General features: G+C 56.8%; 59 protein-coding genes, 1 tRNA gene and 1 pseudogene (1 of these 61 running past the window's edge). 37 read left to right on the plus strand and 24 right to left on the minus strand.

Going from position 1 to position 55,550, the window contains the following annotated elements:
• A pseudogene (locus GHN86_RS23390) lies at positions 1-258 on the plus strand (IS481 family transposase); the annotation flags it as partial.
• Between the two features lie 181 nt (positions 259-439).
• Here the strand turns inward: GHN86_RS23390 and GHN86_RS09085 are convergent.
• Positions 440-904, minus strand: a complete 465-nt coding sequence (locus GHN86_RS09085; protein ID WP_153378147.1) for a hypothetical protein — start codon at positions 902-904, stop codon at positions 440-442.
• A gap of 99 nt (positions 905-1,003) precedes the next feature.
• Between GHN86_RS09085 and GHN86_RS09090 the strand changes: the two genes are divergently transcribed.
• Entirely contained in the window at positions 1,004-1,324 is a 321-nt protein-coding gene (locus GHN86_RS09090) for a hypothetical protein (RefSeq protein WP_153378146.1), read from the plus strand.
• Positions 1,325-1,420: 96 nt separating this feature from the next.
• Here the strand turns inward: GHN86_RS09090 and GHN86_RS09095 are convergent.
• The 4 genes from GHN86_RS09095 to GHN86_RS09110 form a co-directional block, all read right to left on the minus strand.
• A tRNA-Phe gene (locus GHN86_RS09095) sits at positions 1,421-1,496 on the minus strand.
• Positions 1,497-1,600: 104 nt separating this feature from the next.
• The gene (locus GHN86_RS09100; RefSeq protein WP_122785279.1) at positions 1,601-1,873 is read right to left on the minus strand and encodes an oxidative damage protection protein; all 273 of its coding nucleotides are present in this window, start codon (positions 1,871-1,873) and stop codon (positions 1,601-1,603) included.
• Positions 1,870-2,937 (minus strand): A/G-specific adenine glycosylase, encoded by a 1,068-nt coding sequence (gene mutY, locus GHN86_RS09105; RefSeq protein ID WP_153378145.1) that lies wholly within the window; start codon positions 2,935-2,937, stop codon positions 1,870-1,872. Before mutY ends, GHN86_RS09100 begins: the two co-directional genes overlap by 4 nt.
• Positions 2,934-5,150 (minus strand): AsmA family protein, encoded by a 2,217-nt coding sequence (locus tag GHN86_RS09110; protein ID WP_153378144.1) that lies wholly within the window; start codon positions 5,148-5,150, stop codon positions 2,934-2,936. Before GHN86_RS09110 ends, mutY begins: the two co-directional genes overlap by 4 nt.
• A gap of 292 nt (positions 5,151-5,442) precedes the next feature.
• Between GHN86_RS09110 and GHN86_RS09115 the strand changes: the two genes are divergently transcribed.
• The 7 genes from GHN86_RS09115 (at position 5,443) to GHN86_RS09145 (ending at position 11,246) form a co-directional block, all read left to right on the plus strand.
• Positions 5,443-7,104 carry an OFA family MFS transporter gene (locus GHN86_RS09115; RefSeq protein WP_153378143.1) on the plus strand — a complete coding sequence of 554 codons (1,662 nt, stop codon included), beginning with the start codon at positions 5,443-5,445 and terminating at the stop codon, positions 7,102-7,104.
• Positions 7,105-7,369: 265 nt separating this feature from the next.
• Positions 7,370-7,963 carry an imidazoleglycerol-phosphate dehydratase HisB gene (gene hisB, locus GHN86_RS09120; RefSeq protein WP_003438561.1) on the plus strand — a complete coding sequence of 198 codons (594 nt, stop codon included), beginning with the start codon at positions 7,370-7,372 and terminating at the stop codon, positions 7,961-7,963.
• Positions 7,963-8,601 carry an imidazole glycerol phosphate synthase subunit HisH gene (gene hisH / locus GHN86_RS09125; protein ID WP_153378142.1) on the plus strand — a complete coding sequence of 213 codons (639 nt, stop codon included), beginning with the start codon at positions 7,963-7,965 and terminating at the stop codon, positions 8,599-8,601. Before hisB ends, hisH begins: the two co-directional genes overlap by 1 nt.
• A complete protein-coding gene (locus tag GHN86_RS09130) occupies positions 8,601-8,861 on the plus strand; it encodes a DUF2164 domain-containing protein (protein ID WP_153378141.1) in 261 nt (86 codons plus the stop codon). Before hisH ends, GHN86_RS09130 begins: the two co-directional genes overlap by 1 nt.
• A 38-nt stretch (positions 8,862-8,899) precedes the next feature.
• Positions 8,900-9,637, plus strand: coding sequence for a 1-(5-phosphoribosyl)-5-[(5-phosphoribosylamino)methylideneamino]imidazole-4-carboxamide isomerase (gene hisA, locus GHN86_RS09135; RefSeq protein ID WP_153378140.1), 738 nt, complete (start codon positions 8,900-8,902; stop codon positions 9,635-9,637).
• Positions 9,638-9,647: 10 nt separating this feature from the next.
• The gene (hisF, locus tag GHN86_RS09140; RefSeq protein ID WP_153378139.1) at positions 9,648-10,418 is read left to right on the plus strand and encodes an imidazole glycerol phosphate synthase subunit HisF; all 771 of its coding nucleotides are present in this window, start codon (positions 9,648-9,650) and stop codon (positions 10,416-10,418) included.
• A gap of 72 nt (positions 10,419-10,490) precedes the next feature.
• Positions 10,491-11,246, plus strand: a complete 756-nt coding sequence (locus GHN86_RS09145; protein WP_153378138.1) for a substrate-binding periplasmic protein — start codon at positions 10,491-10,493, stop codon at positions 11,244-11,246.
• Between the two features lie 18 nt (positions 11,247-11,264).
• Here GHN86_RS09145 and GHN86_RS09150 read toward each other — a convergent pair whose 3' ends face one another.
• The 4 genes from GHN86_RS09150 to gpmI form a co-directional block, all read right to left on the minus strand.
• A complete protein-coding gene (locus tag GHN86_RS09150) occupies positions 11,265-12,047 on the minus strand; it encodes a divergent polysaccharide deacetylase family protein (RefSeq protein ID WP_153378137.1) in 783 nt (260 codons plus the stop codon).
• A 1-nt stretch (position 12,048) separates the two neighbouring features.
• Positions 12,049-13,362, minus strand: a complete 1,314-nt coding sequence (locus GHN86_RS09155; RefSeq protein WP_153378136.1) for a S41 family peptidase — start codon at positions 13,360-13,362, stop codon at positions 12,049-12,051.
• A gap of 36 nt (positions 13,363-13,398) precedes the next feature.
• Entirely contained in the window at positions 13,399-14,685 is a 1,287-nt protein-coding gene (locus GHN86_RS09160; RefSeq protein ID WP_153378135.1) for a murein hydrolase activator EnvC family protein, read from the minus strand.
• A gap of 243 nt (positions 14,686-14,928) precedes the next feature.
• Positions 14,929-16,464 carry a 2,3-bisphosphoglycerate-independent phosphoglycerate mutase gene (gene gpmI, locus GHN86_RS09165; protein WP_153386460.1) on the minus strand — a complete coding sequence of 512 codons (1,536 nt, stop codon included), beginning with the start codon at positions 16,462-16,464 and terminating at the stop codon, positions 14,929-14,931.
• A 148-nt stretch (positions 16,465-16,612) separates the two neighbouring features.
• On the opposite strand from gpmI, the gene GHN86_RS09170 reads away from it, so the two are divergent.
• The 3 genes from GHN86_RS09170 to secB are packed head-to-tail and all read left to right on the plus strand — an operon-like array spanning position 16,613 to position 17,809.
• Entirely contained in the window at positions 16,613-17,026 is a 414-nt protein-coding gene (locus tag GHN86_RS09170) for a rhodanese-like domain-containing protein (RefSeq protein WP_122785267.1), read from the plus strand.
• A gap of 2 nt (positions 17,027-17,028) precedes the next feature.
• Entirely contained in the window at positions 17,029-17,283 is a 255-nt protein-coding gene (gene grxC / locus GHN86_RS09175; RefSeq protein ID WP_153378133.1) for a glutaredoxin 3, read from the plus strand.
• Positions 17,284-17,323: 40 nt separating this feature from the next.
• Positions 17,324-17,809 (plus strand): protein-export chaperone SecB, encoded by a 486-nt coding sequence (secB, locus tag GHN86_RS09180; protein WP_153378132.1) that lies wholly within the window; start codon positions 17,324-17,326, stop codon positions 17,807-17,809.
• A 204-nt stretch (positions 17,810-18,013) separates the two neighbouring features.
• On the opposite strand, the gene trmL is transcribed toward secB, so the two are convergent.
• Positions 18,014-18,469, minus strand: coding sequence for a tRNA (uridine(34)/cytosine(34)/5-carboxymethylaminomethyluridine(34)-2'-O)-methyltransferase TrmL (gene trmL, locus GHN86_RS09185; RefSeq protein ID WP_153378131.1), 456 nt, complete (start codon positions 18,467-18,469; stop codon positions 18,014-18,016).
• Between trmL and GHN86_RS09190 the strand changes: the two genes are divergently transcribed.
• Positions 18,468-18,908 (plus strand): hypothetical protein, encoded by a 441-nt coding sequence (locus GHN86_RS09190; RefSeq protein ID WP_153378130.1) that lies wholly within the window; start codon positions 18,468-18,470, stop codon positions 18,906-18,908. The two genes, trmL and GHN86_RS09190, sit on opposite strands and share 2 nt — an antisense overlap.
• Positions 18,909-19,393: 485 nt before the next feature.
• On the opposite strand, the gene ntrC is transcribed toward GHN86_RS09190, so the two are convergent.
• The 3 genes from ntrC to glnA form a co-directional block, all read right to left on the minus strand.
• Complete coding sequence (gene ntrC, locus GHN86_RS09195; RefSeq protein WP_153378129.1) at positions 19,394-20,827, minus strand: nitrogen regulation protein NR(I); 1,434 nt, start codon at positions 20,825-20,827, stop codon at positions 19,394-19,396.
• The gene (gene glnL / locus GHN86_RS09200; protein WP_153378128.1) at positions 20,824-21,909 is read right to left on the minus strand and encodes a nitrogen regulation protein NR(II); all 1,086 of its coding nucleotides are present in this window, start codon (positions 21,907-21,909) and stop codon (positions 20,824-20,826) included. The genes ntrC and glnL overlap by 4 nt, the downstream gene beginning before the upstream one ends.
• A gap of 327 nt (positions 21,910-22,236) precedes the next feature.
• Complete coding sequence (gene glnA, locus GHN86_RS09205; protein WP_003438610.1) at positions 22,237-23,643, minus strand: glutamate--ammonia ligase; 1,407 nt, start codon at positions 23,641-23,643, stop codon at positions 22,237-22,239.
• Between the two features lie 321 nt (positions 23,644-23,964).
• Between glnA and thiI the strand changes: the two genes are divergently transcribed.
• Both thiI and typA read left to right on the plus strand, forming a co-directional pair.
• Complete coding sequence (gene thiI, locus GHN86_RS09210; RefSeq protein ID WP_122785260.1) at positions 23,965-25,419, plus strand: tRNA uracil 4-sulfurtransferase ThiI; 1,455 nt, start codon at positions 23,965-23,967, stop codon at positions 25,417-25,419.
• A gap of 139 nt (positions 25,420-25,558) precedes the next feature.
• Entirely contained in the window at positions 25,559-27,379 is a 1,821-nt protein-coding gene (typA, locus tag GHN86_RS09215) for a translational GTPase TypA (RefSeq protein WP_323369232.1), read from the plus strand.
• Positions 27,380-27,549: 170 nt separating this feature from the next.
• Here typA and GHN86_RS09220 read toward each other — a convergent pair whose 3' ends face one another.
• The gene (locus GHN86_RS09220; RefSeq protein WP_153378126.1) at positions 27,550-27,984 is read right to left on the minus strand and encodes a YkgJ family cysteine cluster protein; all 435 of its coding nucleotides are present in this window, start codon (positions 27,982-27,984) and stop codon (positions 27,550-27,552) included.
• Between the two features lie 270 nt (positions 27,985-28,254).
• Between GHN86_RS09220 and GHN86_RS09225 the strand changes: the two genes are divergently transcribed.
• From GHN86_RS09225 to GHN86_RS09240, 4 genes are all read left to right on the plus strand, one after another.
• Complete coding sequence (locus GHN86_RS09225) at positions 28,255-30,702, plus strand: glycogen/starch/alpha-glucan phosphorylase (RefSeq protein WP_153378125.1); 2,448 nt, start codon at positions 28,255-28,257, stop codon at positions 30,700-30,702.
• A gap of 124 nt (positions 30,703-30,826) precedes the next feature.
• Positions 30,827-31,837: a class 1 fructose-bisphosphatase gene (locus GHN86_RS09230; protein ID WP_153378124.1), complete on the plus strand. Its 1,011-nt coding sequence runs from the start codon at positions 30,827-30,829 to the stop codon at positions 31,835-31,837.
• Positions 31,838-32,107: 270 nt separating this feature from the next.
• Positions 32,108-32,362 carry an outer membrane protein assembly factor BamE domain-containing protein gene (bamE, locus tag GHN86_RS09235; RefSeq protein ID WP_153378123.1) on the plus strand — a complete coding sequence of 85 codons (255 nt, stop codon included), beginning with the start codon at positions 32,108-32,110 and terminating at the stop codon, positions 32,360-32,362.
• A gap of 21 nt (positions 32,363-32,383) precedes the next feature.
• On the plus strand, positions 32,384-32,953 hold the full coding sequence (locus GHN86_RS09240; RefSeq protein ID WP_153386462.1) for a lipocalin family protein: 570 nt from the start codon (positions 32,384-32,386) through the stop codon (positions 32,951-32,953).
• A 46-nt stretch (positions 32,954-32,999) separates the two neighbouring features.
• Here GHN86_RS09240 and GHN86_RS09245 read toward each other — a convergent pair whose 3' ends face one another.
• Entirely contained in the window at positions 33,000-34,388 is a 1,389-nt protein-coding gene (locus GHN86_RS09245; protein ID WP_153378121.1) for an inorganic triphosphatase, read from the minus strand.
• Between the two features lie 156 nt (positions 34,389-34,544).
• On the opposite strand from GHN86_RS09245, the gene argE reads away from it, so the two are divergent.
• Both argE and argA read left to right on the plus strand, forming a co-directional pair.
• On the plus strand, positions 34,545-35,696 hold the full coding sequence (gene argE, locus GHN86_RS09250; protein ID WP_153378120.1) for an acetylornithine deacetylase: 1,152 nt from the start codon (positions 34,545-34,547) through the stop codon (positions 35,694-35,696).
• A gap of 136 nt (positions 35,697-35,832) precedes the next feature.
• On the plus strand, positions 35,833-37,131 hold the full coding sequence (gene argA, locus GHN86_RS09255) for an amino-acid N-acetyltransferase (RefSeq protein WP_153378119.1): 1,299 nt from the start codon (positions 35,833-35,835) through the stop codon (positions 37,129-37,131).
• Between the two features lie 138 nt (positions 37,132-37,269).
• On the opposite strand, the gene GHN86_RS09260 is transcribed toward argA, so the two are convergent.
• The gene (locus GHN86_RS09260) at positions 37,270-37,533 is read right to left on the minus strand and encodes a DUF3077 domain-containing protein (RefSeq protein WP_153378118.1); all 264 of its coding nucleotides are present in this window, start codon (positions 37,531-37,533) and stop codon (positions 37,270-37,272) included.
• A 456-nt stretch (positions 37,534-37,989) separates the two neighbouring features.
• On the opposite strand from GHN86_RS09260, the gene GHN86_RS09265 reads away from it, so the two are divergent.
• The 11 genes from GHN86_RS09265 to GHN86_RS09310 all read left to right on the plus strand — a co-directional run bounded on the left by GHN86_RS09265 (position 37,990) and on the right by GHN86_RS09310 (position 42,606).
• Positions 37,990-39,240: a colicin E3/pyocin S6 family cytotoxin gene (locus tag GHN86_RS09265; protein ID WP_153378117.1), complete on the plus strand. Its 1,251-nt coding sequence runs from the start codon at positions 37,990-37,992 to the stop codon at positions 39,238-39,240.
• A gap of 8 nt (positions 39,241-39,248) precedes the next feature.
• Entirely contained in the window at positions 39,249-39,497 is a 249-nt protein-coding gene (locus tag GHN86_RS09270) for a colicin E3-like toxin immunity protein (RefSeq protein WP_153378116.1), read from the plus strand.
• A 132-nt stretch (positions 39,498-39,629) separates the two neighbouring features.
• Entirely contained in the window at positions 39,630-39,854 is a 225-nt protein-coding gene (locus tag GHN86_RS09275; protein WP_153378115.1) for a hypothetical protein, read from the plus strand.
• Between the two features lie 162 nt (positions 39,855-40,016).
• Positions 40,017-40,265 carry a colicin E3-like toxin immunity protein gene (locus GHN86_RS09280; protein ID WP_153378114.1) on the plus strand — a complete coding sequence of 83 codons (249 nt, stop codon included), beginning with the start codon at positions 40,017-40,019 and terminating at the stop codon, positions 40,263-40,265.
• Between the two features lie 142 nt (positions 40,266-40,407).
• Positions 40,408-40,638: a hypothetical protein gene (locus GHN86_RS09285; protein WP_153378113.1), complete on the plus strand. Its 231-nt coding sequence runs from the start codon at positions 40,408-40,410 to the stop codon at positions 40,636-40,638.
• Between the two features lie 227 nt (positions 40,639-40,865).
• Entirely contained in the window at positions 40,866-41,081 is a 216-nt protein-coding gene (locus tag GHN86_RS09290) for a hypothetical protein (RefSeq protein ID WP_228384887.1), read from the plus strand.
• Between the two features lie 113 nt (positions 41,082-41,194).
• The gene (locus tag GHN86_RS24060) at positions 41,195-41,422 is read left to right on the plus strand and encodes a pyocin S6 family toxin immunity protein (protein WP_416333491.1); all 228 of its coding nucleotides are present in this window, start codon (positions 41,195-41,197) and stop codon (positions 41,420-41,422) included.
• 156 nt (positions 41,423-41,578) lie between these two features.
• Complete coding sequence (locus GHN86_RS09295; protein WP_323369231.1) at positions 41,579-41,830, plus strand: colicin E3-like toxin immunity protein; 252 nt, start codon at positions 41,579-41,581, stop codon at positions 41,828-41,830.
• Positions 41,831-41,967: 137 nt separating this feature from the next.
• Complete coding sequence (locus tag GHN86_RS09300; RefSeq protein WP_153378112.1) at positions 41,968-42,216, plus strand: colicin E3-like toxin immunity protein; 249 nt, start codon at positions 41,968-41,970, stop codon at positions 42,214-42,216.
• A 47-nt stretch (positions 42,217-42,263) separates the two neighbouring features.
• Positions 42,264-42,353, plus strand: coding sequence for a colicin E3/pyocin S6 family cytotoxin (locus GHN86_RS09305; protein WP_323369230.1), 90 nt, complete (start codon positions 42,264-42,266; stop codon positions 42,351-42,353).
• Positions 42,354-42,366: 13 nt separating this feature from the next.
• A complete protein-coding gene (locus GHN86_RS09310; protein ID WP_153378111.1) occupies positions 42,367-42,606 on the plus strand; it encodes a pyocin S6 family toxin immunity protein in 240 nt (79 codons plus the stop codon).
• A gap of 64 nt (positions 42,607-42,670) precedes the next feature.
• Here the strand turns inward: GHN86_RS09310 and gshA are convergent, their stop codons facing one another.
• From gshA to GHN86_RS09325, 3 genes are all read right to left on the minus strand, one after another.
• Entirely contained in the window at positions 42,671-44,254 is a 1,584-nt protein-coding gene (gshA, locus tag GHN86_RS09315) for a glutamate--cysteine ligase (RefSeq protein ID WP_153378110.1), read from the minus strand.
• Between the two features lie 198 nt (positions 44,255-44,452).
• A complete protein-coding gene (locus GHN86_RS09320) occupies positions 44,453-44,836 on the minus strand; it encodes a PaaI family thioesterase (protein ID WP_153378109.1) in 384 nt (127 codons plus the stop codon).
• Complete coding sequence (locus GHN86_RS09325; protein WP_153378108.1) at positions 44,836-47,157, minus strand: Tex family protein; 2,322 nt, start codon at positions 47,155-47,157, stop codon at positions 44,836-44,838. The genes GHN86_RS09320 and GHN86_RS09325 overlap by 1 nt, the downstream gene beginning before the upstream one ends.
• A 361-nt stretch (positions 47,158-47,518) precedes the next feature.
• On the opposite strand from GHN86_RS09325, the gene ompR reads away from it, so the two are divergent.
• Both ompR and GHN86_RS09335 read left to right on the plus strand, forming a co-directional pair.
• A complete protein-coding gene (gene ompR, locus GHN86_RS09330; protein ID WP_153378107.1) occupies positions 47,519-48,259 on the plus strand; it encodes a two-component system response regulator OmpR in 741 nt (246 codons plus the stop codon).
• Between the two features lie 106 nt (positions 48,260-48,365).
• Complete coding sequence (locus tag GHN86_RS09335; protein WP_153378106.1) at positions 48,366-49,679, plus strand: ATP-binding protein; 1,314 nt, start codon at positions 48,366-48,368, stop codon at positions 49,677-49,679.
• 137 nt (positions 49,680-49,816) lie between these two features.
• Here the strand turns inward: GHN86_RS09335 and rimK are convergent, their stop codons facing one another.
• Both rimK and GHN86_RS09345 read right to left on the minus strand, forming a co-directional pair.
• The gene (gene rimK, locus GHN86_RS09340; RefSeq protein ID WP_153378105.1) at positions 49,817-50,722 is read right to left on the minus strand and encodes a 30S ribosomal protein S6--L-glutamate ligase; all 906 of its coding nucleotides are present in this window, start codon (positions 50,720-50,722) and stop codon (positions 49,817-49,819) included.
• On the minus strand, positions 50,719-51,168 hold the full coding sequence (locus tag GHN86_RS09345) for an ATP-dependent zinc protease (protein ID WP_194286199.1): 450 nt from the start codon (positions 51,166-51,168) through the stop codon (positions 50,719-50,721). The genes rimK and GHN86_RS09345 overlap by 4 nt, the downstream gene beginning before the upstream one ends.
• 271 nt (positions 51,169-51,439) lie before the next feature.
• Here GHN86_RS09345 and GHN86_RS09350 point away from each other — a divergent pair, with 271 nt between their 5' ends.
• From GHN86_RS09350 to GHN86_RS09360, 3 genes are all read left to right on the plus strand, one after another.
• On the plus strand, positions 51,440-51,847 hold the full coding sequence (locus GHN86_RS09350; protein WP_323369229.1) for an RNA-binding S4 domain-containing protein: 408 nt from the start codon (positions 51,440-51,442) through the stop codon (positions 51,845-51,847).
• Between the two features lie 144 nt (positions 51,848-51,991).
• Positions 51,992-52,894 carry an Hsp33 family molecular chaperone HslO gene (gene hslO / locus GHN86_RS09355; protein WP_153378103.1) on the plus strand — a complete coding sequence of 301 codons (903 nt, stop codon included), beginning with the start codon at positions 51,992-51,994 and terminating at the stop codon, positions 52,892-52,894.
• Between the two features lie 179 nt (positions 52,895-53,073).
• Entirely contained in the window at positions 53,074-54,615 is a 1,542-nt protein-coding gene (locus GHN86_RS09360) for a phosphoenolpyruvate carboxykinase (RefSeq protein WP_153378102.1), read from the plus strand.
• 65 nt (positions 54,616-54,680) lie between these two features.
• On the opposite strand, the gene GHN86_RS09365 is transcribed toward GHN86_RS09360, so the two are convergent.
• The 3 genes in view from GHN86_RS09365 to GHN86_RS09375 are tightly spaced (at most 21 nt apart) and all read right to left on the minus strand, a layout consistent with a single transcriptional unit that may run on beyond the window.
• Entirely contained in the window at positions 54,681-55,031 is a 351-nt protein-coding gene (locus tag GHN86_RS09365; protein WP_153386466.1) for a DUF1493 family protein, read from the minus strand.
• 21 nt (positions 55,032-55,052) lie between these two features.
• Positions 55,053-55,331, minus strand: coding sequence for a BrnA antitoxin family protein (locus GHN86_RS09370; RefSeq protein ID WP_153378100.1), 279 nt, complete (start codon positions 55,329-55,331; stop codon positions 55,053-55,055).
• Positions 55,291-55,550: the 3' portion of a BrnT family toxin gene (locus tag GHN86_RS09375; protein WP_153378099.1), read on the minus strand. 13 nt of this gene lie beyond the right edge of the window; only the last 260 of its 273 coding nucleotides appear in the window; its start codon lies beyond the right edge, outside the window; it ends in the stop codon at positions 55,291-55,293. The genes GHN86_RS09370 and GHN86_RS09375 overlap by 41 nt, the downstream gene beginning before the upstream one ends.

Here is a 55,550-nt window from a genome sequence, read left to right on the forward strand (position 1 = left end):
TCCAGCTCCAGGGCGTATCAGGAGGCGCTGACTCAGATCGAATACGGCAGTGAACTGGATGTACGAAAAGTGCAGGCTAAAGGTGAGATTTACTGGCAAGGCCAAGCCTGGAAACTGGGAAAAGCGTTTGTAGGCGAGCGCGTGGGGGTAAGAGAAGGTGCTCAGGATGGGCAATACGATGTGTTCTGGGGAAGCCATCGTATTGCCCAAATTGACAAAGTGACCAAGGTTGTAATATCAGGGAAATCGCTTCGCTAACTGTTCGCTATGTCTCCGAACAAAGTGTTCGCGATGTCCCCGGTCCATACAGGGAGAGGGCTGGGGTGAGGGGACTGATTTGGGGCGTTGCGCACATCTGTTTTTGACTTTAGCCCCCTCTCCCTCCGGGAGAGGGTTGGGGTGAGGGGAGCTGACGTGAACACTCGCTGAAGTTACGTCGTCACGCCCGCTCGCCACGCTCAGCCAGCAGGCGCGACGCTTCTACGTAGGCTTTGGAAAACGCTGGGGATTCAACCCACGCCAGCGCGCTGTCTTCGTCATCGCCATGAACCGTCATGCGGAAGGCGATCAACAAGCCCATCAGGAAGTCAGTGGCGTCGTCTTCCTCTTCTTCTGCGATCACCAGTTCCAGCACCGGGTATTGCAGGAAGACACTGCACATCGCTTGCAGCCCTTTGGCTTCGGCGGCTTTCATGGCTTCAAACAAGTCTTCGAAGTCGGACGGTTCAAAACCATTTTCCTTGATGTCCTGAAAATCGAAAGTGCTGAGGTCGATTTTCACGTCATCGAACGGGTGGTCGATGAGGGTTGCAGACGTGGTTTTACCCGGCTTGCCCATGCGGTTCTGTTTGGCCTTGGATTTGGCCCGCTGTGCGTGTTTCTGCTGCTTCTTTGGCGTTGCCATGAACGTGTGTCCTTTACGGGCTAAGGGGGCTATTGAACCTGTCCTGTTCGCAATACTCAAATCTGAACAATGAACGGACACCCAAGGATGCACCGAACCATGAAACTCTCCTCATTGACCTTCCTCTGCCTGACAGCTGTGGCCACTCACGCCAGCGCTTCCAGCTCCGACGCATGGGCTGCCTATGACAAGGCCGTGCTCACAAGTTGCACCAAGGCCAGCACCTTGAAAAATGCCAAGCCCGTCGGTACGCCAGCGCAATTTGATGATCGCGTGGGTTACACCGCGATGCTGCTGCAAGGTGAGTATCCGCAGAAACATATGAAGGGTAAGCAGGGCACCGAGCTTTGCCTCTATAACAAAAAGGCTAAAGCGGCGCATGTGGCAGAGTGGGACTCTGTTCGTTCAGGTAAGCCATAACGGCGGGCGATTAAATCGCGCCCAACAAAAAACCCGCACTAGGCGGGTTTCTTGTGTTGCGTTGAGGTGGTGTGAACACCACATCAATGCTGAATGTGGTGCCCAGAGACGGAATCGAACCGCCGACACGGGGATTTTCAATCCCCTGCTCTACCGACTGAGCTATCTGGGCAACGGGGCGCATTAGAAGCTTTTTTCGTTAACCCGTCAAACACTTTTTTAAAAAATCTTTAAATAATACCATCGCTTACGGACCAAACCCTTTAAAACCGGGGTTTACTCGCTTGGCGGAACGTAGCCTTCAGCTTGTGCGTATTCTTCGCCGCTGAAGAACTTGTCCATTTCGCCCTGCAAATATTTTCGATCTTCAGCGTTCATCATGTTCAAACGCTTCTCGTTGATCAGCAAGGTTTGGTGTTTTTGCCAATCAGCCCAGGCTTTTGCCGAGACGTGATCAAAAATGTCCTGACCTTTGGCGCCCGGAAACGGAGCGCGCTCAAGGGCGGGCAGTTCTTCTTTGTACTTGCGGCACATAACGGTGCGGGTCATGACGACTCTCCTGCGTTCAATAGCTCGGCTGCACGTTTGAGCAGCTTCTTGACCGGGGCAGCAAGGCCCAGGCGCGGCGGGGTGGCGAGGTTATACCAGAGCCAATCAGCCTCGGCCACGTGATGGCCGGACTCTTTGACGTGGATCAGCCAGGGTTCGATGGCTAACTGGAAATGGCTAAAGGTGTGCATCAGGCCGGGCAGTTGATGCTGCGCGCCCAGTGCCAGTGAGTGTTGCAGGGCCAAGTGCTCGATGTCGTTCAAGTCGTCCAGCTCAGGCAAGCTCCACAATCCGCCCCACAGGCCCGTAGAGGGGCGACGGTAAAGCAGAATCGCGCCTTCGGCGTTGGCCAGCATGGGCATCAGCGTGCGCTTTTGTGGGACGGTCTTGCGGGGCTTGGGCACCGGATAGCGTGTCTCCAGGCCCAGCAAGTGGGCTTCACAACCGGTTTCGAGCGGGCACAACAGGCAGCTCGGCTTGCTGCGGGTGCAGAGCGTGGCGCCCATGTCCATCATGGCCTGAGTGTAAGCGTTGACCCGATCATGGGGCGTGAAGCGCTCGGCGGTGGCCCACAGCTGTTTGGCGACCTTGGGTTCGCCCGGGTAGCCCTCTTGCGCGGTATAGCGTGCCAGCACGCGTTTGACGTTGCCGTCGAGGATCGGTGCCCGCAAGCCCATGCTCAGGCTGGCAATCGCGCCGGCTGTGGATAAACCGATGCCGGGCAGTTCGACAAGTTTTTCCACGTTTCGCGGAAATTCGCCGCCATAGTCGCTCACGACGATTTTGGCGGTCTTCTGCAAATTGCGCGCACGGGTGTAGTAGCCCAAGCCCGTCCACAGGTGCAGCACTTCATCTTCGGGGGCGCTGGCCAGCGCTTCGACCGTGGGCAGCGAGGCCATAAACCGGTCGAAGTAGTTGAGCACGGTGCTGACTTGCGTTTGCTGCAACATGATTTCCGAGACCCACACCCGATACGGGGTGATGCCCTGTTGCCAGGGCAGGTCGTGGCGGCCGTGGCGGTCATACCAGTCCAGCACCGCCACAGAAAATTGCTCATCTTTCATCGGTTAAACAGCCCCTTGAGGGCATTTTTGAGTTCGGGGCTGACTTTGTCGCCCAGCTTCTCTTCAAGCTTCTCGCTGATTTTGTTGCCCGCCATTTTAGCGGCCACTTTACCCAGCCCTTCCTTGTCCAGACGACAGGCTTTGGCACCCAGCTCCAGCGGGCCACGGCAACGTAAAGGCAGCTCGATGCCGACAAAGTTTTTGCCCACCTGGCATGCCGGGTCTGGCATGGCGCGGGTGTCACCTTCGATGACGATGCCAATGCGATAGTCCATGCCCAGCACGCGCAGGTCGATGTCGCCATCGCCTTTAACGCTCATGCCCGGAATGCGCACAATCAGGTCGGGGTTGCTGGCCACGCCATTACGAAACACCAGGCTGCCCTTGAGTTCCCTGAAAGGCGTGTCTTTGCCCTGCGGTGCGCTGGTCAAGGCTTTGCGGTTGAGCACCGAGATGCCTTTGCACAGTTGCTGCTCAATGTTGGCATTGAGCAGTACGCCGTCGTTGAGGACGAAGCTGGCGGTGCCGTTGAGGCTCTGAATCAGCGCGCTCTGGCTTTCACCGCTGCCCGTGACGTTGCTGGTAAGGGTCAGCAGGCCAGTGACAGGGGGTTTTTGGCCTTGGCTTTGCAGGATTTTATCGACCGGGACGTTGGTGATGCGGGTTTGCAGAGCGGCCACCGGCAGCATCGGGCGTACATCAAGGCTGCCATTGGCCGCGAAGTCACCTTTGTACAGGTTGCCACTGAGGTTTTGCAGGGTCAGCAGACCGTCTTTGCTGGTGGCCTTGAGCACTGCATTCTGGATGGGCAGTTGGGTCAGCGTCAGTTGGCCAAAGCTGATGTCAGCATTCAGGTCGAGTGCTTTGAGGCGCGTCACCGGGATGATTTTTGCGGTGCTCCAGCCACTTTTGGTGGGCGCGTCGGGCAGCGGTGTATCACCTGAAGCGGCCAGTGCACCGGCTTCGCTGCTTTGCACTTCAGCCTTGCGTGCTGCCGTGGCACCGCTGGCTTGCTCGGACTTGGCCGGCAGGTAGCGATCGGCGTCTAACGTGTCGCCTTTAAGCTGTATACGCAGGGCTTGTTTCGCGAAGTCGTCTACCGCAATGCGGCCGGTGAAGGTGCTGTCGTCAACCTTAAGATTGAGCTCGTCAAAGGCCATGCTGTTCGGTGTACCCGACAGGCGAGTGACCAGTTCGACTTTGCTCAGGCTGCCCGGCGCCATCTTGGGCAGAGCGTGGCCGATGCTGTCGAGGAACTTGGCCAGATCAAGTTGGGCAACCGATAGGCCACCGCTGATTTGCGGTGTTTTGTCGAGTTCATTGACCTTGAGTTCGCCCAGCGCACGGAGCTGATTGGCGGAAATTTTCAAGCCGCTCCATTCCGCGATGTTGGCGGCCAGATCGACCAGAATTTGCCCTTGAGCGGCAAAGGTCATGGTCTTGCCTTGCAGCGGCTCGCCCGAGGCTTCGCCTACCACTTTCATGTCTTCGAACTGATAACGCTTGAGCACGCGATCAAAACGCAGCTTGCCGTCGATTTCCGTTTTGACCCGCATGACGGGCTGGTTGGTGCCCAGAAAGGCGGTCAACTTGAGCGGGGTGCTGGTCGCTTCGTGAATCGGGCCGGTGCTCAGCTGGATGCTTTCTGCGCTGAACTGCTTGCCGTTTTGCTCGTCGTTGTATTCGACCCGCGCGTTGTTCACGGTCAGGCTGTCAATGTCGAGCTTGAGCGGCTGGCTGACGCTGTCAGGTTTGCTGGCAGGTGTCGCCTCGGCGGTGGCCGGGGTTTCAGTCGTCGCGGCCACGGGGGCAGGTTTGCCGATGTCCTGCCAGTTACCGTGACCGTTTTTGTCACGGTTCAGGCGCAGGTTCAAGCCTTCCACCCGCACATCGCTCATCTGCACTTCTTTGCGCAGCAGCGGCAATACGCGCACTGAAAGCCCCAGCATTTGCAGGTCGGCGAACGGCTGGGTAGGTGCCGCGAGCGTCGCCACGCTGGCGTCATGCAACTCCAGACCGAGCCAGGGGAACAGGCTCCAGCCGATGTCGCCATTGAGCGTCAGCTCAATGTGGGCCTTGTCGCGAGCTATCTGGCGGATCTCGTCTTTATAGTCGTTGGGATCGAACAGATGGCTCAGGGCAAAGCCCAAAGCCACGATGATCAGCAACAATCCGAGAAGCACCAGACCCAGGATTTTGCCGAACGCTTTCATGGGCGAGTCCTTGTAAGTCTATGTGAGGGGAAATTTTAAAATGAGCCGCAGAGTATAGCGCCACGCGATGACCGGCTGGGCGCGGATCGTAGCGCGGCAGTTTGTAGATGAAACTCCTCACAGCAATGGACGATTTCCTACGCTCAAATGGTAGTCTTCACCTGTTTTCCATGACGTCTGCGGCGCATCGTCGCGCCGCCGACTTGATCCAACAAAACGGCTGTGTGCCTCGGGGCACCAAAGTCAGGATTGAGCATGTCCGGGAAACACTTCATCCATGGGGGAAATAATAATGAGCACGAGCATTGCTGCGGGCAGTCCTGCCTCACAGCCTGCGTTCTTGTCCAAAGAGCGCATCATCGCCAAGCCCGGTTTCAACCGCTGGCTGGTTCCACCCGCCGCATTGGCCATTCACTTGTGTATCGGCATGGCCTACGGCTTTTCGGTGTTCTGGTTGCCGCTGTCCAAGGCCATCGGTGTCACCGCGCCGGTAGCCTGTGCGCCGGACATGAGCTTCATCGCCCAGGTATTTTCGTCGCAGTGCGACTGGCCGATTTCGATGCTGGGCTGGATTTACACCTTGTTTTTCATCTTCCTGGGTTGCTCGGCAGCCGTATGGGGCGGGTGGCTTGAACATGCGGGCCCGCGCAAGGCCGGTGTGGTGTCGGCATTGTGCTGGTGTGGGGGCCTGCTAATTTCAGCGCTGGGCATTTATACCCATCAAATCTGGCTAATGTGGCTGGGCTCGGGGGTCATTGGCGGTATCGGGTTGGGCTTGGGCTACATCTCGCCTGTGTCGACATTGATCAAGTGGTTCCCGGACAAGCGTGGCATGGCCACGGGCATGGCAATCATGGGTTTCGGTGGCGGTGCCATGGTCGGCGCGCCCTTGGCCGCCTTCTTGATGAACCATTTTGCGACGCCTGACAGCGTAGGTGTGTGGCAGAGCTTTGTGGTGATGGCCGCGATTTATTTCGTGTTCATGATCGGCGGCGCCTTGTCGTACCGCGTTCCACCGACCGGCTGGAAGCCTGAGGGCTGGACGGCACCGGCCAAAAAAGCGTCCAACGCGATGATCACGCATCGCCATGTACACGTCAGCGTGGCCTGGAGGACGCCGCAATTTGCCTTGGTGTGGCTGGTGCTGTGCCTGAACGTCTCGGCCGGTATCGGTATTTTGGGCATGGCTTCGCCGCTGTTGCAGGAAGTGTTTGCGGGCAAGCTGCTGGGCAACGACCTGACCTTCAGCCAACTGGATGCAGCCCAGCTGGCGCAAATCGCGGCCATTGCCGCGGGCTTCACCGGCTTGCTGAGCCTGTTCAACATTGGCGGGCGCTTTTTCTGGGCGTCGTTCTCCGACTACCTGGGGCGTAAAAACACCTACTTTGTGTTCTTCGCATTGGGTTTTGCGCTGTACGCGATGATTCCCAACCTCGGGCATCTGGGCAACGTGTCGCTGTTTGTGGCCGCGTTCTGCATCATTTTGTCGATGTATGGCGGTGGCTTTGCCACGGTGCCTGCGTATCTCGCCGACCTGTTCGGTACCCAGATGGTCGGTGCCATTCACGGTCGACTGCTCACCGCGTGGGCGGCTGCGGGCGTGCTGGGGCCGGTATTGGTCAACTACCTGCGTGAATATCAGCTGAGCATCGGGGTTGAGCGTGCGGCCGCGTACGACATCACCTTGTACATTCTGGCGGGCTTGCTGGCGCTGGGCTTCGTGTGCAACTTGCTGGTGCGTCCGGTGAACGACAAGTACTTCATGACCGATGCCCAACTGGCGGCCGAGCAGGCGCTGGGTCACGACAAGGGAGCTGACGCCTCGACTTCGCTGGAATGGAAAGCCGCGCCGGGTAGCCACCCGTTAGTGATTGCTGCATGGTTGGCCGTGGGCATCCCGCTGTTGTGGGGTGTGTGGGTCACGGTGCAAAAGACGGCGGTGTTGTTTAATTAGCGCAGCGGATCCGTAGCAGCGGACGCAGGCCGCGTCCGGCGGCATAGCCGTCGTAAAACCAGAGAATGCGGTGTTTCATATTGACCGTGATCGCATGTTTTACGATCGCTTCGCAATCGGACGCAGCCTCGCGGAGCTCGTCAGCTGCTACGCAGTTGTGCGCCTTGGGCGCATTACGTCAGTCTTATCACCCTAATGTTTCTGTTTGCCTGACCCGTGCCTATAATGGCCACCTTTTTTCGCCCAATGATTTGCGGAGCTGGTGATGGCCGAACGTAAGGCGTCAGTCGAGCGCGATACTCTGGAAACCCAGATTAAAGCCTCGATCAACTTGGATGGTACCGGTAAGGCCCGATTCGATATCGGTGTGCCTTTTCTTGAGCACATGCTCGACCAGATCGCCCGACACGGGCTGATCGACCTGGACATCGAGTGCAAAGGCGACCTGCATATCGACGATCACCATACCGTTGAGGACGTGGGCATTACCCTGGGTAAAGCCTTCAGCCAGGCAGTCGGCGATAAAAAAGGCATGACCCGTTACGGTCACGCTTATGTCCCGCTGGACGAAGCACTGTCGCGCGTGGTCATCGACTTTTCGGGCCGCCCTGGCCTGCAAATGCACGTGCCCTATACCCGCGCCACCGTAGGCGGCTTTGATGTTGACCTGTTTCAGGAGTTCTTCCAGGGCTTCGTCAACCACGCCAATGTCAGCCTGCACATCGACAACCTGCGCGGCACCAACACTCACCACCAGATCGAGACGGTATTCAAGGCATTCGGCCGCGCGTTGCGCATGGCCGTAGCACTGGACGAGCGCATGGCCGGGCAAATGCCGTCCACCAAGGGCGTGCTCTGATGGAGACCGTGGCGGTAATCGATTACGGCATGGGTAACCTGCACTCGGTGGCCAAAGCGCTGGAACACGTGGGTGCCGGTCGGGTGCTGATCACCAGCGATGCCAACGTGATTCGCGAAGCCGACCGGGTTGTGTTCCCCGGTGTCGGCGCGATTCGCGACTGCATGGCCGAGATCCGTCGCCTGGGCTTTGATTCGCTGGTGCGTGAAGTCAGCCAGGACCGTCCCTTCCTCGGGATTTGCGTCGGCATGCAAGCCTTGCTCGACAGCAGCGAAGAGAACGGCGGCGTTGACTGCATCGGACTGTTTCCCGGTCAGGTGAAGTTTTTCGGCAAAGACCTGCATGAAGACGGCGAGCACCTCAAAGTGCCGCACATGGGCTGGAACGAAGTGCAGCAGAAGGTCGATCACCCGCTGTGGCACGGTATCCCTGATCTGGCGCGTTTTTATTTTGTGCACAGCTACTACATCGCGGCGGGTAACCCTCGCCAGGTGGTGGGCGGCGGGCATTACGGTGTCGATTTTGCCGCTGCGCTGGCCGAAGGTTCGCGTTTCGCGGTGCAGTTCCACCCCGAGAAGAGCCATACCCACGGCTTGCAGTTGCTGGAAAACTTCGTGGCTTGGGACGGTCGTTGGTAATGGCTGCGCGCAAGCCACAGCCGCCCATTCTTACGCTCACCCCCGAGCAAGAGAGTGAAGCCAACAGCAAGATCAAGCGCTTTATGCAAGACCGCTTTGAACTGGACCTCGGTTCGTTTGAAGCGGCTGAAATCCTTGAGCTGTTCACCCGCGAAATCGCACCGCATTACTACAACCGGGCGATTTTCGATGTGCAGACGCACCTCAAAGAGAGGTTCGAGAGCATCGAAAGCGACCTGTGGGCGCTTGAGAAGAACTGATTGCCGAGTCCCTGACTCCCGAATTGAAGGTTTGCCAGATGCTGATTATCCCCGCTATCGATCTTAAAGACGGTGCCTGTGTACGTCTGCGCCAGGGCCGCATGGAAGACTCCACCGTATTCTCCGATGACCCGGTCGGCATGGCCGCCAAATGGGTTGAGGGCGGTTGCCGCCGTCTGCATCTGGTTGACCTGAACGGTGCCTTTGAAGGCAAACCGGTCAATGGCGAGGTGGTGACCGCCATCGCCAAACGTTACCCGCAGTTGCCGATTCAGATTGGCGGCGGTATTCGTTCGCTGGAAACCATCGAGCATTACGTCAAAGCCGGTGTGAGCTACGTGATTCTGGGCACCAAGGCCGTGAAAAATCCCGAGTTCGTGGCTGAGGCTTGCCGCGCGTTTCCAGGCAAGATCATTGTCGGTCTCGACGCCAAAGACGGTTTTGTGGCCACCGATGGCTGGGCTGAAATCAGCACCGTGAACGTGATCGATCTGGCCAAACAATTCGAGTCCGATGGTGTGTCCGCGATTGTTTATACCGACATCGCCAAAGACGGCATGATGCAAGGCTGCAACGTCAGCTACACCGCCGCTTTGGCTGCGGCGACCCGCATTCCCGTGATCGCCTCTGGTGGTATCCACAACCTGGGCGACATCAAAACCCTGATGGACGCCAAGGCGCCGGGCATCATCGGTGCGATTACCGGCCGTGCAATCTACGAAGGCACGCTGGATGTGGCTGAGGCGCAAGCCTTCTGCGACACCTACAAAGGCTAAGGAGAACCGCATGGCGCTGGCCAAACGCATCATCCCTTGCCTGGACGTGGATAACGGTCGGGTCGTGAAGGGCGTCAAATTCGAGAACATCCGCGATGCGGGTGATCCGGTAGAAATTGCCCGTCGCTACGACGAGCAAGGGGCTGACGAGATTACCTTTCTCGACATCACCGCCAGCGTCGACGGCCGCGACACCACGCTGCATACCGTCGAGCGCATGGCCAGTCAGGTGTTTATCCCGCTGACTGTGGGGGGCGGGGTGCGTTGCATTCAGGACATTCGCAACCTGCTGAACGCCGGTGCCGACAAGGTTTCGATCAACACGGCAGCAGTATTTAACCCGGAGTTTGTGGGCGAAGCGGCGCAGCACTTTGGTTCGCAATGCATCGTAGTCGCCATTGATGCCAAGAAAGTCTCCTTGCCGGGCGAAACCCCGCGCTGGGAAATCTTCACCCATGGCGGGCGCAAACCCACCGGCCTCGACGCGGTCGAATGGGCAATGAAGATGGAAGGCTTGGGTGCCGGTGAGATCTTGCTGACCAGCATGGATCAGGACGGCATGAAAAGCGGCTTTGACCTGGGTGTGACCCGTGCGATCAGTGATGCGCTGGGTATCCCGGTGATTGCCTCGGGCGGGGTCGGCAACTTGCAGCACTTGGCCGACGGCATTCTTGAAGGCCATGCCAGTGCCGTACTGGCGGCGAGTATTTTCCACTTTGGCGAATACACCGTGCCGCAAGCCAAAGCCTATATGGCCGAGCGCGGGATCGTGGTGCGCTAAACACAAAGGCTACTGGACACTATGGCGTGCGCGAGTCACTCTTGGGCACGCCATGGATCTGGATTGTCTGTCATGTTTAAACATTTATTAGTCGTTCTTGCAGGCTGCACGATGTGGCTGGCGAGTAGCGCATCTGCAGCAGAGGCTTCGCGTAGCCCTCTGGTGTTGCTGACCGAAAATTTCCCGCCGTACAACATGGCCAAAAACGGGAAAAACTTCGCTCAAAATCAAAACCTTGAAGGCATCGCCGTCGAAGTCCTGCGCGAAACCTTCAAACGTGCTGACATCCCCTACAACATGACGCTGCGCTTCCCGTGGCAGCGTATCTATGACCTTGCACTCGCCAATCCCGGCTACGGCGTCTTCGTCACGGCACGTGTGCCTGATCGTGAAGCCTTGTTCAAATGGGTTGGCCCCATTGGCCCGGATGACTGGGTATTGTTGGCCAGAGCAAACAGCCCGATTACCATCAACTCCCTTGAAGAGGCTGCTCAATACCGCATCGGCGCTTATAAGGGCGATGTGATTGCGGTGTCTTTGGAGAAGCAGGGGCTTAAGCCGATTATCGTTCTGCGCGATCAGGATAACGCCCGCAAGCTGCTGGCCGGGTATATAGACCTCTGGGCCACGGGCGATCCGGCGGGGAAGTTTTTAGCGCGCCAGGTGGGTATTTCAGGGTTCAAGACGGTACTGCGCTTCAATCAGGCTGAGCTGTATCTGGCGCTGAACAAAGAAGTGCCGGACGAGGTGGTGAACAAGTTACAGGCCGCGATGGATGAGCTGCGAGCTGAAGGGGTGATCGAGAAAATCCGCGCTAAATACCTGTAGTCGAACGTTCGTAGCCGATTACCGATAAACCCCGTCTTTCCCGTGCGCCGCCATCGCCTGATTGCTGCGCACGCCAATCATCTGTTTGATGTCGATCCAGTCAATGCCTTGGGCTTTGAGGGTGGGCAATTCGCGCTCCAGCACCGCCAGTGTTTGTGGGTATGGGTGGCCAATCATCACCACCGAGCCGAACTTTTTCGCGTGTTTTATGGCGGTTTCGAGCTGGCGGGTGATGGCTTGTTCGGTGCGAACGTTGTCGAGGAACACATCGCGCGAAACACTGGCCAAACCGATTTTCTGCGCCTGGGCCGCAGCGACGGTGCGCGCACTGGTGCGGCTGTCGACGAAGAACTTATGCCGTTGTTGCAGTTCAGCCATTAACCAGGCCATGGCCTCCGGCTGAGCGGTCATCAGGCTGCCTTCATGGTTATTGATGCCACTGGTGTAAGGCACGGCCTTGAACGCAGCGCTGAGACGTTTTGCCAATTCCGCGATGGGCAAGTCCGGGTGCCAGGCGAACGGGCCGGTGGCAGGGTCCATAGGCATGTGCAAGATCACGATCTTGCCGGCCTTGTGAGCTTCACGGGCAAATTCGGCGGCGTGCGGGGTGTCGGGCATCACTGCGGTCGTCACCGGGCCCGGAAAGGCCAGTACCCGGCGATCGCGGGGCAGGTTTTGCCCCAGATCGTCAATGATCAGGCTCAGGTAAGCCTTGGGGTGGGCGTCCGGATGATTGACCGGCGCCGCATGGGCGGCACCGGTCAGGCAGCAGAGCAGGGCGAGGGCGGCTGAAAAGCGCATCTCAATTGCCGCGTGTAATGCTCAAACCTTTGAGCAAGCTCAACGCCTGACTCAACTGGAAGTCATCATCCTGTGGCATTGGCTTGGCTTTCGGGCTTGAACCGGTCGGGCGATCGGCACCGCCGTTACCGTTGCCGAGGTGACCTTGCAGGTCGGCCTCTTTGTAGTACTCGGTGTCTTGTTCACGGGTGATCTTGGCGCGGCTGACTTCGATGTCCGGCACGATGCCCTGTGCCTGAATCGAACGGCCGTTAGGGGTGAAGTAAAGCGCCGTGGTGATTTTCAGGGCACGGTCGTTGTTCAGCGGCAACACGGTTTGCACCGAGCCTTTGCCGAAGCTGGTGGTGCCCATGACGACGCCGCGCTTTTGATCCTGCAAGGCGCCGGCGACGATTTCCGAGGCTGACGCGCTGCCGCCGTTGATCAATACAACCAGCGGAACACCTTCGCTCAAGTCTTTGCCGGTGGCCGAGAAGCGCAGTTCGGAGTTGGCGATGCGGCCTTTGGTGTAAACGATCAGGCCTTTGGTGATGAAGTGGTCGACCACTTCAACGGCCGATTGCAGCACACCGCCCGGGTTGTTGCGCAGGTCGAGGATGATGCCTTTGAGTCGCTTGTTACCGTTTTCGCGGCGCAGTTTGGACAGCGCAGCCGCCACCTCTTCGCCGGTTTTGACCTGGAACTGGGTAATGCGTATATAACCGTAGCCGTCTTCGAGCAGCTGGCTTTTCACGCTTTTGACCTGAATGTTGGCGCGGGTCAATGTGACGTCGAACGGCGTACCGCCATTGCGCACCAGGGTCAGGGTGATTTTTTGACCGATCTTGCCGCGCATCAGGTCGACCGCTTCGGTCATGCTCAGGCCGCGGGTGGGCTGGCCATTGATCTTGACGATAAAGTCGCCCGCCTGAATGCCGGCTTTGCTCGCCGGAGTGTCATCAATGGGCGAGACGATTTTGATGTTGCCGTCTTCAGAGCCGACTTCGATGCCCAGTCCGCCAAATTCGCCGCTGGTGCTTTCCTGCAACTCGGCGAAGTCTTCTGGCCCCAGATAGGCGGAATGCGGGTCAAGATTGCTGAGCATGCCTTTGATGGCATTTTCGAGCAGGGTTTTGTCGTCAACAGGTTCGACATACGCCGCTTTGATCCGGTCCATGACTTCGGCAAACGTGCGCAGTTCTTCCAGCGGCAGTGGGGCCTTGGCGCTGGTGGCGGTCGACGGAGCGGCGGTCGGCGTGGCAGCGAATGCCAGAGGCGAACCGAGCACCAGAGCGATCGTCAGGGCCAGCGAGTTAAGGCGGGACAGATGCGGCATGTTGAACGAACTCCTACGTATTAAAAGGTGATGGACTCATCCTTGAGTACGGCACCATTGTGCGGGGTCGCTGGGGCGGCCCTGCTGACGAATAGCAAAATACAACGCGGGTGTTGCTTGACCGCCGCTGTTGCCCACGGTGGAAATCACATCCCCGGCTTTAACAATGTCACCGGCCGATTTGAGCAGCGTCTGATTGTGGCCGTACAAGCTTAAGTAACCATTACCGTGATCCAGAATGACCAGCTGGCCTGCACCGCGCAGCCAGTCGGCAAACACCACGCGGCCACCGTGTACAGCGTGTACCTGAGTACCTGAACCTGCGCTTATCATCACGCCGTCCCACTTGCTGCGAGCATCATCGCCCCGGCTTTCACCGAAGCGCGCCAATAGTCGACCATCAACAGGCCACGGAAGTTTGCCCCGGGCTTGAGAAAAAGGTCCGCCATAAGAGACGCCGGCACTGGAGACCAAGGCACCCGGCGTTGACTTGACCGGCTTGCGCGGGGCGTCGGTGGTGACCGATTCAGCCTCGCGCTGGCGTTTCTTTTCGGCTTCCTGTTGTGCAATCAAGGCTTTCTGGCGCGCCTGCTCGGCTTCTCGGGCCTGGCGGGCGAGGGTTTCTTCAATGGTCTTGAGGACTTTAGCCAGATCCGCCTGATCCTGCTCGCGGGCTTGCAACTTTTGATCGCGGTTTTTGACATCGGTGTTGAGCTTGGCCAGTACTTGCTGGCGTTCGGCGCGGACTTTGTCGAGCTCGGCGCGCTGAGTGTCGAGGCTGCTTTTTTGCGCCAACAACTCAGCCTGCTGTTGATTGATGTCGGTTTCGACATTGGCCAATTGGCGCAGTGTTTCGTTGAAACCCTTGAGTTGCGCCATTCGCGCCTGGCTCAAGTAGTCGTAATAGGTGAGGGTTCGGGCGAACTTCTCGGGATTTTGCTGGTTGAGCAGCAGCTTGAGGTATTCCTGATGGCCGCCTTGATAGGCGGCGCGCGCTTGAATGGCGATCAGGCGTTGCTGTTCAATTTTTGCGCTGTGGAGTTTTTTTTTCTCGCTATCTAGGCGCAGCAGCTCGCCTTCACTCTTTTTTAGTTCTTTTTGCAGGGCATCAACCTGCTTCTCCAGTTTGCCGATTTCGGTTTCGGTACCGCGCAGGTCTTTCTGCACGCCGGATTTTTCTTCCTGGAGTTTGCCAAGCAGCTTTTTAAGCTCGCCGATGTCCTGGCGTGTGGCGTCCAGTTGCTGTTGAGTTTGCGCGCGCTCGTCGGCAAAGGCCGGTTGGAGCAGGCATGTCAGAGTCAGGGCTATAAGGGCGCGAAGCATGGGGCGGGCGACACCTGGGGAACGGGACGGCCTAGTATGCCCGCCATCGTCACCTATAAGAAATGGATGAAAGTTAAATTGTATTTGACCCATCCCGTAGCAGTTGCCGAAGGCTACGTCCGGTCGCGCAGCGATCGTAAATGCTGTGCACGCGGTCCACCTGAGTGGTCGCGGTACCTGAATTTACGACGACTTCGTCGCCGGACGCCGCCTTCGGCAGCTGCTACGGGTGTTACACCAACATTACGCGTCGACCAAAATGGTCTTACCGGTCATCTCTTGAGGCTTTGGCAGCCCCAGCAGCTTGAGCATAGTCGGCGCAACGTCAGCCAGGACGCCGCCATCGCGAACCTTGAACGCACGCTTTCCGACATAAATAAACGGCACAGGTTCACAGGTATGAGCCGTATGGGCCTGCCCGGTGGTGTCATCAGACATTTGCTCAACGTTGCCGTGGTCTGCGGTGATCAGCGCTTCGCCGCCCACTTTGTCCAGCGCCTCGACGATGCGGCCAACACAGGCATCCAGGCATTCAACGGCTTTAACGGCCGCACTGAACACACCGCTGTGGCCCACCATGTCGCCGTTCGCGTAGTTGACAACAATCACGTCATAGCGCTGATGCTCGATGGCATCGACGATTTTGTCGGTCACTTCGGGTGCGCTCATTTCAGGCTGCAAGTCGTAAGTGGCGACTTTAGGCGATGGCACCAGAATACGTTCTTCGCCCGGGAAGGGTTCTTCACGACCGCCGGAGAAGAAGAAGGTGACGTGGGCGTATTTCTCGGTTTCGGCAATGCGCAGCTGGGTTTTGCCGTTTTTCGCCAGATAGTCGCCCAGTACGTTTTCCAGGCTGCCCGGCGCGAAAGCACTCGGGGCAGGAATGCTGGCTGCATATTGAGTGAGCATCACGAACTCGGCCAATTTTGGTTGGCGGGCACGTTCGAATGCATTGAAATCGTCTTCAACGAAAGCGCGAGTCAGCTCGCGGGCGCGGTCGGCGCGGAAATTCATGAAGACCACGGCGTCGCCGTCTTCGACCTTGACCGGTTCGCCAATAGTCGTGGCTTTGACGAATTCGTCGCTTTCACCGCGAGCGTAGGCCGCTTCCAGTCCTTCTTGTGCGGTGGCAGCGTTGAACTCGCCTTTGCCGTCGACAATCAGGTTGTAGGCTTGAGCCACACGGTCCCAGCGATTATCGCGGTCCATGGCGAAATAGCGACCAATCAGGCTGGCAATACGGCCTTTGCCTAAATCTTTGAAAGCTTCATCCAGCAGCTCGATGGAGGACGATGCACTTTTTGGCGGGGTGTCGCGGCCATCGAGGAAGGCGTGCAGGTAGATTTTTTCTGCACCGCGCTTGAACGCCAATTCGGCCATGGCGATGAGGTGGTCCTGGTGGCTGTGAACGCCGCCGTCCGACAGCAGGCCCAGAATATGCACGGCCTTGCCTGCACCCACGGCTTTATCGACCGCTGCACAGAGGGTCGGGTTCTCGAAGAACTCGCCATCCATTATCGACTTGGTGACGCGGGTGAAATCCTGATACACCACGCGGCCGGCGCCGAGGTTCATGTGGCCCACCTCGGAGTTACCCATTTGCCCGTCCGGCAGACCGACATCCATGCCTGAACCTGAGATCAGGCCGTTTGGCATGTTCGCGACAAGACGATCAAGTACCGGTTTCTTGGCCGCATACACGGCATTGCCTTCGTGGCTTTCACTGTGACCGAAGCCATCCAGGATGATCAGTACCAAAGGTTTAGGCGTGGTAGTCATAGATCCCACTCGTGGCTGGTTTATTAGAGAGTACTAAGAGGACGCGCAGTTTAAAGCGAAGTTCATGTGACGTCACCGCCGGGCGGGGTTTGGCCGACCAAGGTGGCTGTGTATACTGGCCCACATTTTACGACCCTGGAACCTTCTGATGGTTGATCACCTGATTACATTTGCCACTGCTCACTACCTGCTTGTAGGCGCGTTTGTCATCCTGTTGGCGCTGTTGATTGCTCACGAGATGAGCCGTGGCGGGCGCAGCATCAGCACCGGCGAGCTGACCGGCCTGGTCAATCGCGACGAAGGCGTGGTGATTGATATTCGCCCGGCCAAGGACTTTGCTGCGGGCCACATTGTAGGCGCCCTGAACATTCCGCAAGACAAGCTGATTGCGCGCATGGCCGAGCTGGACAAGTTCAAAGGCAAAACCATCATTCTGGTGGATGCTGCGGGTCAGCATTCGGGCGGTCATGCCCGTGAACTGCTCAAGGCCGGCTACAACGCCGCCAAGCTGTCCGGCGGTATTTCCAGCTGGCGCGCCGATAACCTGCCTGTGGTGAAGTAAGCATGTCCAAGGTTATCGTTTACTCCAGCGACTATTGCCCTTATTGCTCGCGAGCCAAGTATTTGCTTGAGCAAAAGGGTGTTGCCTTCGAAGAAATCAAAGTCGACGGCAAGCCTCAGATCCGCGCCGAAATGGCCCAAAAAGCAGGCCGCACGTCAGTCCCGCAAATCTGGATTGGCGACCTGCACGTGGGGGGTTGCGATGACCTGTTTGCCCTGGAGCGCGCAGGTAAATTAAATGCGCTGCTCGGCCTCTGACGCTCTTTCTCTCTAAGCCCAAGATCAACAAGGATCTGTGATGACTGACCAACAGAACACCGCTGCTGTTAGCGATGAAGACACTGCTCCACAATTCTCGCTGCAACGTATTTACGTGCGTGACTTGTCGTTCGAAGCGCCGAAAAGCCCTGCCATTTTCCGTCAGGCATGGGAGCCAAGCGTTGCTCTGGACCTGAACACCCGTCAAAAGCCATTGGAAGACGACTTCCACGAAGTGGTCCTGACGTTGTCGGTTACCGTTAAAAACGGTGAAGAAGTGGCCTTCATTGCTGAAGTTCAGCAAGCGGGTATCTTCCTGATCAAAAACCTGGATGCGGGTTCGATGAGCCACACCCTGGGTGCGTTCTGCCCGAACATCCTGTTCCCGTATGCCCGCGAAACCCTGGACAGCCTGGTGGTTCGCGGCTCGTTCCCGGCATTGATGCTGGCTCCGGTGAACTTCGATGCCTTGTACACGCAAGAAATGCAGCGTATGCAAGAAGAAGGTTCGCCGACGGTTCAATAACCGTTCGATAAATAAAAAAGCGCCTTTAACGGCGCTTTTTTTATGCGGAGCATGACGTATCCGTAGCAGCTGCCAAGGGCGGCGTCCGGCGACGCAGTCGTCGTAAAAGCGCCTATCACGGTCTTTCTGATGATCGTGCTTTTAGGGTTTACGATCGCTGCGCGACCGGACGCAGCCTTCGGCAGCTGCTACAGGTGCGGTGCGCTATTTGAACCCCAACTGTCGCCACGCTTCATAAACGGCCACTGCCACAGTGTTGGACAGATTAAGGCTGCGGCAGCCTTCGCGCATGGGCAGGCGCAGGCGGTGTTCGCTGTCGAGTGGGTCGAGTACCTCGGGCGGCAAGCCACGGCTTTCAGGGCCGAAGATAAACGCATCGCCCTCGGCGAACTGAACGTCGTGGAACGGCTTGGAGCCTTTGGTGGTAAACGCGAACAGACGCGGGTGGCCCAGACTCTCAAGGCAGCTGGCCAGATCAGCATGACGCTTGAGCGGCGCGTACTCGTGGTAGTCGAGTCCGGCACGGCGCAAGCGCTTGTCGTCCAGTTCAAAACCGATAGGCTCGATCAAATGCAGGTGGCAGCCACTGTTGGCGCACAGCCTGATAATGTTGCCGGTATTCGGCGGAATTTCTGGTTGAAAAAGGATGACGTGAAACATGCACGGCTCCGAATATGAGGATGGGCGCGATTCTACGCCTGAAGAAGACCCGCGACCTAAACTCTGGCCGCGGGTTTTAGGATCTTTGGCGATTGTCGGTTTTATGGTGGGCCTGATGATTGGCCGATTGACCACGCCAGACCCCATCGAATTGCAGCAGATAGAGGTGATGCCAGGTGCGTTGGTGGTGTGGTTCAGCGGTGAGCCCAAACTGCATGGTGAGGTAGTTGATGGCACTCTGGGGTTGCTGTTCGATGCCAAGGGCGCGGTGCAGAACGGTCAGTTAATGCTTAACGGCAAAACCGTGAACTGGCGGGTGCGGGTGACGGATGGTGGGTTGTTGCTGACGTTGGTGGCGGCCCGTGCCTTGCAGGGCGACTGGGCCGGGGCGCCGCAGGATGGGCGCTGGCGGTTGCAGGTGAACCTGCGAGAGCAATAAAAGAGGGAATGACGGCCTGCCTGTACCGGTTCCCCGAAAGCGTTGTGCGCGTTGATGCAAGCGTCATCAAGGCTGCGGTGTAAAAGTGGGGAGTCTTGACCTGCCTGTATCAAGGTCCCCTAAAGCGGTGTGGCTTGTTATAGATATTGCAGGGCGCGTGCCAGTTTTGGATTTCTTCTGAATAAAATGCAAAAGCCCCGAAATTCGGGGCTTTTTAACGGTGCACGTTGCATGCGTTGGAGTTGGCTATAAGCCTTGAGCTAGAGCGGTGCACGATAATGGTGCGGTGTGCTTTTGAGTGGTGCGGGTAGAGCAAAAGCCCCTCACCCCAGCCCTCTCCCAGAGGGAGACGGGGCTAAAGGCAGATTTGCGCAACGCCACCGATCCAGTCTCCTCTCCCAGAGGCAGAAGGAGTTTGATCCGCTTTTGCTTTAGTCCCCTCTCCCTTTGGGAGAGGGTTAGGGTGAGGGCGCTTTTGATCTGCCTTACGCTTCATCACCCTCTTCTTCGTCGCCATCTATCTTCATGCCCAGTTCCTTGATCTTGCGCGTCAAGGTGTTGCGTCCCCAGCCCAGCAGCACAGCCGCATCGCGTCGGCGACCGGCAGTGTGCTTGAGCGCGGTTTCAATCATGATCCGCTCAAAGGTCGGCACAGCGCTGTCCAGCAGGTTCGACTGGCCACGGGCCAGCGCTTGATCAGCCCATTGACGCAGGGCTTGCTCCCAGTTGGTCACCGGCGAACTGTCTTGTTGCAGGTTCAGCAACTCAGGGGGCAAGTCGCTGATATGCACTTCGCGACCCGACGCCATGACCGTAATCCAGCGGCAGGTGTTCTCCAGCTGACGCACGTTGCCAGGCCACGGCAGGTTTTTAAGGTATTGCTCGGTCTCTGCCTTGAGCAATTTGGGCTCCACGGACAACTCTTGGGCGGCACTGCTGAGGAAGTGCCGGGTCAAGGTCGGGATGTCTTCGCGGCGATCTGAGAGGCGCGGAATATGGATGCGAATCACGTTCAGACGATGAAACAAGTCTTCGCGAAATTTGCCAGCCTGCACCAGTGTTTCAAGATTCTGGTGCGTGGCGGCAATGATGCGTACGTCGACTTTGACCGGCGTATGCCCGCCCACACGATAAAACTCGCCATCCGCCAATACCCGCAGCAGGCGGGTTTGGGTATCGGCCGGCATGTCGCCGATTTCATCCAGAAACAAGGTGCCGCCGTCAGCCTGTTCAAAGCGCCCACGACGCAGGTTGGCGGCGCCGGTGAAGGCCCCTTTTTCGTGACCGAACAGCTCGGACTCCATCAAGTCTTTGGGGATGGCGGCCATGTTCAACGCGATAAACGGTGAAGCCGCGCGCGGACTGTGGCGATGCAAGGCGTGAGCCACCAGCTCTTTGCCCGTGCCCGATTCGCCATTGATCAGCACCGTAATGTTGGAGTGGCTAAGACGGCCAATGGCGCGAAACACTTCTTGCATCGCCGGCGCTTCGCCAATGATCTCTGGGGTGCGGGCCAGCGCTGGCGTCACCGCCAGGCCTTGTTGTTCCTGAGCATGCTGATTGGCACGCTTGACCAGTGACACCGCTTCATCCACGTCAAACGGCTTGGGAAGGTACTCAAACGCGCCACCCTGATAGGACGCCACCGCACTGTCCAGATCGGAATGGGCGGTCATGATGATCACCGGCAGGCGAGGGTGCTGCTCGCGGATCTTGGCCAGCAAATCCAGACCGCTGGCGCCGGGCATGCGAATGTCTGAAATGATCACATCAGGCTGCTGGCGAGCGAGGCGGCTCATCACGCCATCGGCGCTGTCGAAGCTTTGTGTGGTCATGCCTTCCTGTTGCAAGGCTTTTTCCAGTACCCAGCGGATTGAACGGTCGTCGTCGACGATCCACACGGTTTCACTTCGGCTCATGTCGATGCGGCTCCTTGTTCCAGTGGTAGAAAGATCGAGAAGAGTGTGTGGCCGGGGTGGCTCTCACACTCGATCAACCCCTGGTGCTGACTGATGATGTTCTGGGTGATGGCAAGGCCCAGCCCTGTGCCGTCCGGGCGGCCGCTGACCATCGGGAAAAACAGGGTGTCTTGCAACTCGGCCGGAATGCCCGGCCCGTTGTCGATAATTTCGATTTTTGTCACCAGGCGATGGCGAATATGGCCAATAGTGAACTGGCGCATGGCGCGGGTACGCAGGCTGATACGGCCCAATCGCAGCTCGTTCTGGCTACCGATGGCCTGCATGGCATTGCGCACAATATTGAGCACGGCTTGAATCATTTGTTCGCGGTCGATCAGCAGGTCAGGCAGGCTGGGGTCGTAGTCGCGCACCAGCGTAATACTGCCCTGTGTTTCCGCTTCAACCAGATTGCACACCCGCTCCAGCACTTCGTGAACATTGGTCATCGACAGCGATGGCAATTTGTTCGAGCCCAGCATGCGATCCACCAGATTGCGCAGGCGGTCGGCTTCTTCAATGATCACGTTGGTGTAGTCGCGCAGGCTTTCGTCGGGCAACTGACGGGCCAGCAATTGCGCCGCGCCACGAATGCCGCCCAAGGGATTTTTGATTTCATGGGCTAACCCGCGCACCAGCATCTTGCTGGTCTCCTGTTTGGACAACTGCGCTTCTTCTTTAGTTATTCGCAGCAGACGGTCTCGCGGGTGGACTTCAAGCAGCAGCATGGTGCCACTGTTGCTCAGGATCGGCGTGACCGCGTAATCCACGGTCAGCGTCTGCCCGGTCAGCGACGTCAGCATGGCTTCGCGCTTGGTGAACGGATGGGCCTGTTCGACCGCTTGACGCAGCGAATGCAGCGCTTCGGTGGACTCAGTGAACAATTCGCTGATGAATTGTCCATGACTGCGCTGCCCGCTGATGGCCAGCAGCATTTCCGCTGCCGGGTTCATGTACTCAAGGCGCAAAGAATCATTGAGCAACAGCGTGGCAGTGGTCAGATTGTCGAGTAACAGTCGGTGCAGGGCATCACTGATGGTCATGGGCCAATCCCGGATTGCTTGCGCGGGTTACACGCTGAGACAAAGAAAATGCAAAAACCAAACCAAGGCTCTTAAAAGAAGCGTTAATCGCCTGAATTCAGCACTTGGAGCCCATAAAGGTGGCGTAATGACAGCTTTATGGCGCCGCTTCGACCCAATGTGGGATGCGAATTGAATTTTTCAGGTATTGATGCACCAATATAGTGCATGTTTGAAGTTGGGTTCAGCTTGCCTTGCAAATTCATCCGCGCGACGAAATCCGCCCATAAAAAAACCTCCCGAAGGAGGTTTTTTTAATTCACGCCGGTTTAGCCCGGAGTGTCTGGATTAGCAGCTGTAGTACAGCTCGTATTCCAGTGGGTGTACGAAGGTACGTACTTTGATTTCTTCTTCGCTTTTCAGGGCGATGTAAGCGTCGATGAAGTCGTCGCTGAATACGCCGCCTTTGGTCAGGAACGCACGGCCCTTGTCCAGTTCTTCCAGCGCTTCTTTCAGGCTGCCACACACTTGCGGGATCTCTTTCGCCTCTTCAGGCGGCAGGTCGTACAAGTTTTTGTCAGCGGCGTCGCCAGGGTGAATCTTGTTCTGAATACCGTCCAGACCGGCCATCATCAGTGCCGCGAAGCACAGGTATGGGTTAGCTGCCGGGTCCGGGAAGCGTGCTTCGATACGGCGAGCTTTAGGGCTGGACACGTAAGGAATACGGATCGACGCGGAACGGTTACGGGCCGAGTAGGCCAGCATGACCGGCGCTTCGAAGCCTGGCACCAGACGCTTGTAGGAGTTGGTGGCCGGGTTGGTGAAACCGTTCAGGGCTTTACCGTGCTTGATGATGCCGCCGATGAAGTACAGAGCGGTGTCGGACAGACCGGCATAACCTTCGCCAGCGAAGGTGTTCTTGCCATCTTTGGAGATGGACATGTGAACGTGCATACCCGAACCGTTATCGCCGTACAGAGGCTTGGGCATGAAGGTAGCGGTACGGCCGTAAGCGTCTGCAACGTTGTGTACGCAGTACTTCAAGGTCTGAACTTCGTCAGCCTTTTTCACCAGTGTGTTGAACTGCACGCCAATTTCGTTCTGGCCAGCGGTTGCCACTTCGTGGTGGTGAACTTCAATAACCAGACCCATTTCTTCCATGGCGTTGCACATGGAGGTACGGATTTCGTGGTCATGGTCGAATGGCGGAACCGGGAAGTAGCCACCTTTGATGCCTGGACGGTGGCCGCGGTTGCCGCCTTCCACGTCCTGGTCGGACATCCACGAACCTTGTTCAGAGTAGATTTTGAACATGGAGCCGGAAATGTCGGACTTGAATTTCACTTCGTCGAAGATGAAGAACTCTGGCTCCGGGCCTACGAACACGGTGTCACCGATACCGGTGGACTTCAGGTATTCCTCGGCACGGGTCGCAATGGCGCGTGGGTCGCGGTCATAGCCTTGCATGGTCGACGGTTCGATGATGTCGCACACCAGGATCAGCGTAGGCTGTTCGGTGAACGGGTCCAGAACAGCCGTGCTGTCGTCTGGCAGCAGGATCATGTCGGACGCTTCGATGCCTTTCCAGCCAGCAATGGAGGAGCCGTCGAACATTTTGCCGTCGGTGAAGAAGTTTTCATCCAGCGCATCACGGGCCGGCATGGTCACGTGGTGCTGAGTGCCTTTGGTGTCAGTGAAGCGCAGATCAATCCACTTGACGTCATGATCTTTGATGAGTTGAACCGACTTCGACATAGTGTCCTCCGGGTGGCTTAGGGCTGGTGGTTACGTGCCCTTAATAAGTGGTTGATGCCGGCGCGAATACTCTGCCAAGGCAACCTGCCTCACAAGGGAGCAAATTGCATGCCAGTGCCCCGACTTGCCCCAATCTCAGGCAACTAGCGACGTAGACTACCGATAAGCACCCTTAATCGCACTTAAATGAAGCGATTAAGACCATAAATGCTCTGTTTTGGTGCGACCAAAACCGTTTGTACGATAACTGGTTAAACCTTGAGCAATTTCCGCTATAATCCGCGCCCCCCTTTTTTGGTAGGCTGCTCGCGCGCTGTTTTCATGAAACTAATCGTTAAAGTCTTCCCCGAAATCACTATCAAGAGCCGTCCGGTTCGGATGCGTTTCGTCCGTCAATTGGCCAAAAACATCCGTGCTGTGCTCCGCGATCTGGACCCGGCCGTGGTGGTGACAGGTGTGTGGGACAACATCGAGCTGCAAACGCGCGTTACTGACCCCAAAGCCTTGAAGGAGATGACCGAGCGCCTGAGCTGCATGCCCGGCATCGCGCATTTTCTGCAAGTCGACGAGTACCCGTTGGGTGACTTCGACGACGTCGTTGAAAAGTGCAAATTGCACTTTGGCGATGCGTTGGCGGGCAAGATTTTTTCAGTGCGCTGCAAGCGTGCCGGCAAGCACCCGTTTACCTCGATGGAAATCGAAAAATACGTCGGCAGCAAGCTGCGACGTGAGTGCGGTGCGGCCGGAATCGACCTGAAAAAGCCGGAAATCGAAGTCCGCTTCGAAATTCGCGACCAACGGTTGTTTGTGATTCACAGCCAACACGACAGCATTGGCGGCTTCCCGCTGGGCTCGCTGGATCAGACCCTGGTCTTGATGTCCGGCGGCTTCGATTCTACCGTGGCGGCTTACCAGGTCATGCGCCGCGGCCTGATGAGCCACTTCTGCTTCTTCAACCTCGGCGGGCGCGCCCATGAGCTGGGCGTGATGGAAGTCGCGCACTATATCTGGAAGAAGTACGGCAGCTCCCAGCGTGTGCTGTTTGTCAGCGTTCCGTTTGAAGAAGTGTTGGGCGAAATTCTCGGCAAAGTCGATAACAGTCATATGGGCGTCATTTTGAAGCGTATGATGTTGCGCGCTGCCACCCGTATCGCTGAACGACTGGAAATCGAAGTACTGGTCACCGGCGAAGCCATTTCTCAGGTGTCGAGCCAGACGCTGCCCAACTTGTCGCTGATTGACTCGGCTACTGACAAGCTGGTGTTGCGTCCGCTGATCGTCAGCCACAAGCAAGACATCATTGATCAGGCAGAAGCCATCGGCACGGCCGACTTCGCCAAGCACATGCCTGAATATTGCGGGGTGATTTCGGTCAACCCCAAGACCCACGCCAAGCGCAACCGCGTGGAGTATGAAGAACAACAGTTTGATATGGCCGTGCTTGAGCGTGCGCTTGAGCGGGCCAAACTGGTGCCGATTGATCGGGTAATCGATGAATTGGGCCAGGACTTGCAAGTCGAAGAAGTCAGCGAAGTGCTGGCGGGCCAGATCGTGATCGACATCCGTCACCCGGATGATCAGGAAGATCGACCGCTGGAACTGGCTGGCATCGAAGTACAAGCGTTGCCGTTCTATGCTTTGAACAGCCGCTTCAAGGAACTGGATGACACCCGTCAGTACCTGTTGTATTGCGACAAAGGCGTGATGAGTCGCCTGCATGCTCACCATTTGCTCAGTGAGGGACATGCCAATGTGCGCGTTTATCGACCGAGCTAAGAGCCCGGGGCTGTATGCCTGTGGCCTGCGTCACCGGCCCCCCGACGCCGCCGTCAAGCTGTAACGGCTTTGCCGGACTCTACTGTTAATCGCTGCCACGACCTGTCAGCACACCGAATCCTCTGATCGAGATACACAAGTGATCGAAAATCTACGTAACATCGCCATCATTGCTCACGTTGACCACGGTAAAACCACCCTGGTAGACAAACTCTTGCGTCAATCCGGCACTCTGGAGCGCGGCGAGCTTAACGACGAACGCGTGATGGACTCCAACGACCAGGAGAAAGAGCGCGGTATTACCATTCTGGCGAAAAACACCGCCATCAACTGGAACGGCTACCACATCAACATCGTGGATACCCCGGGCCACGCCGACTTCGGCGGTGAAGTAGAACGCGTAATGTCGATGGTTGACTCCGTTCTGCTGCTGGTTGACGCTCAAGACGGCCCTATGCCGCAAACCCGTTTCGTGACCAAAAAGGCCTTCGAAGCCGGCCTGCGTCCAATCGTGGTCATCAACAAGGTTGACCGTCCAGGCGCGCGTCCGGACTGGGTTCTGGATCAAATCTTCGACCTGTTCGACAACCTGGGTGCTACCGAAGAACAGCTGGACTTCAAAGTGGTTTACGCCTCTGCCCTGAACGGTATTGCTGGTCTTGACCACACCGACATGGCTGAAGACATGACCCCGCTGTACCAGTCGATCGTCGACAACGTACCAGCACCTGCTGTTGACCGTGACGGTCCGTTCCAGATGCAAATCTCGGCACTGGACTACAACAGCTTCCTGGGCATTATCGGTGTTGGCCGTATCGCTCGTGGTCGCGTCAAGCCGAACACCCCGGTTGTTGCTATCGACGCTGACGGCAAGCGCCGTAACGGTCGTATCCTGAAGCTGATGGGTCACCACGGTCTGCACCGTGTAGACGTTGAAGAAGCAGCTGCTGGCGACATCGTTTGCATCAGCGGTATGGATTCGCTGTTCATCTCCGACACCCTGTGTGATCCGATGAACGTTGAAGCGATGAAGCCGTTGACCGTTGACGAGCCAACCGTTTCCATGACGTTCCAGGTAAACGACTCGCCTTTCTGCGGTAAAGAAGGCAAGTTCGTGACGTCCCGTAACATCAAGGAACGTCTGGACAAAGAGCTGCTGTACAACGTTGCACTGCGCGTTGAAGAAGGCGACTCGGCTGACAAGTTCAAAGTATCGGGCCGTGGCGAGCTGCACTTGTCCGTACTGATCGAAACCATGCGTCGTGAAGGCTTCGAAATGGGCGTTGGTCGTCCAGAAGTAATCATCCGTCTGGTTGATGGCGTTAAGCACGAACCGTTCGAAAACGTCACCATCGACACCCCTGAAGAATCTCAGGGCAAGGTGATGGAAGAAATGGGTCTGCGTAAAGGCGACCTGACCAACATGGTGCCGGATGGTAAAGGCCGTGTTCGTCTGGAATACAACATCCCTGCTCGTGGTCTGATCGGTTTCCGTAACCAGTTCCTGACCCTGACCAACGGTGCTGGCATCCTGACCTCGATCTTCGATCGCTACGACACCATGAAGTCGGGCCACATGTCCGGCCGTCAGAACGGTGTTCTGGTATCGGTTGAGACAGGCAAGGCGCTGACCTACTCCCTGGAAACTCTGCAGGCGCGTGGCAAGCTGTTCGTTGAGCACGGTCAAGAGATCTACAACGGTCAGATCGTTGGTCTGAACAGCCGTGACACCGACATGGGCGTTAACCCTACCAAGGGCAAGAAGCTCGACAACATGCGTGCTTCGGGTAAAGACGAAACCATCGCTCTGGTTCCACCTGTGAAGTTCACACTGGAACAAGCTCTGGAATTCATCCAGGACGACGAGCTGTGTGAAGTGACTCCTAAGTCCATCCGTCTTCGTAAGAAGATCCTGGACGAAGGCGAGCGTACCCGCGCTGCTAAAAAAGCCAAAAACTAAGTTAATTAGTTAGCGGTCATAAAAAACGCCCCCGGCCTTGCGGTCGGGGGCGTTTTTTTGTGTCTGGGATTTGTGTGAAGGCGGCCCCTCACGGGTGTTGCGCAGATCTGTTTTTTGCTTTTAGTCCCCTCTCCCTCTGGGAGAGGGCTAGGGTGAGGGTGCTTTTGTGCTTAAAAATCCATCAGCTTGACGCTGCTGTTCTTGCGCTCAACCGCTTTGGGGATATACGCGCAATAGCCGGGGCGCGGGCCAATTCGCGGGTGATTGCGGCAGGTGTCCGGGCGCGTTTCATAAATCGTGCACATACGCGACTTACGATCCAGATACAGGCAATCGTTATTGCTCATGCGCTGCAGGGTGAAAATCCCCGACTTCTGGTTGAAGCGCTCAACGATGCCGTCTTTCTGCAAGCGCTTGGCGATGTTCTTCGGCGGGTCGCCCAGCTCGAACTCATCGACCAGGCCAATGCGGATCAGGTCTTTGATCTTGACCTCGACCGGCAGCGTGCAGCAGCTGGAAATGCAGGAACCGCACATGGGCGCAGAGTATTTGGCCCAGGTATCGAGACGGTCGATTTCCGCGGCGGCGATCAGGTTGGACTTCATCGGACTTAGTATTCCAGCGTGCATCAGGGCGCGCGATCATACCGGGGTTGGCGAACGAGTGAACAACCATTTGCCGGTTTTTTGTACACGACCCTGTTTTAAAGCAGGGCGCCGAGCCTGTGCATGGTTTTGGGGCATCAAAGGGCGTATCCGCTCATTTTTATGAAACCCGTCAAAAAAGCCCGAATCAAAGTCCTTGGTCCTTGTCGAACCGTCTAGGCTGATTCCATTCGTTCTTCAAATCGCTCCATCTCGATTGAGGTTGTATCGATGTCCCAGGAACCGCTTGTTAGTGACGATCAAGTAGCGGCGTTTCGTAACGCTGTGATCACCAAATTGACCTACGCGGTGGGAAAAGACCCGGAACACGCGTTTGACCACGACTGGTTTGAAGCGGTCGCCCTGGCCGCGCGCGACCATATGGTCGAGCACTGGATGGACAACACCCGGCAGATTTATCGCAAAGACCAAAAGCGCGTGTACTACCTCTCGCTGGAATTTCTGATCGGGCGCTTGCTCTACGACAGCCTCAGCAACCTCGGCCTGCTGGAGATCGCGCGTGAGGCCATGAGCGAGTTGGGCGTCGATCTGGAACGTATTCGCCTGCTGGAGCCGGATGCGGCGCTGGGTAACGGCGGCCTCGGGCGTCTGGCGGCGTGCTTTATGGAAAGTATGTCGACCCTGGGCGTGGCTGCACACGGCTATGGCATTCGCTATGAGCACGGGCTCTTTCGCCAAAGCATTGTCGACGGTTGGCAGCAAGAGCAAACCGAGAACTGGCTCGACTTCGGCAACCCTTGGGAGTTTGAACGCGCCGAAGTGCTGTACTCCATCGGCTTCGGCGGTTCGGTGGAATCCAAAGAAGACGAGCAAGGCCAGTTGCGGCAAATCTGGTGGCCCGGCGAAACCGTGCGCGCCATCGCCTATGACACCCCTGTGGTGGGCTGGCGTGGAGCCAGCGTCAACACCTTGCGCTTGTGGCGGGCGAGGGCGCTGCACGACCTGAATCTGGGACGCTTCAATGCCGGAGACCATTTGGGCGCGGTGGCAGAAGTGGTGCGCGCCGAGAGCATCTCCCGCGTTCTGTACCCGGCGGACAGCAACGAAGCGGGGCAAGAGCTGCGCTTGCGTCAGGAATACTTCTTTGTTTCGGCTTCACTACAGGACTTGCTGCGCCGCCATTTGCACGCGCACGTGAACCTGTTGAACCTGGCCGATCACGTGTCCATCCAACTCAATGACACGCATCCCTCAATCGCTGTGGCCGAGTTGATGCGCATCCTGGTCGATGAGCACGGCATGACGTGGGCCGTCGCGTGGCAAATCACCGTCGATACCCTGTCTTACACCAACCACACCTTGCTGCCGGAGGCGCTGGAAACCTGGCCGGTGGCGTTGATGGAGCGCCTATTGCCGCGGCATATGCAGATCATCTACTTGATCAACGGCTATCACATTGATTCGCTGCGTGAGAAAGGTGTGCATGATTTTGACGTGCTGCGTGCCGTGTCGTTGATCGAGGAAGATCACGGCCGCCGGGTGCGCATGGGTAATCTGGCGTTTCTCGGTTGCCATAGCGTCAACGGGGTGTCCGGGCTGCACACCCAACTGATGCGCAGCACCGTGTTCGCCGAGATGCACAAGCTGTATCCCGACCGGATCAACAACAAGACCAATGGGGTGACGTTCCGCCGCTGGCTGTTCCAGGCTAATCCGCCGCTGACCGCCATGCTGGTCGATGCGTTAGGCGCGGATGTGCTGGATGAAACCGAGCACAAACTGATCAAGCTGGAACCTTTCGCCGAACGTGCAGACTTCCGCAAAAAATTCGCCGAGCAGCGCCTGCAAAATAAATGCACCTTGGCGGCGCTGATTTATGAGCGTTTGGGCGTCGTGGTCAACCCTGAAGCGATGTTCGATGTGCAGGTCAAACGCATCCACGAGTACAAACGCCAGTTGCTCAATTTGCTGCACACCGTGGCCCTGTATCAGGCGATTCGTGCCGAGCCGGGCAATCACTGGGTGCCCCGGGTGAAAATTTTTGCGGGCAAGGCGGCAGCCAGCTACGACCAGGCCAAACTCATCATCAAGCTGGCCAACGACATCGCCCGTACCGTTAATAACGACCCGACGGTGCGTGGATTGCTCAAAGTCGTATTTATCCCCAACTACAACGTCAGCCTGGCCGAGAACATCATCCCGGCGGCGGACTTGTCCGAGCAGATCTCCACCGCAGGTTTCGAAGCATCGGGCACCAGCAACATGAAGTTTGGCCTTAACGGCGCGTTGACCATCGGCACAATGGATGGCGCCAACGTGGAAATGTGTGAACGGGTAGGGGCCGAAAACATGTTCATCTTCGGCCTCAGTTCGCAACAGGTTGAAGCGCGCCAACGCAGCGGTGACTTTAATGCGGCGCCGGATGTTGCCGCCTCGCACCGGCTCAATGATGTGTTGCAGGCGATCCGCAGCGGCGTGTTTTCCCATGATGACCCGGCGCGCTACACGGCCATGATTGATTCATTGATCAACTATGACCGCTTTTTGGTCTGCGCTGACTTCGACTCCTATTGGGCGGCGCAGATGCGCGTCGAACACCTGTGGCATGACAAGGATGCCTGGTGGCGCACGTCAGTGCTGAACACCGCGCGCATGGGCTGGTTCTCCTCGGACCGCACCATTCGCGAATACGCCACCGAAATCTGGAAAGCGCTGTAAGTGGGGGATTTCACCCTTCAACTGAACCCGTTCGGTCAGTTCTGAGTCTGATTAGAAGATTTGCACGGCAACTCGCGTTAAACTGCGCGGGTTTTCGCCCCCTCCCCCTAGTTCGGAGCCTTACATGTCCCGCGTTACCCTGAGTCGCTATCTGATCGAGCAGACCCGCAGCAACAACACCCCTGCTGATTTGCGTTTCCTCATCGAAGTGGTGGCGCGTGCTTGCAAAGAGATCAGCCACGCCGTGTCCAAAGGCGCCCTGGGTGGTGTTTTGGGCAGCATGGGCACTGAAAACGTACAAGGTGAAGTGCAGAAAAAACTCGACGTGATTTCCAACGAAATCCTGCTCGAAGCCAACGAATGGGGCGGTCACCTGGCCGGCATGGCGTCCGAAGAAATGGACAATGCCTACCAGATCCCGGGCAAATACCCGAAAGGCGCCTACCTGCTGGTGTTCGACCCACTGGACGGTTCGTCCAACATCGACATCAACGCACCGGTTGGCACCATCTTTTCGGTACTGCGTTGCCCGAACGAATACCTGAGCCAGAACGAAGCGCTGAATGAAAAAGCCTTCCTGCAGCCGGGTACCGAGCAAGTGGCTGCCGGTTACGCCATCTACGGCCCTCAGACCATGCTGGTACTGACCTTGGGCGACGGTGTCAAAGGCTTCACCCTGGACCGTGAAATGGGCAGCTTCGTCCTGACCCACGAAGACATCACCATCCCTGAAAGCACCCAGGAATTCGCCATCAACATGTCCAACCAGCGTCACTGGGAAGCCCCGGTACAGCGCTACGTTGACGAGCTGCTGGCAGGCGAGGAAGGCCCGTTGAAGAAGAACTTCAACATGCGCTGGGTCGCGGCCATGGTGGCCGATGTTCACCGCATCCTGACCCGTGGCGGCTTGTTCATGTACCCACGTGACAGCCGTGAGCCTTCCAAGCCGGGCAAACTGCGCCTGATGTACGAAGCCAATCCGATGTCGTTCCTGGTTGAGCAAGCAGGCGGCGCATCCACCGACGGCCATCAGCGCATTCTCGACATCCAGCCAGAAGGCCTGCACCAGCGCGTAGCGGTGTACCTGGGCTCGAAAGAAGAAGTGGCGCGCATCACCGCTTACCACAAAGCGTAAGTTGTACCCGTCCTCGTAGCAGCTGCCGAAGGCTGCGATCGGGGGCGAAGCCGCCGCAAAATCAGCAATCGCGGTCTATCTGGTAGACCGCGATTTTAGCCTTTACGATCCCTACGCGATCGGACGCAGCCTTCGGCAGCTGCTACGAAATTCACTTGCCTCTACCCCCGCCAAAACAAATCCTTCCCCCCTGCGGGAACCCCTTCGCGTTTATCTCTTCTAAGCTTGCAGCAGGCAGCGATGCCGACTTTCTTTCTCAGGAGCTTTTCCATGAAGTTGCGTTCTTTGGCATTGTTGTCGTTCTGTGTGTTGTTAGCGGCCTGCAGCAAGGTCAATCAAGAGAACTACTCCAAACTTTCGGCAGGTATGACCAAGGCGCAAGTGGAGCAATTGCTGGGTTCGCCCACTGAATGTTCAGGCGCGCTGGGCATGTCGAGCTGCACATGGGGCGATCAAAAAGCCTTTATCAGCGTGCAATACGCAGGCGATAAAGTGCTGATTTTCTCGGGCCAGGGTTTGAAGTAAGACTGATCAGGAGCGATTGCGATGAAACGTCTATTAGCCAGCCTTGCGGCTGCATTGGTGTTGGCAGGGTGTTCTACGTCGAGCAATGACTCAATGGCACCTAGAACGGTCGATAACGTCGACCTCAAACGCTATCAGGGCACGTGGTATGAACAGGCACGATTGCCGATGTTCTTCCAGCGTAACTGCGCCCAGTCCGAAGCCCATTACAGCTTGAAACCCGATGGCAACGTCGCGGTGCTCAACCGTTGCTTGACCGCAGAGGGTGAGTGGCAGGAAGCCAAAGGCACAGCGACCCCGCAAGTACCGGGTAAAACCGACAAATTGTGGGTCGAGTTTGATAACTGGGTGTCGACCTTGTTGCCCGGCGTGACCAAGGACGATTACTGGGTCTTGTATCTCGGCGACAACTACAGCACGGCGTTGGTGGGCAACCCTGACCGTAAATACCTGTGGTTATTGTCGCGCAAGCCGCAGATCGACCAGCAAACCCGCGATGAATTGCTCAGCAAGGCTCAGCAGCAGGGTTATGACACCACACGTTTGATCTGGCGCACGCCAGATGCGGACATGCCAAAAGGTACGAAGTAAGGCTTATGTGCCCCTCAGCGAGCGCTGAGGGGCACAGGTTTGACGCTTAACCGCGCAGCAGGGTCTTCCATGCGCGGTTCTGGTACACGGCGATCGCTTGTTGCTTGCGCGCATTGAGCAATTCGTCATTGTGCTCAGCGTCTTCGGAAATCGGCATATTGGCCAACTCCTGCAACTTGTTCATCTCACCGTACAAACGGTCCAGCTCCGGAATTTCCAGCACGTTACGCGCCAGACGCAACCAGGCCTGAATGCGCTCGATGCGCGGCAATTGCTCGGCCAGGTCTTCGGGTTGCTGCTGGTAGCGATTCAAGCGCAAAGCGATGGCTTCGTCCGACAGCAAACGTGGCAGCCAGCTGGCCAGTTGAGCGGCGCCCTGACGGTTGCCACGGGTGGTGCCGCGATCAACGGTCCAGCTGCGTTCCATCAACCAACGCGAAGTGTTCAGAGAGAACTGGCCCCAGCGTGGGTCTTCCAGTTCTTCCAGGAACTGTTCAGGCGCGGCTTTACGCACGTCTTCATCGTCCTGACCGATTTGCACCAGCGGGCGCCAGTCTTCGAGCAACGCGTCCAGCGCAGCACGCAAGGCGCTGGTGGATTGGCGTGGTGCCGCCTGACCGAGGCTGCTGACCAGCGCACGCAGGTCGATCAGTTGCTGTACCCAGTCTTGCAGCAAGCGCCAGTGGCCATTGAAGCGGTACTGCTCGGCCAGCCGCTGGCTGTTGCCCAGCAAGTGCCAGGCCAGCGCGGCGAAGGCGTCGTCCAGCGGTGTTTCAGGGGTCAGCTCGGGAGCGGGCAGGGTGACTGAGTAGCTGTTGGCGTCGAACAGGCGGTAGCCACGTTCAGCCTTGCTGATGTCACACGGCATCAGCGCCAGCTTCTCGGCCAGCTCGGCGGCCAGTTCCAGCAGAGCAGACGGCTCGCCTTCACGCAGTTCAAGTTCCAGCTCGCAGATTTCTTCTTTCTGCTTGCCGGCAATCACGTGGCCCAGATCCAGTGCGGCTTCAATCACAACTTTGGCCTTGCCGCGGCCCCAGGAAATTTCCGCGCGCTCGCGGACAAAATCGGTGGTGAAGATCGGCTTCAGGGTTTTCTTGTCCAGCTCGGCCAATTCCTCGGGCCAGCATTCGCCGTCGAGCAATTTGGTGTCGAGCTTGGCTTTGGCCAGTTTCCAGTCGTATTCGTTACGCTGCGACAGACCGGCAACGCTTTGGCCGCGGGTCTTGAGGGTTTGAATCACCTCGTCGCCATCGCGGCGCAGACGCAGGGCAACCTTGGCCTTGGCCAGATCGCGCTCAGGCGTGTCGAAGTACTGATTGAGCAACTCACGGCTTTCCCAGCCACTTTTGTTGCGCTTTTTCAGCAGAGGGTGCTCACGCAAGGCGGCGAGGGTTTCGCGGCTTACGCGCAGTTTGATTTCGGTTTCTTTGTGCATGGCCGGAAAATCCAGAAGCGGTGTGCAGCCGGGGAAAGAGTGGCTGCCAAGGCCGTGCAGTGTACAGGACTCGCCGAAGCTATGCCCCGCATGGGTTTATTCTGCGGCGCAGATGGCTCTATGATGGGCCTCGCCCAGCCAACAGGAAGTCAGCGCATGCCTTTACCTTCCCTCAAAGAGCAGTTCGCTGCCTTGATCGGCACGCCGTCGGTCAGTTGCACCCAGCCTCATCTGGATCAATCCAACCGCGCCGTGATCGACTTGCTGGCCACCTGGCTGGGGGATTTGGGCTTCAGCTGTGACATCCAACAGGTCAGCCCCGGCAAATTCAACCTGCTGGCCAGCTTTGGCAGCGGCCCCGGCGGGCTGGTGCTGGCGGGGCACAGCGACACCGTGCCGTATGACGAAGCGCTGTGGCAGACCGATCCGCTCAAGCTGACCGAAGTCGATAACCGCTGGGTCGGTCTGGGCAGTTGCGACATGAAAGGCTTTTTCGCATTGATCATCGAGGCCGTCCGCCCGTTGCTTGATCAGCCGTTCAAACAACCCCTGCTGATTCTGGCCACGTGCGATGAAGAAACCTCGATGGCCGGTGCGCGAGCGTTGGCGCAAGCGGGTCGCCCGCTGGGCCGGGCGGCGGTGATTGGCGAGCCTACGGGCCTCAAACCGATCCGCATGCACAAAGGCGTGATGATGGAGCGCATCGACATACTGGGGCGCAGCGGTCACTCCTCCGACCCCAGTCTTGGTCACAGCGCGCTGGACGCCATGCACGATGCGATGAGCGAACTCAAGGCCCTGCGCCAGCAATGGCTGGGCGAGTACCGCAACCCGCAATTCAGCGTGCCACAGCCGACCTTGAACTTCGGCTGCATCCACGGCGGCGACAACCCCAACCGCATTTGCGGCCAGTGCTCGCTGGAATTCGACCTGCGACCTTTGCCGGGGATGGACCCCGACGCGCTGCGTGCGATCATTCGCAGCAAGCTTGAACCCTTGGCCGAACGCCATCAGGTAAACATCGATTTCGCCCCTATTGCCGCGGGCGTGGCGCCGTTTGAACAGGCTGCCGACGCTGAGCTGGTTCGCGTGGCCGAACGCCTGACCGGCCATGTCGCGCAAGCAGTAGCGTTTGGCACCGAAGCGCCTTATCTTCAGCAGCTTGGCTGCGAGACCATCGTGCTGGGGCCGGGTGACATCACCTGCGCTCATCAACCGGGTGAACATCTGGAAATGTCACGTTTGCAGCCGACCGTGCGTCTACTGACACAGTTGATTGAACATTATTGCCTGACCCCGGCCCGGTAAATTGCCCGAGCCCCGCCCCGTACACACAAGGAGAGCACGCGTGTTGCCAACTTTGTTTCGACGATAACCATCAGCCCGTTGTGCGCGCGTTGTATTTGCCCTTTTTAGGCGGCTCTATTTTTAACAGGCTCTGGTTATGCACGATTACGTTAATTGGTTGCGTCACGCGTCTCCTTACATCAATGCCCACCGCGACTGCACCTTTGTCGTCATGCTCCCCGGCGACGGCGTGGCGCACCCCAACTTTGGCAACATCGTTCACGACCTGGTGCTGCTGCACAGTCTGGGCGTGCGACTGGTGCTGGTGCACGGTTCGCGTCCGCAAATCGAAAGCCGGCTGCAAGCCCGTGGTCTGGTGCCGCATTACCACGACGGCCTGCGCATCACCGATGCGCCGACCCTTGAGTGCGTGATCGACGCTGTGGGCCAGTTGCGCATTGCCATTGAAGCGCGGTTGTCGATGGACATGGCCTCCTCGCCGATGCAAGGCTCGCGCCTGCGGGTGGCCAGCGGCAATCTGGTCACGGCGCGGCCGATTGGCGTGCTCAATGGCGTGGACTATCACCACACCGGCGAAGTGCGCCGGGTTGACCGCAAGGGCATCAATCGCCTGCTGGATGAGCGTTCGATTGTATTGCTGTCGCCATTGGGCTACTCGCCCACGGGTGAGATTTTCAACCTGGCCTGCGAAGACGTCGCGACCCGTGCAGCGATTGATCTGGGCGCAGACAAACTGTTGTTGTTCGGTGCCGAGCCGGGCTTGCTCGACGAAGACGGGCGTCTGGTGCGCGAACTGCGGCCGCAACAAGTGCCCGCGCACATGAAGCGTCTGGGCAGCGATTATCAGGCTGAGTTGTTGGATGCAGCGGCGGAAGCTTGCCGGGGCGGTGTGCCGCGCAGCCATATCGTCAGCTACGCCGAAGATGGCGCGCTGCTGACCGAACTGTTCACCCGTAACGGCGGCGGTACGCTGGTGGCGCAGGAGCAGTTTGAAGTTACCCGCGAAGCGGCGATTGAAGACGTGGGTGGTTTGCTTGAACTCATCAGCCCGCTGGAAGAGCAGGGCATTCTGGTGCGCCGCTCGCGCGAAGTGCTGGAGCGCGAAATCGAGCAATTCAGCGTGGTGGAGCGTGAAGGCATGATCATCGCCTGTGCGGCGCTGTATCAGATTGCTGATTCGGACGCGGGGGAGTTGGCGTGTTTGGCGGTGAACCCGGAATACCGTCATGGTCGCCGGGGTGATGAACTGCTGGAGCGCATTGAAAGCCGTGCGCGGGCGCAGGGGTTGAAGACGCTGTTTGTACTGACGACGCGCACGGCGCACTGGTTCCGCGAGCGTGGTTTTGAGCCGAGTAGCGTAGAGCGTCTGCCGGCGGCGCGGGCTTCGCTTTATAACTACCAGCGTAATTCGAAGATCTTTGAAAAGGCGCTGTAAAGCGCCTGCGGCACCCTCACCCTAGCCCTCTCCCGGAGGGAGAGGGGACTAAAGTCAAAAGCAGATTTTCGCAACACCTCAGATCAGCCCCCTCTCCCTCTGGGAGAGGGTTGGGGTGAGGGTCTTGCGCGCTAGCCATCAAAACTCCCGTAAACACACATCATCAATGACGGCCTTGCCCATCTCACACAAATAGTACGAAGCCCAGGCATGACGCTGACTGTCTTTGCCCACAGCGGCATCAAGTGCGAGTTTCTTGGCGCAATACAACAACGCAGACACCTGCTCCAGCGCCTGACGTAAAGGCACATTGGGGTTAACGCGAAAGAGGTCGATATTGTCTTCGCCGCAAGGGCCAAAGGTCACGGCGCCGAGGGTGGTGATGGGGGGCGGTTTCATCATCAAGCGTGCTCCTAATAGGATTAAGAGCTGCCACAGTTGTGTTTAGGCAAAGGTGACAGCTGTACGCAGGCTGGAAACCGGGACAAAAGCGCAAACCCGGCAGATCCGAAGATCTCCCGCGCACAGCCGTCATAACGCGAAGGCTAATGCATATAAAACGCCAACTATCTGAGTGATAGATGGCGCCAAGGCGCGCAATTGTTATTCAGGTTTCCAGGCCCGGCCACTGTTTTTTTCAGCGACGGTGCACAGTACGCCCGCTCCTTAAATTCAGAAGTCGTCCATTGCCGCTATTCGCGTAGGAGGCAGCGCTTTTGAGTGCACGTATCTCCATTCGCGCCTAATACAAATCACTCAACAAAAAATCCACGGCCCTACAAAGACTCCAGACTCAGCTGATTTCGGCAAATTTTTTATGCCGATAACGTGCGGCGCTCTCCCCCAGGAAAGCGTCACATGGCCAGTCAGAAAGGACTCATTCGAACACGTCGGCATTCAGGGGGCGACGCGGGACAAGGTTATTCGTACTACGACGACATGACCCCCGCTGAACTCAAAGAACGCGAAGTCCTGATAACCCAGTACGAGGCCATGCAGGCGCGACAAGAAGCTTACATGGAGCGCCGCCAAGCGGATTTCGCGGAGCAGAAACGCCCTGATGCCGAGCGCCGGGGATGTGTATTCGCCAAGTCCTGCAAACTGCCCGACGCCGTAATTAACTACAACGACCCTGCAGGCTTTGTGCCCGTCGACAGCCTGAGTGATTACGGCACCTTCGCAATTTTGGGAGCCCGGCAGGCAGACAATTCCGGGTTAGTGCCACTGGAGCTAATCAGTGGCGCAGTTCCCGCGGGTGTGGGCGGTTTGGCTTTGGGCGGCGCGGCCACTGGAGCAACCGCCAGCGGAGTCGGCGCGGCCACTGGCGGAACAATGATTGCCAGCGGTTTATTAGGTTTTATTGCCTTGTTCTGGCCGTCTTCACTGGGCGACAGCGCGTTATACACCGAAGACCAACTGCGCTCACTCAAACAAGCCCGTACCCGAATGCGCTTGTACGTTGAGCCGCAGGCAGATGGTTCGCTCAAAGGGTATGGCTTCTACACTGGCTCAAAACCCGAATGGGAAATGATCGACGTCATCCAGTTCAGCCAGCGCGGCGCGCAACAGGTCGCCGACTTTGGTGACGGTGTCGAATTAATCTGGACGCCCGCGATTGATCCCACAAACACCCTCGGCATTCCACCGTTAAAAGGCGCGCCACACACCCCGCAGATCTGGATCTTCCCACCGACCAAAAACGCCGACACCATCATCGTCAACCCGATCTACCCGCCGGACTACAAAGACTTCATTCTTGTGTTCCCGGCTGACTCGGGGGTGTTGCCGCTTTATATTGTTTTGAATGTGCCGCGCAAGGGGGTAACCGAGCCCGATCATTCGTATCATTTGCCACCTAAGACCGCAGCTATTAGCGGTTTTCCAGGCCTCACCAAAGTAAAGGGCGAGACGCCTAAAGTGGGTGGTGGTGGCACTCGTGCTCGCTGGATAGATTCTAAGGGGAGGAGAGTCTATGAGTGGGATTCTCAGCATGGAGAGCTCGAAGTGTATCTAACAAGTGACGGCAGTCATTTAGGGGCGTTCGATCCTATAACGGGGCAGCAGGTGGGGCCCCCCAAAAAAAATAGAAATATCAAAAAATATTTGTGAGGTGAGTGATGGGATTAACAGTCGAGCTTTCGTGGTATGACAAAAAAACGAAATTTATTATTGAAGAAGAAACGTCTGAAGATTTTGGCAACGATTGCACTATCGTTGAGGCGCTAAGCCTTTCAATAAAAGATGATGTCAATAACGGTTGCTTTGATGTGGGGCTGGAATGGCTCACAACGTTACAGCCCTTGTTTGAGCACCGCATAGACTTAAAAGAATTCGACTACCAAGTTTCATTTAACTATAAACGTTAGCGCTTGATGAAGTGCCGGGTAGACCGGCATGTTGTTTACTTAAAACTCGCTCCTACACATGGTGCATTCAAGCGTCGCGGTGCGTCACTGAAACGCAGACTAGCCAGTCGCCCGGACAAGGACCATTGAGCCATGAAGCATGTACTGATGGGTGTTGCTAAAAATGAAGACGTTGCGTCCTTCCAACAAGAGATAGAAATATCGCTGTCGGACCTCACATTGGTTATGGGTTGGGAGGAAGACGAGGATTGTCTTTATGACTATCTACTGACAGCCCAACAAATTTCAGCTCTTGAAAAATATTGTTCTTTCGAGCTTCCGAAAGATCTTGATTTTTATCTGACGTGTAATAGTTGAAAAACTATTGTCACATGCAATAAGCGGTTGGCAGGCGCTGCTAAAACCAGCGCCTGATACGACGCCAAAAACAGGTCGAAATCGCAAATCTTCTATTTTTTCGGTTTCGGCTTTTTCGTGCAGGTGGTGATAATTTTTAAAAAAATATCTGTGAGGTGAGTGATGGGATTAACAGTCGAGCTTTCGTGGTATGACAAAAAAACAGAATTTATTGTTGAAGACGAAACGTCTGAAGATTTCGGTAAAGATTGCACTATCGTTGAGACGCTAGGACTATCAATTAAAAAAAATGTCAATAACGGTTGCTTTGATGTGGGGCGTGAATGGCTCACAACGTTGCAGCCCTTGTTTGTGCATCGCATAGACTTAAATGAATTCGACTACCAAGTTTCATTTAACTATAAACGTTAGCGCTTGATGAAGTGCCGTTTAGACCGGCATGCTGTTTACTTCAAGGCCGCGCACGCTCGCTCCTGCAAATGCGTAGGCCCATGCGCTGCGTCCTTCCAGCAAACGTTGGAACTGTCGCAGACAGCGGCAGGAGTATTGAGCCATGAATCACACAATTTGTGCCTTTGATAAAATGACAGAGCTTATGATTTTTGAAATTGAAATTCCTCAGCAAAACCATCCAAAGCTCAAGGAAATCATGGGGTGGACAGAGCCTGAGGATGAAATATTCGGATATGACCTGAGTTCTAGGCAAATTCAACTACTTGAAGAACTTCTCGGTCAGAGAATTTATGATCAGCGCTATGTTTTTCAGCTCAGCAGCTATGCCTAGTTATTGAGGGGATAGACGACACTCCGAAAAATGGCCGTAATATTAAAAAATACCTGTGAGGTTGAAAATGGGTCTTAGAGTAGAGCTTGATTGGTTTGATAAGTAAATAGAGTGCTGTGTGGGACAGGAATACTCTATTGGCGTTGGGGGAGACAGAGCGGTTATTGGACTGGCGAACAAACAAACCCTGCTGATAAGCCCCGGAGTGCTGAGCCATGATATTTATAATGGGTTTTCAGAAAGGTAAAGACGAACTGGTTTACAAGCAAAAAATAGATCTATGCGTTTCAGACTTAATTCTTATTATGCATTGGGCTGAAAGTACTGATTGTATTGGCGTGGATTTTCCAGTCTCTCCCGATCAAGCTGCGCAGATTGCGTCGCTTGTCTCAATAGAACTTCCGGATAATTTAGATTTGTACCTTGCGAATTATGCAAGTTAAGCAATTAAGCGTCGGAACTGTAGAGTACCAGCATTAGAGTTGAAGCATGAAATACGTATCAAGAGTCGACATGTCTTCCCTGAAGCAATAGGACTGAAACAATGTATTTTCAAATGACGGGTTTTTTACCGGAGCCGGACCCGGATGATTCTTTGAAATTCAAGCAGGCCTTGGGGGGAGATCTGGAGGCTGACGCACTTGAGATTATGGGTTGGAAATCGTTAGAGGACGCAGGCGGTTGGGAGACTGAGGTATCACCCGACCAAGCAATACTGTTCGCGAAGCTTTTAGGCCAGCCCCAGTTAGTAAAGTTGACGCTATTTATTGGGTGTGTCGCTTGACCTGATGGATATGAAAGTTTTGACCTCGCAGGCGCTGGTAAAGCCAGTGCCTGATACGACGCAAAAAACAGGTCGAAATCGCCAACTTCTATCTTCTCCGTTTCAGCGTGTTCGTGCATGTGGTCGTAATATCAAAAAATATCTGTGAGGTTGCACGTGGGTTTTAGAGTAGAGCTTGATTGGTTTGATAAGGAAACAGAGCGCGGTGTGGGACAGGAATACTCTATTGACTTTGGGGGAGACAGTGCGGTTATGGATAAGCTACAGATTCCTGTTGCACACAATGTAAACAATGGGGGTTTTGATATGAAAAGTGAGTGGCTTGTTGTTTTGCAGCCATTGTTCCAACATTCGATTGATATGGATATTTATGACTATCAGATTTCTTTCGTATATCGAGATCAATGATTTTTAGTGTGGAGGTGCAGCACAGGTTTTGTAGTCGCTGCCGAGGCACGTAGGCTGCGATCTGCTGCGCAAAAGTCCAGGCCGGCGGGGTGCCATTTAAACTAGTGTTGTGCTTTACGATTGTTGTGAGGTATGCGATGGGCTTGAAATTAAGACTGGCTTGGTATGACAGAAGCACAGGACAGGGAGAGGGAGTAGAGTTTTCCCAAGACTTCGGGGACGACGTGAGTGTCATGGATGAACTTGGGCTTTCAATAGATCATGACATTAATAACGGAGAATTCGATGTTGCGAATGAGTGGCTAACTATTTTGCAACCCTTGTTTATGCATTCAATAGATTTGTGTTTATTTAATTATCAGATTTCATTTAACTATAAAAATTAACGCTTGATGTAATGCTGGGTAGATTTCCATGATTTCACTTCAAGTCTGTGCATGGAAAATTAGAGAAATACAACAAGCGTGGGAAGGTTTTTGGTGAGTTGGATCCGAATACAGGCAAACAAACCACGCCTAAATAAACGAGAGGTAAAAATGGAGCTACGACTAACAGGTTTTCTCCCGGAGCCGACTGATGATGATTTGGTGAAGTACAAATTCTTATTCAAAGAAGGTCTTGAGCGTTCTGCACTCGGAATAATGGGATGGAATACTCTGGAAGAAGCTTTAGGCGGCGAAGAGGAACTTACACGTGATCAAGCAAAACTGTTCGCGAAGCTTTTAGGACAGCCCCAATTAGTAGAGTTGACGCTATTTATTGGGTGTGTCGCTTGACCTGATAGGTATGAAAGTTTTGACTGCACAGGCGCTGATAAAAAACCAGCGCCTGCAACACACCTCAGTTACTGATTGCCAAAATACTCGCCTGATACGAAGCCACAAATTGGTCGAAATCACCCTGTTCGATTTGCTCGGTTTCGATTTGTTCTTGCAGTGACGTGCGCGCTTTTTCTTCGAATGCCGTTTGCTCTTCAGCATTCAACGGCTCACTGCGAAAGTACTCGGCATGGGCCAGGCTCTGGCGCATCGAGAACTGGGCGAAGCTTTCTTTATGCTCGGCCATGCTGGCCAATACCTTGGCGGACGGTGTCAGTGACACGTCCTTGACCTTGGCCAACTGCTCGTCCAACGCTTTGCTATGTGCATCGCCGCCGTGGCTCTGGTCAAGCAAGGCCGCCAGCGGAGCAATCTGCTCCAGCAGTTCTGCCGCCCATTCCTTCATGTCGACCGCTTGCCCATCGCGTTGCAGTTGCAGGCCCGGACGGCGGCCTTCTTTGACCACACTCGCAAAGTTGGAGGTGCAACTGCTGCACTCTGCGTTATCAAATTGCGGGCTGTCGTTGAAGGCGCAGTACAGCAGGAACGCATCCAGAAAACGCGCCTCGGGCAAGTCGATACCCACCGGCAGAAACGGGTTGATGTCCAGCAAGCGCACTTCAACGTACTGCACACCACGGGCCACCAGCGCCTGAATCGGGCGCTCGCCGGTGTAGGTCACGCGCTTGGGGCGGATGTTGGAGTAGTACTCGTTTTCGATTTGCAGGATGTTGGTGTTCAGTTGCACCCACTCGCCATCTTTGTGCGTGCCGATTTCGACATACGGCGGGTAGGGCGTGGCCACCGCTTTGCGCAGGCTGTCGGTGTAGCTGTCGAGGTTGTTGTAGCACGGTGTCAGTCCGGCCTGGGCGTTGCTCTGGTAACCCAGGTCGCTCATGCGCAGGCTGGTGGCGTACGGCAGGTACAGCGTGTCGGCGTCCAGTTGCTCCAACTGGTGCGCACGGCCGCGCAAGAAGCCGGCGTCCAGCGCAGGCGAGGCGCCAAACAGGTACATCAACAGCCAGCTGTGACGGCGGAAGTTACGAATCAAGGCAATGTAGGCATCCGACTGATAGTCGCGGTCGGTGCCGACAAACCCTTCTGCCTCTTTGAGCACCGGCCACAGCGCTTCAGGCAGGCTGAAGTTGTAGTGAATGCCGGCAATGCATTGCATGGTTTTGCCGTAACGCAGGGCAAGGCCCTTGCGATATACGTACTTGAGCTGGCCGATATTGGACGTGCCGTAGTAGGCAATCGGGATGTCTTCTTCGGCCGGTAATGGGCACGGCATCGAAGGGCTCCACAGGAACTCGTTGCCGAGCTTGCTGTAGGCAAAACGGTGAATCTTGTCGAGGCTGGCCAGCGTCTCTGCCGGGTCAGGCAGGGCCGGGGTGATGAACTCCAGCAGCGACTCGGAATAGTCGGTGGTGATTTGGTCGTTGGTCAGGGCCGAGCCCAGTGCTTCAGGGTGTGGCGTTTGCGCCAGGCGGGCATCGCCCGTGACACGCAGGCATTCGCGCTCGATACCGTGCAGGCATTGCTCAAGCAAAGTCAGGTTGGCGCGCTCACCGAGCAGAGCCAGGCGGCGGTTGAGAAGTTGGCTCAAGTTGGATTCCTTCACGCGTCAGTCGCCCCAATATGGGGGTGGTCAGGACGGTCTACAAGGGTGAAGTTGAAACTGGCGTGGTCGCCTGGTTTTTTGTCGGCAACGCACAGCCCCGTCCCTGTTTCGGCTCGCGGCGCTTCAAGCGCATTTCGACACCGCTTATGCAGTGCCGAAATTAACTCAAATGGCAGGTGGCCGCTACAGCACAGCGAACGTGCCTTGCGCTTTTGCGACGAGTTTGTCGCCTTGCAGTACATCGGCTTCAACCACCAACGTGCGCCGGCCGGGGTGAATAACGGTGGCAATGCACACCACTTCACCTTCAGATACGGCACGTATGTAGTTGATCTTGCACTCGATGGTCACGCTTTGTTGGTCAAAGCCATGAACGCTGGAACACGCCAGCCCCATGCTGATATCGACCAGGCTGAACAACACACCGCCATGCAGTTTGCCGCCCCGGTTGCGCAGCTGTGGTTCAAGGCTCAGCGCAACGTGCGCGACGCCGTCTTGCACAGACTGCACGCGGCAACCGATCAACTCGCTGAACGCGCTTTGGGTCAGGCCGTCCGGGAGCGCCATTAGCGTTTCTTCAGCTGTTTGGCGTTGGCAAACAACGAGGCCATCGCGTTATTGGCCGGGGCTGCAGCCACGGTTTCCTTACGCGGTGCGCTGTTTTGCTGACGCGGTGCCGAGCCCGGGCGAGCACCCCGCGCGCCATCGATTTTCTCGCCGGGCGTGTCGCTCATGCGCATCGACAGGCCGACGCGCTTACGCGGGATGTCGACTTCCATCACCTTGACCTTGACCACGTCACCGGCTTTCACTGCTTCACGCGGGTCTTTGATGAATTTCTCGGACAAGGCCGAGATATGCACCAAACCATCCTGATGCACGCCAATATCGACGAAGGCACCGAAGTTGGTCACGTTGGTCACGACACCTTCCAGAATCATGCCCAGTTGCAAGTCCTTGAGGTCTTCAACGCCTTCCTGGAACTCGGCGGTCTTGAACTCGGGACGCGGGTCGCGACCTGGCTTTTCAAGTTCTTGCAGAATGTCGGTCACGGTCGGCAGGCCAAAGGTTTCGTCGGTGAAGGTTTTTGGGTCCAGACGCTTGAGGAAGCTCGCGTCGCCAATCAGTGAGCGAATGTCGCGATCAGTGTTCGAGGCAATGCGTTTAACCAGCGGGTAGGCTTCAGGGTGAACCGCGGAAGCGTCCAGAGGGTTGTCGCCATTCATCACGCGCAAGAAGCCGGCAGCCTGCTCGAAGGTTTTTTCGCCCAGACGGCTGACTTTTTTCAGCGCCGCACGGGTTTTGAAAGCACCATTTTCGTCGCGATGGCTGACGATGTTTTGCGCCAGCGTGGCATTGAGGCCCGAGATTCGAGCCAGCAGCGCCACCGAGGCGGTGTTCACGTCCACGCCCACGGCGTTTACGCAGTCTTCGACCACTGCGTCCAGACCCCGTGCCAGTTTGAGCTGGGACACGTCGTGTTGGTATTGGCCGACACCGATGGATTTAGGGTCGATTTTCACCAGCTCCGCGAGCGGGTCTTGCAGGCGACGGGCAATGGATACGGCGCCGCGAATCGAAACGTCCAGATCCGGGAATTCCTTGGCCGCCAGTTCCGAGGCCGAGTACACCGAGGCGCCTGCTTCGGACACCATGACTTTGGTGACTTTCAGGGCCGGGTATTTCTTCATCAGGTCGATCACAAGCTTGTCGCTTTCGCGGCTGGCGGTGCCGTTGCCGATGGCGATCAGGTCAACCGAGTGCTTGGCGCACAGGGCCGCCATGATCGAAATGGTCTGGTCCCATTTGTTGTGCGGCACGTGGGGGTACACGGTGGCGTGTTCGAGCATTTTGCCGGTGGCGTCGACCACGGCGATTTTGCAGCCGGTACGCAGGCCCGGATCGAGGCCAAGCGTGGCGCGCGGGCCAGCAGGCGCGGCCAGCAGCAAGTCGTGCAGGTTGTGCGCGAAGACGTTGATGGCTTCGGTTTCAGCCGCGTCGCGCAGCTCACCCAACAGGTCGGTTTCGAGGTGGGTGTAGAGCTTGACCTTCCAGGTCCAGCGCACCACTTCGCCCAGCCATTTGTCCGCCGGGCGGTTTTGATTTTCCAGGCCGAAGCGCTGGGCAATCATCATTTCGCCAGGGTGCATGGTGCCGGGCAGTTCTTCACCAACTTTGAGCGAAGAGCTGAGAATGCCTTCGTTGCGACCACGGAAAATCGCCAGTGCGCGGTGTGAAGGCATGCTTTTGAGCGGTTCGTCGTGTTCGAAGTAGTCGCGGAACTTGGCGCCTTCCTCTTCTTTACCGGCGATCACGCGGGCGCTGAGCACGGCTTCTTGTTTCAGGAAGCTGCGCAGTTTATCCAGCAGGCTGGCGTCCTCGGCGAAGCGCTCCATCAGGATGTACTTGGCGCCATCCAGAGCAGCCTTGACGTCTGCCACGCCTTTTTCGGCATCGACAAAACGGGCGGCTTCGGTTTCCGGGTTCAGGGTCGGGTCGTTGAATACACCGTCGGCCAACTCGCCCAGGCCCGCTTCCAGGGCAATCTGGCCCTTGGTGCGGCGCTTCTGTTTGTACGGCAAGTACAGGTCTTCGAGGCGGGTTTTGGTCTCGGCGAGTTTGATGTCGCGGGCAAGCTCGGGGGTCAGTTTGCCTTGCTCTTCGATGCTGGCAAGGATGCTGATGCGCCGTTCATCGAGTTCTCGCAGGTAGCGCAGGCGTTCTTCCAGATGACGTAACTGAGTGTCATCCAGGCTGCCGGTCACTTCCTTACGGTAGCGGGAGATGAAGGGTACGGTGGAGCCTTCATCCAGAAGAGCGACGGCCGCTTCGACCTGCTGCGGACGCACGCCAAGTTCTTCGGCGATGCGGCTGTTGATGCTGTCCATAAAACCACCTGACAAATTGTGAAGCAGGCTCGCAGGCCCGGGCTTGAAGGCTTGCGAGGCTGGTTGAGCGGCTTGAAGAGCGCCGCTACCTGGGCCAAAAGGGCAGCCTGTTGACCCGCGAAATCAGCACATTACGCCCGCACTTGAAAAAATAATGTCGGGCGCAATTTTTTTGAGAATCCAGGGTTGCCAGAGACAAAAGGCGGCGCATTATAACCAGCGTTCCCGGATTCGGGGGACTGCGCACTGTGGGCTTGTCTAGAGGTCTACTGTTAGTGAAGGAAAAATCTGCTAACAATGCACACCATGCGCAGGGCCGCAGCTACGCCATAATGCGCGCCGAGATCACAGGAGCTACTAAATGAGCAGCATTGCACAGCCGGCAGAAGGCGAAAAAATTCTCATCGTTGATGACGATCCGGGGCTCAACAGCCTGCTGGAGCGTTTCTTCACCAGCAAGGGCTACCGTGCTAGAGCTGTGCCAAACACTGAGCAAATGGACCGTTTGCTGGCTCGTGAGGTGTTCAACCTGATCGTTCTGGACCTGATGCTGCCCGGTGAAGACGGCCTTTCTGCCTGCCGCCGCTTGCGTGCCGCGAACAATCAGATCCCGATCATTATGCTGACGGCCAAGGGCGATGAGCTGAGCCGTATCAAAGGTCTGGAGCTGGGTGCTGATGATTATTTGGCCAAGCCTTTCAATCCTGATGAGCTAATGGCGCGGGTCAAAGCGGTATTGCGCCGTCAGGCGGCGCCGGTGCCGGGCGCACCGGGCAGCGAAGATGAAAGCGTGTCCTTTGGCGACTACGAGTTGTCACTGGCCACCCGTGAGCTTAAACGCGGCGATGAAGTGCATATGCTCACCACCGGTGAGTTTGCCGTGCTTAAAGCCCTGGTCATGCATGCCCGCGAGCCGTTGACCCGCGACAAGCTGATGAATCTGGCCCGTGGTCGTGAGTGGGATGCGCTGGAGCGTTCAATCGACGTTCAAATCTCCCGCCTGCGCCGCATGATTGAACCTGACCCGTCCAAACCGCGCTATATCCAGACTGTCTGGGGCGTAGGTTATGTGTTTGTGCCGGATGGCAACGCCACCAAGTAACTCACCATCTGTAGGAGCGAGCCTTGCAGGAGCATGGGCATTTGAAGGGCTCGCGATTTCAATCGATGCGGGCCTTTAAGCTCGCTCCTGCAACGTGTGAATGTGTATGAAAACCCCTCTGTGGTTCCCCCAAAGTTTTTTCTCCCGCACCCTCTGGCTGGTTCTGATCGTCGTGTTGTTCTCCAAGGCGCTGACCTTGGTGTATCTGTTGATGAACGAAGACATGCTGGTGGATCGCCAATACAGCCACGGCGTGGCACTGACCCTGCGCGCTTATTGGGCCGCCGATGAGGAAAATCGCGGCAAAATTGCCGATGCCGCCGGGCTGATTCGTGTGGTCGGTGGCGGTGTGCCTGAAGGCGAGCAGCATTGGCCCTACAGTGAAATCTATGAACGGCAGATGCAGTCAGAACTGGGGGCCGATACCGAAGTTCGGTTGCGCATGCATGCCCCGCCAGCGCTTTGGGTTCGCGCCCCGAGTCTGGGCGACGGCTGGCTGAAAGTGCCGTTGTACCCGCACCCGTTACGTGGGCAGAAAATCTGGAGTGTATTGGGGTGGTTTCTGGCCATTGGCTTGCTGTCGACCGCTTCCGCCTGGATTTTCGTCAGTCAACTCAATCAGCCGCTCAAACGTCTGGTCTATGCCGCCCGGCAACTTGGGCAGGGGCGCAGTGTGCGATTACCAATCAGTGATACTCCGAGTGAAATGACCGAGGTGTACAGCGCCTTCAACCAGATGGCCGAAGACGTCGAACAGGCAGGGCGTGAGCGGGAGCTGATGCTGGCGGGCGTGTCTCACGACTTGCGAACACCGCTTACACGCTTGCGTCTGTCATTGGAGCTGATGGGTAATCACAACGACCTGACTGACGACATGGTGCGCGACATTGAAGACATGGATGCCATCCTTGACCAGTTCCTGGCGTTCATCCGCGACGGGCGCGATGAGCCGGTGGAAGAAGTCGATCTGGGTGAGTTGATTCGCGAAGTGGTGGCACCCTATAACCAGAACGAAGAGCAAGTGCGACTGCGTTTGCAGCCGATCCAGCCGTTCGCGTTGCGCCGGGTATCGATGAAGCGCCTGCTCAACAACTTGATCGGTAATGCGCTGCACCATGCGGGCGGTGACGTCGAAGTTGCTGCCTATGTCTCGGGCGACAACAGTGCGCCGTATGTGGTGTTAAGTGTGTTGGACCGCGGGCCGGGTATTGACTCGTCCGAGCTTGAAGACATCTTCAACCCGTTTATTCGCGGTGATCGTGCGCGGGGCGGCAAAGGTACGGGCTTGGGCCTGGCGATCGTCAAACGAATCGCCTCCATGCACGGCGGCAATGTTGAACTGCGCAACCGTGCCGGCGGTGGCCTTGAAGCAAGAGTGCGACTGCCCTTGGGCCTGATGTTGCCAAGAGGGGCGGTGTAACGTTGGGAAACTCCGTAGCAGCTGCCGTAGGCTGCGTCCGATTGCGCAGCGATCGTAAAACCTGAGTGTGCGGTCTTCTGGTTTTACGACGACTTCGCCGCCGGACGCAGCCTTCGGCAGCTGCTACGGATTCGGGATTAGCCTTTGCCTTTGGTGCGGGTCATGTGTGGGCTGCTGTTTTTTTCCAGATGCTCAATGATGATCCCGGCCACGTTCTTGCCCGTGGTGGTTTCAATACCTTCCAGCCCCGGCGATGAGTTGACCTCCAGCACCAACGGGCCGTGGTTGGAACGCAAGATGTCCACACCTGCCACGCTCAACCCCATGACCTTGGCGGCGCGAATGGCCGTCATGCGCTCTTCCGGGGTGATCTTGATCAGGCTGGCGCTGCCGCCACGGTGCAGGTTGGAACGAAACTCTCCCGGTTTGGCCTGACGCTTCATGGCCGCAATCACCTTGTCACCCACCACGAAACAGCGAATATCGGCGCCGCCGGCTTCCTTGATGTATTCCTGCACCATGATGTTTTGCTTGAGGCCCATGAAGGCTTCAATCACCGACTCGGCCGCTGTCGCGGTTTCGCACAGCACAACGCCGATGCCTTGTGTGCCTTCCAGCACCTTGATGACCAGCGGTGCGCCATTGACCATTTCGATCAGGTCGGGAATGTCGTCTGGCGAGTGGGCGAAACCGGTGACCGGCAAGCCCAGCCCGCGTCGCGACAACAGTTGCAGCGAGCGCAGCTTGTCCCGCGACCGGGCAATGGCCACGGACTCGTTGAGCGGGAAAACGCCCATCATTTCGAATTGGCGCAGTACCGCGCAGCCATAGAAGGTCACGGATGCGCCAATACGCGGGATAACGGCGTCGAAGCCTTCCAGCGGCTTGCCGCGGTAATGGATCTGCGGCTTATGACTGGCAATGTTCATATAGGCCCGCAGGGTATCGATCACTACCATTTCATGGCCTCGTTCAGTCCCGGCTTCAACCAGACGACGAGTGGAATACAGACGCGGGTTACGCGACAGCACAGCGATCTTCATGCAACACCTGTGGCAGAGGTAGTAGTGACCGGAAATACCGGCTTGTCTTGTACATATTTAAGCCCTGCATTGACGACCAGTTGGCCATCGATCAGCGCTTTGGAGCCTAGCAGCAGGCGGTAACGCATGGACTTGCGGCACGCGAGGGTGAACTCGACGGGCCATACCCGATCGCCCAGCGCCAGGCCGGTGCGGATCACATAACGAACCTGCGTGTGACCGTTGGAACTCTTGATGGTTTTTATCGCCACCAAAGGCGCTTCGCAATGGCGGTGACGCAATTGCACCAGCGTGCCCAAATGGGCGTTGAAGCGAACCCATTCGACACCGTCGCGCACAAACGGCTCGATTTCAGTGGCGTGCAGGCTGGAGGTACTGGCGCCGGTGTCGATTTTCGCCCGCAGGCCAACGACTCCCAAATCGGGAAGCGCCACCCACTCGCGCAGACCGACAACGGTCAGATGATCAAAAGTCTTCAATAGTAGTAACCGGCGATTAACGTATACGGGCTGCGGGAGAACCCCGAGCCAACGCTTAAAGAGCGTAGGGGCGGTATTCACGCAGAATATGGGCCAAATGGCGACCGTTATCTACGCGCTACAGTGTGCTGCCTGAACATGTCAGTTTGAGCAGGCGACATTCTATAGAAGAGTCATGTTTATCGACGCTATAAAAACGGTAGTACAGTTCTGATTATTTGAGTGACGAGGAGTTCCTGTGGCGCAAAAACCGGAAGAGGACGACAAGGTTCGTCTGGATAAGTGGTTGTGGGCGGCCCGCTTCTACAAAACCCGTGCACTGGCTAAAGCCGCGATTGAAAGTGGCAAGGTTCACTGTCGTGGCGAACGCTGCAAGCCGAGCAAGGAGCCGCGCATCGGCGACGAATTGCAGATTCGTGTGGGTCTTGAAGAGCGTACGGTGCTAGTCAAAGCCTTGTCTGTTGTGCGCCGCGGCGCGCCCGAGGCTCAGGCTTTGTACGCCGAAACCGAACAAAGCATCGCCAAGCGCGAAAACGCGGCGGCCCTGCGCAAATCGGGCGCTATGGGCATCATCAGCGAGGGTAAACCGACCAAGAAACAGCGCCGTCAGTTACATCAGTTTCATGAGTCCGGCGCAGAAGATTAGGTCGGGATTTGGCGCCGGCAGCACATCGCCACCTGAACCGTACGTCGAGTGCTCGTCGTCCATGCTTGTAACTGCGTATGTGTGGCGCCATATAAATCCATTAGACTCGAACCTGTTAAGTCACCCTTTTAGAACCTTATTCCTATGTCCAATCTACCGAAAACCGATTTCACCCAGCGCTTCATCTTCGACAACAGCGACACCCGCGGTGAACTGGCTTCGCTGGATCACAGCTACGCTGAAGTGCTGGCCAAGCACGCGTATCCAGAGCCGGTGCAGCAACTGCTGGGCGAGCTGATGGCCGCCGCTGCGTTGTTGGTGGGCAGCCTGAAATTTGACGGTTTGATGAGCCTGCAAGCGCGGTCTGAAGGCCCGGTTCCGCTGCTGATGATTGAATGCACCAGCGACCGTGAAATTCGCGGGCTTGCCCGCTTCAATGCGGATCAGATCAAGCCTGACGCGACGTTGAGCGACCTGATGCCTAATGGCGTGTTGGCCATCACCATTGATCCGGCGGTGGGCAAGCGTTACCAAGGCATTGTCGATCTGGACGGTAAAACCCTGTCCGATTGCTTCACCAATTATTTCGTCATGTCTCATCAGGTGCCGACCCGCTTTTGGCTCGCCGCCGATGGCAAGCGTGCTCGCGGCATGTTGTTGCAGCAATTGCCGGCCGAAGTGATCAAGGACGAAGACGAGCGCGCTGAGAGCTGGCAGCGCCTGAACATGTTGGGCGATACCCTCAAGGTCGAGGAGTTGCTGGGCCTGGACAACGAAACCATTTTGGTTCGCCTGTTCCACGAAGAAGAGCTGCGCGTCTTCCCCGACGAACTCATCGAGTTCAAGTGCAGTTGCTCTCGCGAGCGCTCGGGCAATGCCCTGACCAGTCTGGGTCATGCCGATGCGCTCACTCTGGTAGCCGAACACGATGGCCACATCGAAATCGACTGCCAGTTCTGCAACGAGCGGTATTTGTTTGATGCCGCCGACGTTGACCAACTGTTCGCTGGCGCCGGTGTTGAGTCGCCCTCCGACACTCATCACTAAAACGTTTCAGCCAAGGTAAAACTCCTGTCAAACCCCGCTCTCGCGCGGTTCTGACAGGTGGGCCCTACTTTTTTTGGGCTTTTCTGGCATAATCCGCCCCACTTTTTTCGCGGTAGTAGTGCAAACTTTTCTACTACAAAACGTTTGGCGCAATCGGCCAATGGCCGACGGGGAACCTCATGACGCAAGCTAATAACGCCGTGTACACCGATCTGAGCATCGACGATCTGGTCAAAGAAGCCCTGAGCCGTGGTGAAGGCGAGCTTGCCGACAATGGCGCACTGGTTGTTAAAACGGGCCACCGTACCGGTCGTTCACCTGCTGACCGCTTCATCGTAGAAGAGCCGACCACTCAGGCCGCAATCGCCTGGGGCCCGATCAACCGCAAGTTCCCGGCCGACAAGTTCGATGCCCTGTGGGACCGCGTAGAGGCGTTCAACAACGCGCAAGAGCATTTCGTTTCCCACGTGCATGTAGGTGCGTCCGAAGACCACTACCTGGCCGTGAAAATGACCACCCAGACTGCCTGGCAGAATCTGTTCGGTCGTTGCCTGTTCATCAACCCGGCCCAGTACAACCCGGCCGGTCGCGAAGAGTGGCAAGTGCTCAATGTGGCCAATTTTGAGTGCGTACCTGAGCGTGATGGCACTAACTCTGACGGTTGCGTGATCATCAACTTCGCCCAGAAAAAAGTGCTGATCGCCGGTATGCGTTACGCCGGTGAAATGAAAAAAGCCATGTTCTCGGTACAGAACTTCCTGTTGCCTGCGGCTGACGTACTGCCGATGCACTGCGCTGCCAATATCGGCGAAGAAGGCGACGTGACCCTGTTCTTCGGTCTGTCCGGCACTGGCAAAACCACCCTGTCCGCTGATGAAAGCCGTTACCTGATCGGTGATGACGAACACGGTTGGGGCGAAGGTGTGGTGTTCAACATCGAAGGCGGTTGCTATGCCAAGTGCATCGACTTGTCCGAGAAGAACGAGCCGGTTATCTGGAAAGCCATCAAGCACGGCGCCGTGCTGGAAAACGTCGTTATCGACGACGCCAAACATCCTGACTATGCCGATGTCAGCCTGACCCAGAACAGCCGTGCGGCTTACCCGCTGGAGCACGTTGCCAAGCGTTCCGAGAAGAACCTGGGCGGCGAGCCTAATGCGGTGATCTTCCTGACCTGCGACCTGACAGGCGTGCTGCCACCGGTTTCGATCCTCAGCGAAGAACAAGCCGCCTACCACTTCCTGTCGGGTTACACCGCGTTGGTGGGTTCGACTGAAATGGGGTCGGGCAGCGGCATCAAGTCGACGTTCTCCACCTGCTTCGGCGCACCGTTCTTCCCGCGTCCGGCGGGCGAGTACGCTGAGCTGCTGATCAAGCGTATCCGTGGTTTCGGCTCCAAGGTTTATCTGGTTAACACCGGTTGGACCGGCGGTGGCTACGGCGTGGGCAAGCGTTTCAACATTCCGACCACCCGTGCAGTGATTGCAGCGATCCAGAGCGGTGCGCTGATTGGCGCAGAAACCGAGCACCTGGACATCATCAATCTGGACGTGCCGAAGACCGTTCCGGGTGTTGACACTGTTTTGCTCAACCCACGCAACACGTGGGAAGACAAAGCGGCCTACGACGAAGCGGCCAAAGCCTTGGCTGGCCTGTTTGTCGAGAACTTCAAGAAGTTCGACGTCAGCGACGCGATCAAGGCAGCTGGCCCGAAGGCGTAAACCTTCGGTCAGTGTCTGAGTCATGAAAAAGCCGCCTGAAAGGGCGGCTTTTTTGTACCTGCGATTCAGGCTTCCAGCGTTTGGGTATCCCAATGCCCGGCATTGATGGCTTGGTACAACATGCCAATGGTGAGCGGCACTTTACCCTCGCGGCCTTTGGCTTTGCGCTTGAGGTGCGGGTCGTTTCCCGCAGGCTGGAAATAACGATACGCATCGTAATCCGTCAGCTCCAGGCCAAAGTGCTGTTCCAGCGTTTCCATCAAGTGCTGGGCATCGCTGCCGTTGCAGCCCAGATCCAGGTTGATGGAAGTTTGCAGGCTAACGGCCTTGTGCTCAGGCAGACCGATTTCTTCATGCAGCACCTGCATGAGTTCGCGCAGGGCAGGGGTGTCCGGCAGGGTGGGGGCTAGTTTCATGATCGAACGTCCACTAGGGTTTCAAGACAACTCGTCGGGCGAGTGAGTTTTCAGCCAGTCAGCCAATGCTGCATTCATGCGCGTTTGCCAGCCCGGCCCAGAGGCCTTGAATTGCTCCACCACGTCTGGCTCAAGCCGGATCGTGATGCGTTTCAGAACTTTGTCAGCTTTAGGTCGTCCGCGTTTGATCAATTGCGAACCTTGCAGCTCATCAGCCGCGGCGAAGAACTCGTCTGTCAGTTCTGGTGCATCATCGGGGTCAGCCCATTCGATGTGCGTAGAGTGCTTGTTCGCGCTCATTGGCTTTCCTCATGGAAATAATACGGCGAACCTCGCCGCGCGGTGTCCACACCAGCACAACCACGCGTCCCTGTAGCAGACCTATGCTGATGAACCGGACTTCGCCGTAATTGTGTCGCAGGTCCTCAGCGGTAAAGTGATGACCAGCAAACACGGCTTCGGCGTCAGCAAAATCGAGTGCTCGCTCGATCAGCGTCTTGTTGCGCTTTTGGGGGTCAT

Source organism: Pseudomonas helleri, assembly GCF_009600315.1.
GTDB lineage: Bacteria > Pseudomonadota > Gammaproteobacteria > Pseudomonadales > Pseudomonadaceae > Aquipseudomonas > Aquipseudomonas helleri_A.

Coding starts and splice junctions, on each gene's coding strand:
- hisH (WP_153378142.1), top strand. CDS start 7,963: ATGGAGACCGTGGCGGTAATCGATTACGGCATGGGTAACCTGCACTCG.
- GHN86_RS09190 (WP_153378130.1), top strand. CDS start 18,468: ATGCACGGCTCCGAATATGAGGATGGGCGCGATTCTACGCCTGAAGAA.
- GHN86_RS09155 (WP_153378136.1), bottom strand. CDS start 13,362: ATGCCGCATCTGTCCCGCCTTAACTCGCTGGCCCTGACGATCGCTCTG.
- GHN86_RS09085 (WP_153378147.1), bottom strand. CDS start 904: ATGGCAACGCCAAAGAAGCAGCAGAAACACGCACAGCGGGCCAAATCC.
- GHN86_RS09110 (WP_153378144.1), bottom strand. CDS start 5,150: ATGAAAGCGTTCGGCAAAATCCTGGGTCTGGTGCTTCTCGGATTGTTG.
- GHN86_RS09370 (WP_153378100.1), bottom strand. CDS start 55,331: ATGAGCGCGAACAAGCACTCTACGCACATCGAATGGGCTGACCCCGAT.
- glnL (WP_153378128.1), bottom strand. CDS start 21,909: ATGACCATCAGTGATGCCCTGCACCGACTGTTACTCGACAATCTGACC.
- GHN86_RS09335 (WP_153378106.1), top strand. CDS start 48,366: ATGAAAACCCCTCTGTGGTTCCCCCAAAGTTTTTTCTCCCGCACCCTC.
- GHN86_RS09115 (WP_153378143.1), top strand. CDS start 5,443: ATGAGCACGAGCATTGCTGCGGGCAGTCCTGCCTCACAGCCTGCGTTC.
- glnA (WP_003438610.1), bottom strand. CDS start 23,643: ATGTCGAAGTCGGTTCAACTCATCAAAGATCATGACGTCAAGTGGATT.
- GHN86_RS09265 (WP_153378117.1), top strand. CDS start 37,990: ATGGCCAGTCAGAAAGGACTCATTCGAACACGTCGGCATTCAGGGGGC.
- GHN86_RS09300 (WP_153378112.1), top strand. CDS start 41,968: ATGGGCTTGAAATTAAGACTGGCTTGGTATGACAGAAGCACAGGACAG.
- grxC (WP_153378133.1), top strand. CDS start 17,029: ATGTCCAAGGTTATCGTTTACTCCAGCGACTATTGCCCTTATTGCTCG.
- GHN86_RS09365 (WP_153386466.1), bottom strand. CDS start 55,031: ATGAAACTAGCCCCCACCCTGCCGGACACCCCTGCCCTGCGCGAACTC.
- GHN86_RS09285 (WP_153378113.1), top strand. CDS start 40,408: ATGAATCACACAATTTGTGCCTTTGATAAAATGACAGAGCTTATGATT.
- GHN86_RS09100 (WP_122785279.1), bottom strand. CDS start 1,873: ATGACCCGCACCGTTATGTGCCGCAAGTACAAAGAAGAACTGCCCGCC.
- argA (WP_153378119.1), top strand. CDS start 35,833: ATGCACGATTACGTTAATTGGTTGCGTCACGCGTCTCCTTACATCAAT.
- GHN86_RS24060 (WP_416333491.1), top strand. CDS start 41,195: ATGACGGGTTTTTTACCGGAGCCGGACCCGGATGATTCTTTGAAATTC.
- thiI (WP_122785260.1), top strand. CDS start 23,965: ATGAAACTAATCGTTAAAGTCTTCCCCGAAATCACTATCAAGAGCCGT.
- ompR (WP_153378107.1), top strand. CDS start 47,519: ATGAGCAGCATTGCACAGCCGGCAGAAGGCGAAAAAATTCTCATCGTT.
- GHN86_RS09170 (WP_122785267.1), top strand. CDS start 16,613: ATGGTTGATCACCTGATTACATTTGCCACTGCTCACTACCTGCTTGTA.
- mutY (WP_153378145.1), bottom strand. CDS start 2,937: ATGAAAGATGAGCAATTTTCTGTGGCGGTGCTGGACTGGTATGACCGC.
- GHN86_RS09130 (WP_153378141.1), top strand. CDS start 8,601: ATGGCTGCGCGCAAGCCACAGCCGCCCATTCTTACGCTCACCCCCGAG.
- GHN86_RS09275 (WP_153378115.1), top strand. CDS start 39,630: ATGAAGCATGTACTGATGGGTGTTGCTAAAAATGAAGACGTTGCGTCC.
- rimK (WP_153378105.1), bottom strand. CDS start 50,722: ATGAAGATCGCTGTGCTGTCGCGTAACCCGCGTCTGTATTCCACTCGT.
- hisF (WP_153378139.1), top strand. CDS start 9,648: ATGGCGCTGGCCAAACGCATCATCCCTTGCCTGGACGTGGATAACGGT.
- GHN86_RS09280 (WP_153378114.1), top strand. CDS start 40,017: ATGGGATTAACAGTCGAGCTTTCGTGGTATGACAAAAAAACAGAATTT.
- argE (WP_153378120.1), top strand. CDS start 34,545: ATGCCTTTACCTTCCCTCAAAGAGCAGTTCGCTGCCTTGATCGGCACG.
- GHN86_RS09260 (WP_153378118.1), bottom strand. CDS start 37,533: ATGATGAAACCGCCCCCCATCACCACCCTCGGCGCCGTGACCTTTGGC.
- GHN86_RS09225 (WP_153378125.1), top strand. CDS start 28,255: ATGTCCCAGGAACCGCTTGTTAGTGACGATCAAGTAGCGGCGTTTCGT.
- ntrC (WP_153378129.1), bottom strand. CDS start 20,827: ATGAGCCGAAGTGAAACCGTGTGGATCGTCGACGACGACCGTTCAATC.
- hisB (WP_003438561.1), top strand. CDS start 7,370: ATGGCCGAACGTAAGGCGTCAGTCGAGCGCGATACTCTGGAAACCCAG.
- GHN86_RS09310 (WP_153378111.1), top strand. CDS start 42,367: ATGGAGCTACGACTAACAGGTTTTCTCCCGGAGCCGACTGATGATGAT.
- GHN86_RS09290 (WP_228384887.1), top strand. CDS start 40,866: ATGGGTTTTCAGAAAGGTAAAGACGAACTGGTTTACAAGCAAAAAATA.
- GHN86_RS09220 (WP_153378126.1), bottom strand. CDS start 27,984: ATGAAGTCCAACCTGATCGCCGCCGCGGAAATCGACCGTCTCGATACC.
- GHN86_RS09325 (WP_153378108.1), bottom strand. CDS start 47,157: ATGGACAGCATCAACAGCCGCATCGCCGAAGAACTTGGCGTGCGTCCG.
- GHN86_RS09145 (WP_153378138.1), top strand. CDS start 10,491: ATGTTTAAACATTTATTAGTCGTTCTTGCAGGCTGCACGATGTGGCTG.
- GHN86_RS09245 (WP_153378121.1), bottom strand. CDS start 34,388: ATGCACAAAGAAACCGAAATCAAACTGCGCGTAAGCCGCGAAACCCTC.
- GHN86_RS09160 (WP_153378135.1), bottom strand. CDS start 14,685: ATGCTTCGCGCCCTTATAGCCCTGACTCTGACATGCCTGCTCCAACCG.
- GHN86_RS09320 (WP_153378109.1), bottom strand. CDS start 44,836: ATGGCGCTCCCGGACGGCCTGACCCAAAGCGCGTTCAGCGAGTTGATC.
- GHN86_RS09150 (WP_153378137.1), bottom strand. CDS start 12,047: ATGCGCTTTTCAGCCGCCCTCGCCCTGCTCTGCTGCCTGACCGGTGCC.
- gpmI (WP_153386460.1), bottom strand. CDS start 16,464: ATGACTACCACGCCTAAACCTTTGGTACTGATCATCCTGGATGGCTTC.
- hslO (WP_153378103.1), top strand. CDS start 51,992: ATGTCCAATCTACCGAAAACCGATTTCACCCAGCGCTTCATCTTCGAC.
- hisA (WP_153378140.1), top strand. CDS start 8,900: ATGCTGATTATCCCCGCTATCGATCTTAAAGACGGTGCCTGTGTACGT.
- GHN86_RS09090 (WP_153378146.1), top strand. CDS start 1,004: ATGAAACTCTCCTCATTGACCTTCCTCTGCCTGACAGCTGTGGCCACT.
- bamE (WP_153378123.1), top strand. CDS start 32,108: ATGAAGTTGCGTTCTTTGGCATTGTTGTCGTTCTGTGTGTTGTTAGCG.
- GHN86_RS09230 (WP_153378124.1), top strand. CDS start 30,827: ATGTCCCGCGTTACCCTGAGTCGCTATCTGATCGAGCAGACCCGCAGC.
- GHN86_RS09270 (WP_153378116.1), top strand. CDS start 39,249: ATGGGATTAACAGTCGAGCTTTCGTGGTATGACAAAAAAACGAAATTT.
- GHN86_RS09360 (WP_153378102.1), top strand. CDS start 53,074: ATGACGCAAGCTAATAACGCCGTGTACACCGATCTGAGCATCGACGAT.
- secB (WP_153378132.1), top strand. CDS start 17,324: ATGACTGACCAACAGAACACCGCTGCTGTTAGCGATGAAGACACTGCT.
- GHN86_RS09240 (WP_153386462.1), top strand. CDS start 32,384: ATGAAACGTCTATTAGCCAGCCTTGCGGCTGCATTGGTGTTGGCAGGG.
- trmL (WP_153378131.1), bottom strand. CDS start 18,469: ATGTTTCACGTCATCCTTTTTCAACCAGAAATTCCGCCGAATACCGGC.